The 57,671-nt window shown below is 53.9% G+C and carries 57 protein-coding genes (2 of these 57 cut by a window edge); 22 read left to right on the top strand and 35 right to left on the bottom strand.

What is annotated here, in order from left to right; all coding sequences use genetic code 11:
* The 10 genes from KQX66_RS19085 to KQX66_RS19040 form a co-directional block, all read right to left on the bottom strand.
* Positions 1–442: the start of an AI-2E family transporter gene (locus tag KQX66_RS19085; RefSeq protein ID WP_216794397.1), read on the bottom strand. The gene continues 578 nt to the left of window position 1, outside the view; 442 of the gene's 1,020 nt are visible here — the first part of the coding sequence; the start codon lies at positions 440–442; its stop codon lies off the left edge, out of view.
* Between the two features lie 278 nt (positions 443–720).
* On the bottom strand, positions 721–1,755 hold the full coding sequence (locus KQX66_RS19080) for a hypothetical protein (protein WP_216794396.1): 1,035 nt from the start codon (positions 1,753–1,755) through the stop codon (positions 721–723).
* 119 nt (positions 1,756–1,874) lie between these two features.
* The gene (locus KQX66_RS19075; RefSeq protein ID WP_438804199.1) at positions 1,875–2,054 is read right to left on the bottom strand and encodes a response regulator; all 180 of its coding nucleotides are present in this window, start codon (positions 2,052–2,054) and stop codon (positions 1,875–1,877) included.
* A gap of 147 nt (positions 2,055–2,201) precedes the next feature.
* The gene (locus KQX66_RS19070; protein WP_216794395.1) at positions 2,202–3,629 is read right to left on the bottom strand and encodes an ATP-binding protein; all 1,428 of its coding nucleotides are present in this window, start codon (positions 3,627–3,629) and stop codon (positions 2,202–2,204) included.
* Between the two features lie 3 nt (positions 3,630–3,632).
* Positions 3,633–4,508 (bottom strand): tetratricopeptide repeat protein, encoded by an 876-nt coding sequence (locus KQX66_RS19065; protein WP_216794394.1) that lies wholly within the window; start codon positions 4,506–4,508, stop codon positions 3,633–3,635.
* A 19-nt stretch (positions 4,509–4,527) separates the two neighbouring features.
* A complete protein-coding gene (locus tag KQX66_RS19060; protein WP_010493105.1) occupies positions 4,528–4,974 on the bottom strand; it encodes a hypothetical protein in 447 nt (148 codons plus the stop codon).
* 108 nt (positions 4,975–5,082) lie between these two features.
* Positions 5,083–6,255: an acyl-CoA dehydrogenase family protein gene (locus KQX66_RS19055; RefSeq protein ID WP_308647250.1), complete on the bottom strand. Its 1,173-nt coding sequence runs from the start codon at positions 6,253–6,255 to the stop codon at positions 5,083–5,085.
* A 98-nt stretch (positions 6,256–6,353) separates the two neighbouring features.
* Entirely contained in the window at positions 6,354–7,346 is a 993-nt protein-coding gene (locus KQX66_RS19050; protein WP_216794392.1) for a DMT family transporter, read from the bottom strand.
* Between the two features lie 176 nt (positions 7,347–7,522).
* Positions 7,523–7,990, bottom strand: coding sequence for a DinB family protein (locus KQX66_RS19045; protein ID WP_216794391.1), 468 nt, complete (start codon positions 7,988–7,990; stop codon positions 7,523–7,525).
* Between the two features lie 46 nt (positions 7,991–8,036).
* Positions 8,037–9,506: a glycosyl hydrolase gene (locus tag KQX66_RS19040; RefSeq protein WP_216794390.1), complete on the bottom strand. Its 1,470-nt coding sequence runs from the start codon at positions 9,504–9,506 to the stop codon at positions 8,037–8,039.
* Positions 9,507–9,733: 227 nt separating this feature from the next.
* On the opposite strand from KQX66_RS19040, the gene KQX66_RS19035 reads away from it, so the two are divergent.
* Positions 9,734–11,725, top strand: coding sequence for a methyl-accepting chemotaxis protein (locus KQX66_RS19035; RefSeq protein WP_216794389.1), 1,992 nt, complete (start codon positions 9,734–9,736; stop codon positions 11,723–11,725).
* 56 nt (positions 11,726–11,781) lie between these two features.
* Here the strand turns inward: KQX66_RS19035 and KQX66_RS19030 are convergent, their stop codons facing one another.
* Complete coding sequence (locus KQX66_RS19030; RefSeq protein ID WP_216794388.1) at positions 11,782–12,402, bottom strand: PH domain-containing protein; 621 nt, start codon at positions 12,400–12,402, stop codon at positions 11,782–11,784.
* Between the two features lie 180 nt (positions 12,403–12,582).
* Between KQX66_RS19030 and KQX66_RS19025 the strand changes: the two genes are divergently transcribed.
* Together KQX66_RS19025 and KQX66_RS19020 are read left to right on the top strand one after the other, a co-directional pair.
* Entirely contained in the window at positions 12,583–13,167 is a 585-nt protein-coding gene (locus KQX66_RS19025) for a TetR/AcrR family transcriptional regulator (protein WP_216794387.1), read from the top strand.
* A gap of 37 nt (positions 13,168–13,204) precedes the next feature.
* The gene (locus KQX66_RS19020; RefSeq protein ID WP_216794386.1) at positions 13,205–13,606 is read left to right on the top strand and encodes a DUF5367 family protein; all 402 of its coding nucleotides are present in this window, start codon (positions 13,205–13,207) and stop codon (positions 13,604–13,606) included.
* 72 nt (positions 13,607–13,678) lie between these two features.
* Here KQX66_RS19020 and KQX66_RS19015 read toward each other — a convergent pair whose 3' ends face one another.
* On the bottom strand, positions 13,679–14,659 hold the full coding sequence (locus KQX66_RS19015) for an ABC transporter substrate-binding protein (RefSeq protein WP_216794385.1): 981 nt from the start codon (positions 14,657–14,659) through the stop codon (positions 13,679–13,681).
* Positions 14,660–14,902: 243 nt separating this feature from the next.
* On the opposite strand from KQX66_RS19015, the gene KQX66_RS19010 reads away from it, so the two are divergent.
* Both KQX66_RS19010 and KQX66_RS19005 read left to right on the top strand, forming a co-directional pair.
* Positions 14,903–15,703, top strand: a complete 801-nt coding sequence (locus tag KQX66_RS19010; RefSeq protein WP_253957270.1) for a M48 family metallopeptidase — start codon at positions 14,903–14,905, stop codon at positions 15,701–15,703.
* A gap of 252 nt (positions 15,704–15,955) precedes the next feature.
* Complete coding sequence (locus tag KQX66_RS19005; RefSeq protein WP_216794384.1) at positions 15,956–17,455, top strand: stalk domain-containing protein; 1,500 nt, start codon at positions 15,956–15,958, stop codon at positions 17,453–17,455.
* Between the two features lie 77 nt (positions 17,456–17,532).
* Here the strand turns inward: KQX66_RS19005 and KQX66_RS19000 are convergent, their stop codons facing one another.
* Positions 17,533–18,330, bottom strand: a complete 798-nt coding sequence (locus KQX66_RS19000; RefSeq protein ID WP_216794383.1) for a helix-turn-helix domain-containing protein — start codon at positions 18,328–18,330, stop codon at positions 17,533–17,535.
* Positions 18,331–18,602: 272 nt separating this feature from the next.
* Here KQX66_RS19000 and KQX66_RS18995 point away from each other — a divergent pair, with 272 nt between their 5' ends.
* The 6 genes from KQX66_RS18995 (at position 18,603) to opp4C (ending at position 25,134) form a co-directional block, all read left to right on the top strand.
* On the top strand, positions 18,603–19,013 hold the full coding sequence (locus KQX66_RS18995) for a VOC family protein (protein WP_216794382.1): 411 nt from the start codon (positions 18,603–18,605) through the stop codon (positions 19,011–19,013).
* 454 nt (positions 19,014–19,467) lie between these two features.
* Positions 19,468–20,484, top strand: coding sequence for an ABC transporter ATP-binding protein (locus tag KQX66_RS18990; protein ID WP_216794381.1), 1,017 nt, complete (start codon positions 19,468–19,470; stop codon positions 20,482–20,484).
* Entirely contained in the window at positions 20,481–21,467 is a 987-nt protein-coding gene (locus KQX66_RS18985; protein WP_216794380.1) for an ABC transporter ATP-binding protein, read from the top strand. Before KQX66_RS18990 ends, KQX66_RS18985 begins: the two co-directional genes overlap by 4 nt.
* Positions 21,468–21,491: 24 nt before the next feature.
* Complete coding sequence (gene opp4A, locus KQX66_RS18980; protein WP_216794379.1) at positions 21,492–23,228, top strand: oligopeptide ABC transporter substrate-binding protein; 1,737 nt, start codon at positions 21,492–21,494, stop codon at positions 23,226–23,228.
* A gap of 22 nt (positions 23,229–23,250) precedes the next feature.
* Positions 23,251–24,216, top strand: coding sequence for an oligopeptide ABC transporter permease (gene opp4B, locus KQX66_RS18975; RefSeq protein WP_216794378.1), 966 nt, complete (start codon positions 23,251–23,253; stop codon positions 24,214–24,216).
* Between the two features lie 18 nt (positions 24,217–24,234).
* Positions 24,235–25,134 carry an oligopeptide ABC transporter permease gene (gene opp4C / locus KQX66_RS18970; RefSeq protein ID WP_054972665.1) on the top strand — a complete coding sequence of 300 codons (900 nt, stop codon included), beginning with the start codon at positions 24,235–24,237 and terminating at the stop codon, positions 25,132–25,134.
* 105 nt (positions 25,135–25,239) lie between these two features.
* On the opposite strand, the gene KQX66_RS18965 is transcribed toward opp4C, so the two are convergent.
* The 11 genes from KQX66_RS18965 to KQX66_RS18915 form a co-directional block, all read right to left on the bottom strand.
* A complete protein-coding gene (locus KQX66_RS18965; protein WP_253957269.1) occupies positions 25,240–28,614 on the bottom strand; it encodes a GH36-type glycosyl hydrolase domain-containing protein in 3,375 nt (1,124 codons plus the stop codon).
* Positions 28,615–28,716: 102 nt separating this feature from the next.
* Positions 28,717–29,670, bottom strand: coding sequence for an acetylxylan esterase (locus tag KQX66_RS18960; protein WP_216794377.1), 954 nt, complete (start codon positions 29,668–29,670; stop codon positions 28,717–28,719).
* Between the two features lie 29 nt (positions 29,671–29,699).
* Positions 29,700–31,220 carry an extracellular solute-binding protein gene (locus KQX66_RS18955; RefSeq protein ID WP_216794376.1) on the bottom strand — a complete coding sequence of 507 codons (1,521 nt, stop codon included), beginning with the start codon at positions 31,218–31,220 and terminating at the stop codon, positions 29,700–29,702.
* A 94-nt stretch (positions 31,221–31,314) separates the two neighbouring features.
* Positions 31,315–32,196, bottom strand: a complete 882-nt coding sequence (locus KQX66_RS18950; RefSeq protein ID WP_216794375.1) for a carbohydrate ABC transporter permease — start codon at positions 32,194–32,196, stop codon at positions 31,315–31,317.
* Between the two features lie 17 nt (positions 32,197–32,213).
* Positions 32,214–33,152 (bottom strand): ABC transporter permease, encoded by a 939-nt coding sequence (locus KQX66_RS18945; protein ID WP_216794374.1) that lies wholly within the window; start codon positions 33,150–33,152, stop codon positions 32,214–32,216.
* A complete protein-coding gene (locus KQX66_RS18940; RefSeq protein WP_216794373.1) occupies positions 33,149–34,171 on the bottom strand; it encodes a LacI family DNA-binding transcriptional regulator in 1,023 nt (340 codons plus the stop codon). The genes KQX66_RS18945 and KQX66_RS18940 overlap by 4 nt, the downstream gene beginning before the upstream one ends.
* Positions 34,172–34,397: 226 nt before the next feature.
* Positions 34,398–35,102, bottom strand: coding sequence for a hypothetical protein (locus KQX66_RS18935; RefSeq protein WP_216794372.1), 705 nt, complete (start codon positions 35,100–35,102; stop codon positions 34,398–34,400).
* Positions 35,103–35,142: 40 nt separating this feature from the next.
* Complete coding sequence (locus tag KQX66_RS18930) at positions 35,143–35,799, bottom strand: 7TM-DISM domain-containing protein (RefSeq protein WP_216794371.1); 657 nt, start codon at positions 35,797–35,799, stop codon at positions 35,143–35,145.
* A 41-nt stretch (positions 35,800–35,840) separates the two neighbouring features.
* Positions 35,841–36,611 carry a hypothetical protein gene (locus KQX66_RS18925; protein WP_216794370.1) on the bottom strand — a complete coding sequence of 257 codons (771 nt, stop codon included), beginning with the start codon at positions 36,609–36,611 and terminating at the stop codon, positions 35,841–35,843.
* 51 nt (positions 36,612–36,662) lie between these two features.
* The gene (locus tag KQX66_RS18920) at positions 36,663–37,406 is read right to left on the bottom strand and encodes a hypothetical protein (protein ID WP_216794369.1); all 744 of its coding nucleotides are present in this window, start codon (positions 37,404–37,406) and stop codon (positions 36,663–36,665) included.
* 13 nt (positions 37,407–37,419) lie between these two features.
* Positions 37,420–38,706 (bottom strand): SPFH domain-containing protein, encoded by a 1,287-nt coding sequence (locus tag KQX66_RS18915; protein WP_216794368.1) that lies wholly within the window; start codon positions 38,704–38,706, stop codon positions 37,420–37,422.
* Between the two features lie 264 nt (positions 38,707–38,970).
* Between KQX66_RS18915 and KQX66_RS18910 the strand changes: the two genes are divergently transcribed.
* The gene (locus KQX66_RS18910; RefSeq protein WP_216794367.1) at positions 38,971–39,162 is read left to right on the top strand and encodes an AbrB family transcriptional regulator; all 192 of its coding nucleotides are present in this window, start codon (positions 38,971–38,973) and stop codon (positions 39,160–39,162) included.
* A 99-nt stretch (positions 39,163–39,261) separates the two neighbouring features.
* Here the strand turns inward: KQX66_RS18910 and KQX66_RS18905 are convergent, their stop codons facing one another.
* Positions 39,262–40,125, bottom strand: a complete 864-nt coding sequence (locus KQX66_RS18905; RefSeq protein ID WP_438804202.1) for a copper amine oxidase N-terminal domain-containing protein — start codon at positions 40,123–40,125, stop codon at positions 39,262–39,264.
* Positions 40,126–40,251: 126 nt separating this feature from the next.
* Positions 40,252–40,506 (bottom strand): hypothetical protein, encoded by a 255-nt coding sequence (locus KQX66_RS18900; RefSeq protein ID WP_216794366.1) that lies wholly within the window; start codon positions 40,504–40,506, stop codon positions 40,252–40,254.
* 160 nt (positions 40,507–40,666) lie between these two features.
* On the opposite strand from KQX66_RS18900, the gene KQX66_RS18895 reads away from it, so the two are divergent.
* From KQX66_RS18895 to KQX66_RS18885, 3 genes are read left to right on the top strand one after another with little or no spacing between them, the layout of a single operon-like run.
* Positions 40,667–41,191: a hypothetical protein gene (locus tag KQX66_RS18895; protein WP_216794365.1), complete on the top strand. Its 525-nt coding sequence runs from the start codon at positions 40,667–40,669 to the stop codon at positions 41,189–41,191.
* Between the two features lie 20 nt (positions 41,192–41,211).
* Positions 41,212–43,374 (top strand): ABC transporter transmembrane domain-containing protein, encoded by a 2,163-nt coding sequence (locus tag KQX66_RS18890; protein WP_216794364.1) that lies wholly within the window; start codon positions 41,212–41,214, stop codon positions 43,372–43,374.
* Between the two features lie 15 nt (positions 43,375–43,389).
* The gene (locus tag KQX66_RS18885) at positions 43,390–43,914 is read left to right on the top strand and encodes a GNAT family N-acetyltransferase (protein ID WP_216794363.1); all 525 of its coding nucleotides are present in this window, start codon (positions 43,390–43,392) and stop codon (positions 43,912–43,914) included.
* Between the two features lie 332 nt (positions 43,915–44,246).
* Here KQX66_RS18885 and KQX66_RS18880 read toward each other — a convergent pair whose 3' ends face one another.
* The 3 genes from KQX66_RS18880 to KQX66_RS18870 form a co-directional block, all read right to left on the bottom strand.
* Positions 44,247–44,987, bottom strand: coding sequence for a suppressor of fused domain protein (locus KQX66_RS18880; RefSeq protein ID WP_216794362.1), 741 nt, complete (start codon positions 44,985–44,987; stop codon positions 44,247–44,249).
* A gap of 180 nt (positions 44,988–45,167) precedes the next feature.
* Entirely contained in the window at positions 45,168–45,389 is a 222-nt protein-coding gene (locus KQX66_RS18875; protein ID WP_216794361.1) for a type II toxin-antitoxin system HicA family toxin, read from the bottom strand.
* On the bottom strand, positions 45,382–45,798 hold the full coding sequence (locus KQX66_RS18870) for a RelB antitoxin-like protein (RefSeq protein WP_036683800.1): 417 nt from the start codon (positions 45,796–45,798) through the stop codon (positions 45,382–45,384). The genes KQX66_RS18875 and KQX66_RS18870 overlap by 8 nt, the downstream gene beginning before the upstream one ends.
* A 388-nt stretch (positions 45,799–46,186) precedes the next feature.
* Between KQX66_RS18870 and KQX66_RS18865 the strand changes: the two genes are divergently transcribed.
* The 4 genes from KQX66_RS18865 (at position 46,187) to KQX66_RS18850 (ending at position 48,446) form a co-directional block, all read left to right on the top strand.
* On the top strand, positions 46,187–46,861 hold the full coding sequence (locus tag KQX66_RS18865) for a Crp/Fnr family transcriptional regulator (protein ID WP_216794360.1): 675 nt from the start codon (positions 46,187–46,189) through the stop codon (positions 46,859–46,861).
* Positions 46,862–46,930: 69 nt separating this feature from the next.
* Positions 46,931–47,119, top strand: a complete 189-nt coding sequence (locus KQX66_RS18860) for a YgaP family membrane protein (protein WP_216794359.1) — start codon at positions 46,931–46,933, stop codon at positions 47,117–47,119.
* Between the two features lie 178 nt (positions 47,120–47,297).
* On the top strand, positions 47,298–47,861 hold the full coding sequence (locus tag KQX66_RS18855) for a bifunctional transcriptional activator/DNA repair enzyme AdaA (RefSeq protein WP_216794358.1): 564 nt from the start codon (positions 47,298–47,300) through the stop codon (positions 47,859–47,861).
* Between the two features lie 24 nt (positions 47,862–47,885).
* Positions 47,886–48,446, top strand: coding sequence for a methylated-DNA--[protein]-cysteine S-methyltransferase (locus KQX66_RS18850; protein ID WP_253957268.1), 561 nt, complete (start codon positions 47,886–47,888; stop codon positions 48,444–48,446).
* Positions 48,447–48,521: 75 nt separating this feature from the next.
* On the opposite strand, the gene KQX66_RS18845 is transcribed toward KQX66_RS18850, so the two are convergent.
* Positions 48,522–49,028: a ferritin gene (locus KQX66_RS18845; RefSeq protein WP_216794357.1), complete on the bottom strand. Its 507-nt coding sequence runs from the start codon at positions 49,026–49,028 to the stop codon at positions 48,522–48,524.
* A 253-nt stretch (positions 49,029–49,281) separates the two neighbouring features.
* On the opposite strand from KQX66_RS18845, the gene KQX66_RS18840 reads away from it, so the two are divergent.
* Complete coding sequence (locus KQX66_RS18840; RefSeq protein WP_216794463.1) at positions 49,282–50,331, top strand: chymotrypsin family serine protease; 1,050 nt, start codon at positions 49,282–49,284, stop codon at positions 50,329–50,331.
* A 56-nt stretch (positions 50,332–50,387) separates the two neighbouring features.
* On the opposite strand, the gene KQX66_RS18835 is transcribed toward KQX66_RS18840, so the two are convergent.
* Positions 50,388–51,464 (bottom strand): ankyrin repeat domain-containing protein, encoded by a 1,077-nt coding sequence (locus tag KQX66_RS18835; protein ID WP_216794356.1) that lies wholly within the window; start codon positions 51,462–51,464, stop codon positions 50,388–50,390.
* Between the two features lie 6 nt (positions 51,465–51,470).
* On the bottom strand, positions 51,471–52,001 hold the full coding sequence (locus KQX66_RS18830) for a GNAT family N-acetyltransferase (protein ID WP_216794355.1): 531 nt from the start codon (positions 51,999–52,001) through the stop codon (positions 51,471–51,473).
* Positions 52,002–52,438: 437 nt separating this feature from the next.
* Between KQX66_RS18830 and KQX66_RS18825 the strand changes: the two genes are divergently transcribed.
* Positions 52,439–53,053 (top strand): DJ-1/PfpI family protein, encoded by a 615-nt coding sequence (locus KQX66_RS18825; RefSeq protein WP_216794354.1) that lies wholly within the window; start codon positions 52,439–52,441, stop codon positions 53,051–53,053.
* A 144-nt stretch (positions 53,054–53,197) separates the two neighbouring features.
* Positions 53,198–53,845, top strand: coding sequence for an SGNH/GDSL hydrolase family protein (locus KQX66_RS18820; protein ID WP_253957267.1), 648 nt, complete (start codon positions 53,198–53,200; stop codon positions 53,843–53,845).
* Positions 53,846–53,857: 12 nt separating this feature from the next.
* On the opposite strand, the gene KQX66_RS18815 is transcribed toward KQX66_RS18820, so the two are convergent.
* The 3 genes from KQX66_RS18815 to KQX66_RS18805 all read right to left on the bottom strand — a co-directional run.
* Entirely contained in the window at positions 53,858–56,242 is a 2,385-nt protein-coding gene (locus KQX66_RS18815; protein ID WP_216794353.1) for a polyprenyl synthetase family protein, read from the bottom strand.
* Positions 56,243–56,539: 297 nt separating this feature from the next.
* Positions 56,540–57,127, bottom strand: coding sequence for a TetR/AcrR family transcriptional regulator (locus KQX66_RS18810; protein ID WP_216794352.1), 588 nt, complete (start codon positions 57,125–57,127; stop codon positions 56,540–56,542).
* Positions 57,128–57,178: 51 nt separating this feature from the next.
* Positions 57,179–57,671, bottom strand: partial view of an NAD(P)H-dependent oxidoreductase gene (locus tag KQX66_RS18805; protein ID WP_216794351.1) — the 3' portion only. The gene runs 77 nt beyond the window's last position; only the last 493 of its 570 coding nucleotides appear in the window; its start codon lies beyond the right edge, outside the window; its stop codon occupies positions 57,179–57,181.

The raw sequence follows: 57,671 nt of genomic DNA, 5'->3' as shown, positions 1-57,671 counted from the left end.
TCGTTCCCCAGTTGCTGATCTTGAGCACATACTCGAAGCCCTGCTTCACATACGATTGCAGGTTCAATTCCTTCAAGATGCCGGCGATCCATCTGGACAGCTCGTCATCCGGCTGAGGCGAGTTCATCAACGTAAACACGACATCATACAGCTGTTTGATTTGGACGATAACCTTGGGCAGATTGTAAGCAATCGCCCAGCCCAACAGGCCGCAAATGATCAAATACAGCAAGATCACGACGGTCTTGCTGTTGATCCGGATGAAACGGTTCAACTGTGCCGTGACATACCCTTGCAGACGGTACATGATGAAGGTGAACAGGAAAGTCAGCAGCACCAAATTCAGCATATCCCGAATTTGGAACAATAGAAAGCAAACTATGAGCAATATGGCGAATCGTCTTACCGTCAGGTTGGAAAACATCGTTTTGAGCCATTCCATACATCTAATCTCCTGTCGCCGCCGGAATAAGGAATAAAACTTCCCATGCAGTATACGAAGCAAAGGGAACGAAAGTTTCAGGGAAACTCACCCGATTGACATAAATAGTTCAAAAGGCAAAAAGAGACAGCATGGGAACGTGTCCCGCTATTGGGTTTACGTGCCGGACGAAAAAGGACACCATAAGTTCCCGCTGCCTGCCAATGTAAGGATCGCCTTTTTTAAAGGTTTCATTAGCTTTTATCGTCCTTTTTTCGTTTTTTATTCAGTTTTGTTGTTTATCCCGGCCCCGGCTGCTGCTTCGTTGCCTGGAATGCGGCATCGATCCGGCTCCGGAGCCCGCTCCAGAACTCGCCGATATTTCGCTTTGGATCGCCGATGATACTCTCGCCTTTTTTGCCGGGATGGTAGATGACGTCCTTGTTCCGGTTGATCTCCTCCAGGTAATCCTGCACAATCTGCGCCGTCTTCGTATCCGGGTGCTGCTTCACCAGCTGCTCGTAGCTGCGCTTGACCGCCGGAAGCAGCTTCAATGTGCTTTCATCGATGGCATCGTACCGGTACCCGTGAATGTACTGCTCCATATAATCGACATACAGCGCTTTGACTTCGGTCCTTCGGTGGCCGGAGGGATAGCTCGTCAAGTAGTTCTCCGCCCGCAGGATGCGATCCGCAAGCTCGCTCCGTCCGATCAGCAACCGGCCGTCGTCGAAGAACGTCTTGTTCGATTCCGCCGCCCGGATGGCGAGGTAAGCCTTCACATCGTCGGACGCGTGAGAAGCGTACGCTTTCTTCAAAGCCTCATAGTCGATTTTCCAATAAAAATCGCCTTCCCCGCTCATATCCAGCGCGAGCTTCCCTTCGGTTTGCCGCAGGAGCCACTGTTTCAGCGTATCGTCGTTTTCGATTTTATTGAAATCGAGAGGAAACCCGAGCTCGCGCAGCTTCTCGGCCGTTCCCGGCTGCTCCAGCATCCGCTTGAAATTGGCGTTCACGCCTGGCAGCAGTTGATCGTAATACTGCTCAAGCCGCAGCAGCATCCTGTCCGCCGTCTTCACGTCGGCCTTCTGCAAGTTGGCGTCCAGAAACGCCGTGATCTCCCGGGCTTCCTTCGCTCCCGAAGCGGTCATGTCCAGCTGCTTCAGCAAGTCCTTGCCGCGAACCGGTTCCGAACCGGGCGTCCCCGGCTGCGGGGAAGTTGTCTGCCCTTGCGGCTCCCTCACGGTCAACGAGTTGTCGCCGCTTCCGCACCCTGTCATGCCCGCCACGACAAGCAGCGCCAGAACAGCCATCCTTCCAGCACGTTTTATCATCTGCACTCCACCTCATGTTGTTTTCTCTACGATTTCAAATCATACACCGTGGTAAAGGCGTCTTCGCCGGACTTTCCGGCGACCCGCCCGACGACCTGCAGCAGGCGGCCGGACGGTCCCTAGACGATCGGGCAGCCCGGGCAACCTGCCGCAGCATGCGGGAGGAACGTCTCCGTCTTGCGGAGCGCCTCCTCGCCGTCATAGGCCGTCTCCACCTTGAAGCCTTCCCGCTTCAAAGCGCGCGCAATTGCGCTGACAATCGCTTGTTCGTCATCCGCCACAAGCACTCCGAAGTCCATGCGCCGCCTCATCCCCGGCCCGTTTTACAAAAAAGAGAAGCCCGAACGACGCACAATCGGGCTCCTCTTCCATACATGATGATAGTACTTAAATGATAGCATTCCGGACTTCCACTTTCAACTGTTTCGGGGCTCGTACCAAGCCGGTCAAATATGCTTCCCGTGCTTGCGCAAGTACCGCTCGATATCGTTGTACATCCCGCCCTGATTGGCGTATTTGACGTAGTTTTTGGCCGTCCGCAGCCAGTCCAGCGTCGAGGGCTGCACCTCCGCCAGCGCTTCCTCCATATCCCGCATCCGGACCGGACGCTCGACGCCGGTTTCGAGAATCTCCATCAGCACCCGCTCCACCGCACGCTCGCATACGTTCGCGATGTCCGCGCCGGAGAAAAATTCCGTCGCTTTCGCCAGCTTGGCCGTGTCCAGCTTCTCGGCGTACCGCTCATGCATCTGCAGCGCGAAAATGTGCTCCCGCGCCTCCACATCGGGAGGCTCGACGAAGACCAGACGGTCGAACCGGCCGGGCCGCTTCAGCGCATTGTCCACGTCCCACGGCATATTGGTTGCGCCGATGATCAGCAGGTGGTGCGTATCGCTGTCGATACCGTCCATCTCGTGCAGAAACGTATCGACCAGGCCTCTCGTGAGCGAGGACGACTTGGAACGGTTGAAGCCGATGGCGTCGACTTCGTCGAAAAACATGACGCTGGGCCGCTGCGCCCGCGCTTTATCGAACATTTCCTTCAGATTGCGTTCGCTTATCCCGATATACGGGTCCAAAATATCCGTAATGTGCACCGTAATAAACTTCGCCCGGCATTCTCCCGCGGTCGCCCGGGCCATATAGGTCTTCCCGCAGCCGGGCGGTCCGTACAGCAGCACGCCGCCCCCCGTCTTCTTCCGAAACTTGGCGAACAAGCCCTGATTGAAAAACGGGCTGATGATCTTCATCTGGATCGTTTTCTTCAAGTCCTTGAGGCCCGCCACGTGCTCGAACGTAATGACCGGAACGTCGGCTTTCCGCTCGGGAGCCGGTTCCTTGCCGCCGGCCACCACCTGCAGGCCCGGGTGGACCTTCGGACGGAACGCCGTCGACTGCCTGCCCGGAACGCTGGGGAAATTCGCCTCGTCCGCCTCGTCTTCATCCGGCCCGTCTTCCTCCGGCTTCGACTCCCCGAATAGCTCGTCCTGCCAGTCCGCACGCTCCTCGGGCAGGTCCCCGCACTCCGCGGCTTCCAGCCCCCGGTCGGGAAAGAGCTCCGTCACGTTGCCGCCGCCGGAAGTGTCCGGCCGGCTTTCGGTCCGGGACTCCGCCGGTGACGGGACGCTTGCCGCAGCATCCGCCGGAGCGCTTGCCGCCGCGCTCTGCTGCAGCCGCGCCGTCACCTGGGACAACGCGGCGACGATTTCGCCGCGCAGGGCATCGTCCTGGGCATACGTCAAGCCCTTGGAGAACGCCTGAATCGCATCGAGCCAGCGTTCCGCGGCCTCGTACTCCTTGCCGAGCCAGAACCAGGTCTGCGCATCCTCCGGCTGCTTCTGTGTCATTTGCTCCAGCCAATTGATCTTGTCCATACGCTACCCTCGGATTCTCGTTAATAGTTTCGCCAGCGGCTTGGCCGTCCACGAATAGATCAAGTAAGTAAAATACAGAATGAGCAGCACGATCGTCGCCTGCTCCCATCCGAGCGCCCGGGTCCCCAGCATCGCGCCGAGGCCGACCACGTAGACGACCATGGGACCGCCGATTTTTTCGACCAGCCGCAGCGGGACAAGCACCGGATGCCGCCCCCAATCCAGCTCCTCCAGCAGCTCCGCAAGCTCCTTATTCGTCGGGTCGAGCAGGAACGCTTGCCGGAAATGGTCGCGGGCGTCCGTCAGGCGGTCGCGGTACAGGGCATCCAGCCCGAGATGCACCTCGATGGCGATCTGATCGCCCGACACCTGCATCAACCGCTCGAGCGATTGGATTTGCTGCAAACGGCTGTCTTTCGTCAGCGCGAACATGTAGTGGGAACGCACTACGTAATCGTCCTCCGGGTCCAGCTCAAGCGCCTTCCGCATCAATTGGTTCGCCTTGTCGTGATGCCCCGTCTCCCTCAAGAGCATCGCATAAGACGCATGAACCCGTGCGCTCTCGGGGTTATCGCTCAGCGCATCCAAATACGCCCGCTCCGCCTCCACCCAGCGCTTCGTCTTGGTGTAGACGTCTCCGAGCCATTCGAATACCGCTTCTTTATCGTAGCCGAGCACCAGCGCTTCCTGCAGATTCTCCTCCGCTTCGCGATAGCGCTCCAGAGAATAAAAGCAGACGCCGAGATAAAAATAATACCGCGCCTGGCCGGGATGATCAGCCAGTCCTTCCTTCACCAGCTCGATCACTTTGGCGTAGCGCCGCATGCCCAAATAATGGTCGATTTTCGAATCCAACGCCCTGCTTGCTCTTTCGTCCACGAACCGCAGCCCCCCAGCCTTAAAGTGCGATCAACAGTACGATCGAAACGATTTCGATCCCGGCGGAAATCAGGCACCAGACGATGCCGCTTTTCTTGAGCGGCTCGCTCTCTCCGACGGTTAGCATATGCTGCCGGTACGGCTGGCGAAGCGCAAGATAGTACCCGCCGAACAGCAGCAGCTCCGCGGCCCGGGCGATATATTTTACATAAACGCGCTCCAGCTCGATCATGTGGTGAAAATAAGCGTAGTAAAACCCCATTTTCCCAAGATACAGCAGGGCTGCCACCAGGATGAAGCCCCGTAAGACGTTCGGATTCACATGCAGCCAGCGGCCGGTCCGGTTCGCCAGCACGGTAAGCGCAATGACGCCTCCGAAAAACGCGACATAGAACAAATTACCGATATCGTAGGACTTGGTACGGCGTATCGTTTCCTGCGACAAACTGGCTTCGTACAAACTCACTTCTTATGCCCCCATTATTCGTTCTTGGTTACGTGTGTTTCTCTTACCAATATCGGCTGGTGGCTTACAAAAATTTACCCGAATTTCGCAGGAACCCGCCGCCTGCGCTTACTCCGCTAACGCACGTGCCGCCAGCCGCTGCAGCGCGACATCGTCCATCGGCGGATTATGCAGCCCGGCGCGGACGTCGCGGTACATCCGCTCCAGCGGCAGCTTGCGGGACAAGCTCGCGCCGCCAACGATGCGCATCGCGGTGTCGACGATCCGGATCGCATGGTTCGTCGCGACGTACTTGACCAGCCCGAGCTCCGGCTTCAGCGCAGGCCGTCCGGCCTCATCGCGGTCCCACCGGTCCGCCATCGCATACAGCAGCGTGCGGGCCGTGATCAGGTCCGCTTCCATCTGGCCGATCTGCTGGCGAATGTGGGGGAGCTCCGCGATCGGTCCGGGCAAGCTGTTCGGCCGGTAATCCCGGGCGAAGCCGATGGCAAAATCCCTTGCCGCATGAGCGATGCCGATATAGCAGGCGGGAATGTGCAGCAGCCAGCCGTCGCCGTCGTCGACGCGCGGCCTGCCCGAGTCCGATCGGCCGAGCATCTCGTCCTCCGGCACGAAAGCATGCTCCAGCACGAGGTCGTGACTGCCCGTCGCCCGCATGCCGATCGTATCCCACGTCTCTTCCACCCGGATGCCAGAACCCCGCCGGACGAAAAAGAAGCCGGTCGCGTCTTCCCCTTCGATTCCGGCCGATACCGTAAAATGATGCAGCGCCGGGCTCAAGGTGCTGTAGGTTTTGCGTCCGCTCAGCAGCCAGCCGCCCTCGGTCCGGATCGCCGTCGTCTGCGGCTTGCCGCCCCGGCTCGGACTGCCGGTCGCCGGCTCCGTCCCGAAGTGGTTGATCATCGCTCCCTCGCGCACCACCTCGCCGCAAAACCGGGCGAACAACGCTTCAGGCCAATACCGGGTGCAGCGGAAATGAAGCATCTGCCCGACATGCCAGCCGACCGCCAGCGCCGTCGAGCCGTCTCCGCGTGCCAAATGTTCTTGGGCCAGCACGAGCTCGTAGAGCGAAATTCCGTCGCCCCCGTACTCCTGCGGCACGGTTAGCCGGAGATAACCGCTTTGCCGAAGATCGGCAAAGTTGTCAAACGGGAAGCTCCCTTCCCGGTCATGCTGCGGCGCCCGCTGCGCGAAGCGTGCCGCCAATCGGTCCGCCAGCGCGGCAAGCTCAGCCTCACGCTCGCTGCGGATGAACATATCCGACGGTTGATTTGGGCTCACCTGATGCACACTCCTTTTACCATTATTCATATGAGAATAATATGCTTTTAAGCCGGATCGGTCTACGACGAATTTTCTGCGGACGCATACCCCGGCTTCTATTCTCCATTATAATTGGATTGATTTGGACGGCATAGCCGCGCGTTAAACTTTCTCTTGCCCGCATACGAGGAACGGGACGATTGCCATCCTTTGCGGGTACCGGGCGCAAGAAGCGCATAGCCGAAGATGCCCGCGACGACGAGCAGCACGCCGATGCCATGACGCCAAGTCACCTGCTCTTGCAGAATGAAGAACGAGAGTACGATCGAAGTGACGGGAATGACCGCCGTGAACAGCCCGGAGACCGACCCTGGTACCTTCTTCACTCCGGCATACCACAAGATGTACCCCAGCACGGTCACGACGACCGCATAATACCCAATGTACGACCACTCGCCGGCGGTCAGATGCAGCCCTTCCATCCGTACGACATCGTAAACCGCAAGCGGCAGAAACCACAGAAACCCGAGCGTGCACGAGATCGCCGACAGAAGCACCGGACTGTATTTGCCGGTGAGCCCCTTGCCGATGACCGCAAATAACGCCTCGCTCGCCACGGCGAGGAGGATCAGCAGATTGCCGGTCCAGGCAATCCCCGTCCCCGTCTGGGCAGGTTCTCCGATGTGCAGAAACGCCACCCCGAGGACAGCGGCGGCAACGCCAAGCATGACCGGCGGCGTCAATCGTTCCTTAAGCAGGAGCGCGGAGAGCAAGGCGACGAATACCGGAGTCGTGCTGGTAATGACGCCGCTTTCCGCAGCGCCGGTATATTGCAGGCCGTACAGCAGGCAGACCGAGAACAGAAACGATCCGCAGAACGACATAAGCAGCATCCGGTATACTTCGCTTTTGACCCATACGGGTTTCTTTCCGTCCAAAATAAACCATAAAGCGATCAACAGAGCGGCGGCGATCCCGAAACGAAGAGCGGAAGCGACGAATACGGGGACGGATTGAACGAGCAGCTTCCCGGCGACGACCGAGCTTCCCACGGTCATCATCGATAAGGTCATGGCGGCATAAGCCGCCCAAGGCTTGGGCATGGACATGGACGAGTTCCTCCTTCTGGGTCACGTGCGGATACTATACCATGCCCTGCCCGCTGCGGTTAGAGCCACTGAGCGCCGAGTCGGAGGGTACCACTGCGGACCGCCCGGTTTTTCGTCCGGGAACGGACGAAAGGCCGCCCCGTGGCAAGATCCGCTTGCCGGGACGGCCTCTTCGCTTATATGCCATTTCTTTCTCTAACAAAAGTGATGAAGTCCACATTCACAGGCTCCGCGCCGTCCGCTCTGAGCAAGGCGTTGATTTGGCCGCGGTGGTACTGTCCGTGCAGAGCCACGTGAGTCAAAATATCCCCGACCGAACTTTCGAACACTTTGCCGGACTGATTGGTGTAACGAAAAGCGCGGTCCCACTCGGCAGCGGTCACACCCGCCAAATAAGCGGTGTAATCTTCATGATTCCGCTCGGCCGTCCGGCCGCAGAAGTCCAGGTCGGCTTCGGGCCAGACCGTCAGCGCCGAGCTGTCCTTGCCCTGCAGCCGGGTCAACCAAATCCGCTCCGCCTGCAAAATGTGGGCAAAAAGCCCAACCGCCTTCGGATGGCTGCCGGCCTCCCCGCTTCTCAATCGTTCCAAGATCCGAAGATTGGCCCAATTCAAATGCTCGAACAGCTTTGGAATGCTTTGCATGAGTCCCACCCCTTATTCGAAATTAGATTTCCTGCCCGGCGCCCGCTCAATGCGCGGTATCCGGCTGCGGCGCTTCCTTGCGCGCCGGGTACGGATAAGGCTGCGGCGGCTTGCCGTATATCGTTTGCGAAGGGAATTTGTCCAGCGTGATCACATACGGATGATTGTAGACGGTCCGCAGATGCTGCTCCGCATTGACCTTCCCGTCCATAAGAAATTTGCCGTTCCAGGTGTTGAAATACATCCAGCCGACCTTATTTTTTTTGAGCTGGCGGGGGTCCGGGATCGGGCCGTTCTCCAGGTAGGCGACCAGCTTTTTGCCGCCAGTCATATTCACGAGCGTATCGTACACGCTCAGCAGCGGGCTGTAATCGCCGTCCTTGATATACCGGTCCACCCCGATAATATCGACCATGTCGTCGCCGGGGTACCAATCCATCGAATGGATCGTATCGGACGTCGTCCATACCCAAATCAGGTTATCCAGCCCATGGTAGCCGGTAAACCGGTCAAACATCAGATTGTACAGCCGCTTCGCGGTTTCCGGCCCCTTGGCTCCCCACCAGAACCAGCCTCCCTCCGCCTCGTGCAGCGGACGCCAGACGACCGGGATACCCTCCTGCTTGAAGCGGAGAAGCTTCTCCGCCATCTCGTCGAGGTCCCGGAGCAGCAAGCGGTTCTCTTCCATACCGGGCGTCACGGCTCTTGCCGCATCGAAGGTCGTCTTGGAAGCGAAAAACTCATGTCCCCCCATCGGCGCCGGCCAATGCCATTCCACGGAAACGATCCCGCCGTACTTCGCCCACTCCAGCGCATTGTCGCCGAAATCCGTCGCGGTGAACCCGGCCATAACCGGCAGCTTCCCCGTGACGCGGTAAATATAGTCCATCTCCTCGGAGGAGGTGCGCTGCTGGCCGGACAATATGTTTTTCCCGTAGCGGGATGTCATGTAGTCCATCAAAGCCTGCGCCTCGCGCGAGGGGTTCGGCGTGGCAAGCTTTGGCGTTACCTTGGGGATCGCGGGCCGCGGCTGCATGGCCCCGAGCCGGATGTAATCGACGTCGAAGTAGCCCCAGTAGGTGGAAATGCGAATCTCATTCTCGCCTTCCTCCAGCTGCACCTGACCGAAGTCGATTTCCGTAAACGCTTCCGTCTGCGGAAACAGCTTCTCCCCCGCCGTGCTGCCGTTCACTTCCACATAGTTCGTCTTATCGCCGAAAAGCGACGCGTATCCGATCTTGAGCGGGTAAAACCCGTCCGCCCTCACGTTCACCGTGAACCGCACGGCTTCCCCGGCGCGCTCGAAGCCCGTAACATAGCCCGTCCCCGAAAATCCGCGTCGTACGGCCGCTATAGCCGTCCCCTCCGTCCGGGCGTCCTCCGCCTCGTACAGCATGTCGGAGGGAGCGGCGGCCGCTGCCCCGCTTTCTTTGCCGGCTGCGCCATGCCACAAGCTCAGCGCCAGCACGGCGGCGATACTGATTTTGCCCGCACACGGAATTGCCGTCCATCGCATCTGGGACCCCTCCTGAACTTTCCATACTATGAGCTTAGCTTGGAAACAGTCGGGGCGCAACGAAAAAAATAATCGTTCCAATTCTAAAATTTGATTAATTTTTTATTTATTGCACGCATGGCTATCATTTTGTTTCCTGGCAGCACCGATATAATAACCAGATGCTTTCGGCCACTGCCGCAAGACGACATAAATTGGGCTCGAACTTACAACCGGGAGGAACTTGCATGCTAAAAAAGTGGGTCAATGCTTCAATCCGTATCAAACTAACCGTATTATTACTGGTGCTTTCTTTATTTCCCTTGCTGTGCAGCACTATCTTTCTGTCCAATTATTTGACAGCGGAAATTAAAGAAGAGACCCGCGACAAAGAAAGAAGCCTGGCCTCATCCAATGTAGGATATATGGATTATTGGGTACGCAAGCGAACGGAACTCGTACAAGAGATGATCACAAAAAATCCGGTCCTCAAATCGGGCAATGTCGAAGCGATCAAACCGGTGTTAAAGGCGTTCGGGGAAATCGACAGCGAGGTCGAATACTATTCCTACGTGGACGTCAACGGAGGCAGCTACAGCCCGGACGGCGGCGTCAGTCAAATCACCGACCGCGATTACTTCAAGCAGGCTCGTGAAACCAAGAAGCCTGCGATCAGCGACATGATCGTGAGCCGCAAATCCGGGAAGAACGTTATCATTTTGAACGTGCCCATATTGAACGATAAGGGCGAATTTACCGGGGCGATTTCCGCCGTGCTCAACTCCGAGATTTTGTCCGGACTGACGTCGAACATCAAATTCGGGGATACCGGCTTCGGCTTCCTGGTGACCTCCTACGGCACGGTCGTTACATTCCCCGATAAGGCGGCCGTCGGCAAAAAAGTCGAAGAGGCGTTCACCGCAGAGCAAGCGGCGATGTTCCGGTCGGACATCTTGGCCAACGGGAGCGGTATGGTGACCTTCGTATCCTCGAACGGCGAAAATATCGCCGCATACGATACCGTGCCTTCTACGGGATGGAAAATCGTCACGGTCGCTCCGACCGCGGAAGTGTACGAAGGAATTAACAAGTCGAGGGTGCTCTCCTGGATTTTAATCGCCGTATTCGTAGTCATCAACACGCTCTTGGCGCTGCTCATCTCCAGAGCCAATACGAAGCCGATCGTGCTTCTGTCCAAGCTCCTTGAGCGGATTGGAACAGGCGATTTCACAACGAGACTCCCGGTCAAGTCGAAGGACGAAATCGGGCAGCTGTCTCAGAACATGAATACGATGCTGACTTCGATCGGAGGCATGGTCCAGCAAGCCCATGCGACCGCCGAGCATGTCGCGGCTTCCTCCGAGGAGCTGAACGCGATTGCGGATCAATCGGTCGAAACCTCGAATCACGTCGCCGGGGCGATACAGCAAGTCGTCAACGGCTCGGAGGCGCAGGCCACCGCTGCGGAACAGACATCGAAGGCGATGGAAGAAATGGCCGTCGGCGTGCAAAGAATCGCCGAATCGTCTTCCAACGTCTCGGAGCTGTCGTTCGCCTCGGCGCAGGAAGCGCGGGGAGGTAACCAGCTCGTCACTTCGGCGATTCGCCAAATGAAGTCGATTCAGGATTCGGTCGGGCAGACGGCATCCGATTTGGCGGCGCTCAACGAGCTGTCGCAAAAAATCGGCAACATCGTCGAAGTCATCGCGGATATTTCGAATCAAACGCAGCTCTTGTCGCTTAATGCCTCGATTGAGGCGGCGCGCGCCGGGGAACATGGCCGGGGCTTCGCCGTCGTCGCCAATGAAGTCAAGAAGCTGGCGGAGCAGGCGAAGCAATCCGCCGACGATATTGCCAGCCTCGTGAAAGAGGTGCAGGGCTCGACCCGTGCGGCCGTGACCTCGATGAATCAAGGGGTTGCCGACGTGGGGCAAGGGTCCAAGCTGATCACCGAAGCCGGAGAGCTGTTCCAAAACATTTATGCGTCCGTACAAAGCATTTCGGAGCAAATTCAGGAAATTTCCGCCGCTTCCGAGCAGATGTCGGCCGGAACGGAGGAAGTCAGCGCTTCGATGACCGAGCTGGTCACCATCTCGCAAGCTTCTCTCCAAAACGCGCAGGAAATTTTGGCTGCTTCCCAGCAGCAGCTCGCTTCGATGGAGGAAATCTCGTCTTCCTCCAAATCGCTGAGCTCGATGTCGCAGGAGCTCAACGAAGAGCTGCTGAAGTTTAAGGTATAACTTCCGTCATAACGAGAAAGAGCACCGCCTCCCCATTCCGGACGCGGTGCTCTCTTTTATTGATTAATATACTTCTCGAACACGAAGCCGAAGTCTTTGATTTTATACTGCTTGCGGGCACCGGTCAGCCAATCGAATGCCGCTTGGTTGATTTCCTTGAACTGCCCGGCGGTATCGATGTCGTGCTTGACCACGCGGTTCAAGGTAGAGGACGCCAGTTCGAGACTTTCCTTCGCGTACGCCATCGCCACTTCGTTCTCATGCGTGAGCTCGGAAATTTTGATGAGCGCTTTGTACAGGTCTTTGACCTCGGCAATATGCTTCTTATGCACATCGATGGAGAACGCTGCCGAACCGGAGCCCATCGTAAATTTAATTTCGACGTCCAGATCCACCGTTCCCGCCGTTTCCAGCAGAACGTCCGAGATGCTGTAGGTGCTGTAGCTGTAGCGGTGGAGCGTGCGCTTCTTGCTGATGGCGCTCGTGCCGTCCAGATGGATCAGTGCAAGATTAGTGAAGCAGTATTCGTCCGTCTTGGACTTGATAAGGAAGTAAATTTTCTCGTTGTCTTCGTGCATCACGTAATCGTCGGAGTCAACCTTGTCGTAATCCTGCTGTTTAATGACCGATCCGATGTCACTGATTCCCAAGATGTCGGCGGCTACTTTCCCAAACATGTCATCATCCCTCTCCCTGGTCTGCTGGATCTGTTCAATCCAACACGATTATATCATTCCGCGCGCTTGAACGGTATTCTCCGGCACCCGCCTCGCGATCCTTCATTTACAATTTTCCATCTTTTGGGTAAATGAGTCTACAAGTTAGTCATTCAACTAACTAAGACAGGAGGGATTCACTTGGCCAAGCCCAACGGCATCAGCAAGCAGGAGCTGATCGAGTCTGCGAAACGGTGCATCCGGGACAAGGGCATCGACAAATTGACGCTCAAGGCGGTGGCCGAAGGAGCCGGGGTCACGCAGGGAACCGTCTACTATCATTTCAAGACGAAGGAGCTGCTGCTGTTCGAAATCGTTCAATCGCTCTGCGACGCCTCGTGGAAGGTTGTGCAGCCCGCTCAAACGGCTGGCGAAGACCGGCTGGCCTCTATTCTTCAAGCGCTGGCCGGGGCCCGCGAGCGCGCCGCTTATCGATCATTCTACCACACGCTGTTTTTCTCGCTCGTCGTCCACAGCCTTCAAAACGAAGAGATGCTGAAGCAGCTCGGCCGATTGCTGGAGAAGGAAAATGCGCAGGCCGCCGAATTGCTGGACGGGTGGCTGCCCGCTTCCACCCGCTCCATCGTATCCTTGGAAAGCTGGGGGATTCTTGCCAACGCGCTGATCGACGGTCTTGCCCTGCAGGCCTTAATCAATCCGGACTTCGAGTCGGAGAAGATTTATGCGGAGCTGTCGGCGCTCCTTGCCCGAATCGCAGCCGAATGAACACATTAACATTCATTCCAGAAAGGAGGAGGCTTTCGTGCCTTTGTTTGCCGTTATCGGTTTTGTCGTGTGGCTGGCGGCGACCGCTGTCTTTCGCTTATGGGGAGCGGAGCTGCTTGCCCCCCATACCCCTCTGCTGTGGGTCACGTTTATCGGGGTCGTCCCTGTCGTTGCGCTTTTGCTGAAGCTGTCTTTCGCGTGGGGCAAAGCCGCTCCGGCGGAGCGGCCCTTGGCTGCGCTGCTTCTGGCTCTTCCGGGGATGCTGCTGGATATCGTCAGCACAAGCTTCCACACGCTGGTATTTCCCGCCATCCCCGTATCCGGGCTCTATTTATTTTCCGCCTGGCTGCTGTGGGCCTATTCCCTGATTCTGCTTGGGGGCATGCTTCCGGCGCTCCGGGCGAAATTTCGATTATCGTTTAAACACAACGCGCGGTAATGCCGACAGATGAAACGGGAGGCTGCTTTAATCGAGGCCTAAAAGCTTATTCCCCACGGTGCGGTACGCCTGCTATTTCATCATGAGCTTCGGCATCTCGTCGAGCAACCAATCTAAGGTAACCGGATCGTAAAACGACCATTTGTTGCCGACCACATAGGCTTTCCCATTTTTCACCGCGGGGAGGTTGCGCCATACGGGGCTATTCATGAGCTCCTCCGCCCCTTTTTTGGCGTTCTCGTTATGGTCCAGCGTGACTAGGAAAATCCGGTCTCCGGCATAGTCGGGCAGCGCTTCATTCGAGATCGACTGCCACAGAAGGGTCGGCTTATCTTTAAAAAGAGCCGCCACTTTCTCCGGACGCGAAAATCCGAGCGCATCGTAGAGCGTGGAGCTAAGCCGCTGATTCCCGTACACATAGAGCAGCTTATCCTGGAAAAAGACGAAGGCCGAAGCCGTTTCGCCCTCCTTGATGTAAGGCTTGAGCTGCTCCCGCTTCTGCTGGGCTTTTGCTTTGTACCGGGCCGTCCAGGCTTCCGCTTCCTTGCTTTTTCCCAGCACGTCGCCCATCGTCTTCATTCGCGTAAAAACATCGTCCGTATAGCTCACCGCTACGGTAGGAGCTACCTTGGATAAGGCATCCAAGCTGGTCTGCTCCAGAAAATCGGGGACAATAATAAGATCCGGGCTGAGCGAAAGGACTTTCTCCACATTGGGGTTCACTCCCTCCCCTCCGATATCTTCGATCCCCTGCAGCTGATCCTTGGTCAGAATCAGATTGGCATTGATCCAATTCGTAGCGACCGGCTTTACGCCCAAAGAGATCGCCTCGGCGGCATAATAATGGACGACGGCCCTTTGAGGGGCGGCCGGAATGGGTACCTCGCGGCCCTTGGCATCTTTAAACAATCGGGTCGCCGCTTCCTTATTGGCAGATTCTTGGCCTTGCCCGGCAGCGTCCGGAGTGCCCGTAGTACTGGCGCAAGCCAGCAGCAGAGAGGCCATCAGAATCAAGGCGCCGATTAGGGAAATCACTTTTTTGACAGACAGCATAATTTCCTCCACTATGAGATTGATAATCATTATCATATCCAACATCTTACATGACTCGCACCGGTCCGGCAACGAATATTTTCAACGATCGGACTAGCTTCCACAGGCTGGTATTCCCCGCATCCCCGCATCCGGGCGAGATTTCCAATAATGTCTAAACAAAACGCGGAGCAATGCCGACAATTACAAATGAGCCTTGAATACACGGCACATTATTCATCTTAGAAAAGGAACGAACACTGCATGAACCCCATGAATCCGCGGTTAATTCACAGCAAAGAAACGTCGTACTTCATTATCAGCCTGCTCTTTAGCATCATGGTCTATTTCGGGCTGATCGTTTCGCTCATCGGCATCTTTTATCTATTGATCGGTCTTGGCGTCACGTTTTTCCTCCACGGCCTTATGATCGGCCACATCCGAAGCAACGGGGTCAAGCTGACGGAGCATCAGTTCCCTGCCGTGCATCGGAAGGTGCGCGAGCTGTGCGAGCGAATGGATATCCGGCAGGTTCCCGACGTGTTTGTTCTTCAATCGGACGGGATGCTGAACGCTTTCGCCTCGCGTTTTTTCGGCCGCAATTTCATTGTGCTGTACTCCGAATTGTTCGAAATGGCCGACAACGAAGAAGACGAGCTGGCTTACGTCATCGCGCACGAATTGGCGCATATCAAGCGGAATCATATGGCCAAAAGCCTGCTGCTGCTGCCCGCCCAATGGATGCCTTTCCTGGGCAAAGCTTATTCGAGAGCCTGCGAATATACCTGCGACCGGATGGCGGCGGCGTATACGGGGAACGCCCCGGCGGCCATCTCCGCCCTGACCATTCTGGCCATCGGCCGAACGATGTACGCCAAGGTGAACGTCGCCGAATACGTCGCCGAGAGCCGCAAGGAAACGGGCTTCTTCGTCTGGTTCAGCTACGCCCTGTCGACCCATCCGCCGCTGCCCAAGCGCATCGAGCAAATGGAGCTGATGCAGGCGCAGCCGCAGCTGTTCGGCTATGCCTCGCCCGCCTTCGAGCGGGAGTCCTTCGCCTCCTGAAGGAACCGACGGGCAGCGAATCCAAGCCCGAAAAGTCTGCCATTCTATGATGGCGGGCTTTTTTTGCAACATTTTCCATGTTGTGCCGTATTAACCGATAAGATACGACAAATTTCCTAAAAATCTCTTTATTTTCCCGGTAGGTTAAGTCGAATTTCCTAGAAAATTGTCGACAATGCAGGAAATAACTCTTATACTATTTGTAATATTTTGTTATTCCCACCGAAAACTCACCCAAAGGAGCAACCCGCTATGAAAATCAAATTTCGGCTGTCCCAAACCGTTTCCGCTACGCTCGCTTCCGCCATGCTCGTTACGGCTGTCCCCGCTTTTGCCGCGAACAGCACCAAACCTGGCGTCAATATGGATATCGGCATTCAAGTAGACGGAAGAGTGCTTGTCCCGCTGCGCGATATCTCCGACGAATTCGGAGCCAAGCTGAGCTGGGAGGAAAGCACGAAATCGATCACCCTGACGAAAGGCAGTACGAACATCCAATTAAAAATCGGCGACCCGACCGTTCAGGTGAACGGCAAGTCCCAGACGCTTGATGTCCCGCCGCAGATTAAGGACGGACAAACGTTCGTTCCCATCCGTTTCGTGGCAGAAGCCTTCGGCGCCAAGGTGGAATGGAACACCGAGGCCCAATCGACGCATATCGACACCAAGGAGAAAGATATGTATATTATCTCCCGGCCGTATTTCGAGCTGGACGGCGTGCCGCTTGTGTACGATGGCGAGATGAAGAACGGTCTGCCCGACGGGAAAGGCTTTGCCGCTAAAGGAACCTCCATCTATGGCGAAAAATGGTTTGAGGGCCAATGGAAGGACGGAAAACCGGTCCGGGAAGAAGCGCCCCCGGGAACCGAAGGCTATAAAATCTACATTAACGGAAGCTACTTGAAGTCGGATTATGCTCCGATCGTTCGCAATAACGCCGTCTATGTGCCTCTGTGGGCCGTACTTGGCAAGGTGAACGCATCGGCCCAAGCCGTAGACGGGGTCATCCGGATCAATCATCCGAGCCGCATTTTGCTGCTGCGTGCCAATAGCAACCTGCTGACGTATTACGGAGGCAAGATGGACTCGCACACGGTACGTCTGGACTTTCCTCCGATCTCGGAGAACGATGTCATTTATGTGCCGCTTGTCTTTTTGACGGATTATATGGACATGAAAATTGTTTGGGGAGAGCAGCAGCGGGTAGATCTCACCGTCGGGAACTTGTCGAAAAACAATACTTGGGGCAACCAAAATATTATTTCCGATGGAATCAAAAAGCTGAGACTCGATTCGGACGCCGAAGCGATATGGAAGAAATATCCGAACCTCTGGGTAGATTCCCTGCCCCGCAGCAGCGATGGCGCCAAGAACGGCGGATTCGAAAGATTCGAGCAGTTGGCCGTCATCAGCTACAGCGGTCCGACCGTCGTCTTAAGCAACGGGAGCAAGAACGTCCAGTTTAATTTCGATTCGGTCGAAGCCATTGGCAGATCGTTCTTCGTCTCCGATCCGCTGGCCCAATTCGATTGGCCGGAAAGCGTGAAGTCGGTCATTCGCCAACAAAAAGTCAGGATCGGTATGACCCAGGAACAAGTCCTGATGTCTTGGGGTAAGCCGGACGATATCAATAAAACGACCGGCAGCTTCGGTACGTTCGAGCAATGGGTATACCGCGGTTCGAGCATCGGCAGCGGCAATTATTTGTACTTCACCGACGGCGTGCTCAGCTCGAGTCAAACTATAAAATAAGGCAGACCTAAGAGGCCGTCTGTCAGGGGCCGATCTAGGCTCTATCAGGTTCTAACAACGGATAGAGCCTTTTCCGCTTAGCGGTAGGTCGCTTGCAGCCGCTCGCTTAAGAATCTGTTCATCAACAAGGGTAAAGAAATGAGGATAGGCGGATCGTCCAGCCGGGGGACGTGAAGCATCACTTGCTGATAAGGAACGGAGGAGTACGGCTGAACGATAATCGGCTCCCTTGAACGGGTGCGCAAGGTGTTATGCGGGAGCAAAAAGTCTACCGCCTGCATCCCCCAGGAGACCGATGTGGCCATAAGATAATAGGTGCCCGGCTTCACGCCGGTAAAGCAAAATTCCCCTAGCGAGGAAAGCAGCGTGCCGTGCAGCGGAATTCCTTCGGGAATCGGCTTCGGAAACAAGCCGATCAAAATCACGCCTTCAAAAGGGACCTCCGCCTGCACAGTCCCTTCGATTCGGGCATAGTGATCGATAACGGGATGCCCCGATGTCCAATCGCTGAGCCCCTGTAACGTTCGGAAATGGCTGTCCGCTTGAGGTGTCGAGTTGCGGAAGTCGGACGGCGTCACGCCGACCCGTTCGGTAAACCTCGTTGTAAAGGTTCCCAGACTCTGCTGTCCGATCTCCAGTCCGATATCGCGAACGCTCAGATTCGTGCGCAGCAGCAAGTCTTTTGCCTTTTGCAGACGAAGGGAAGAAACATAATACAACGGCGGGAGGCCGATTCTTTCCTTAAAAATGCGTGTGAAATGAAACGGACTGTAGCCTGCATAAGCGGCCAAGCGGGCAAGCGGCAGCGGGTCATAAATATTCCGATGAATATAGTCGATTACCGCGTCGATCTCCGGATACTTGTCGGTCGCCATTCCTTCACTTCCTCCCAATCACGTTCCTCTAGTCAAACACTTCCACATTAAGGAACAAACGTTCGCTTCCATATTATCATAATTTTTATAGGCATGGAACAGTAAATTTTAACTTGTTTCCTCTTTTTCGTCTTGAAATGTCACATAATATGTCAGGATTAAAAGAACGGACTTCTCGCCAAAACCGCAATCCGTAAGAAACCTGAAATCCGGGGGAATGCTATACTTAGGATGAAATCGATCAAAACCAGCGGATGAAAGGATGTTGTATTATGGCGAAGCTTATACCTTTTTTGGTCTCAGAGGATGCAAGAGCTCAAGCGGAGTTCTATATCAACGCGCTTGGCGGAGAGATTCAGTCCGTGATGACGCATGGACAGCTTCCGGATGCAAGCGAAGCGCTGAAAGACAAAGTGCTGCATATGTGTGTGATGGCCGGCGGAATTAACTTCTTTATGAGCGATTCCGTCTTCGAGCCGCTTAACCATGGGAACGGCATTCAACTGAATCTGGAATTCCCGACGGAAGCCGAAGCCCGCGAGGCATTTGCCAAGCTTGGGGAAGGCGGCACCATAAAGCACCCGCTGGAACCGGCATTCTGGGGCAGCCTGTTCGGCCAGGTCGAAGATAAGTACGGCGTGATCTGGATGATCACCAACCAAACTCAAGCGAGCCAAGCTTAATCCCATACAAAGATGATACAGACCGCGGGCACAGCCTTGCGGTTTTTTTACGTATTAATAGCTAACAAGCGATGTTATATTAATCTCTCCTAAACAAAACATGCCGTCGATAAAATTCAACAATTCATGCGAACAAAAAAAGGGGGTGACAAAAAAAGGTAGTGTATGTAAAATGTGTAGTAATGTCATTGCTTTTAATTGTCGCAATTTTTTGCCAACGGTTTAATACATCATCTACGACGTTTTCCACGGCACACACCATCTCACGAATCTCATACCTGTAACGATCGTCCATACGACGTCATGATCCAGGGACGATCCCCTTTCCATCGTTCAAAGCACCTAAGTCCAATACATAAGCAATTTATCGGTCTTCAAAAATGCAATCTGGCAGGCATAGTATTGGAAGCGTTTTCCAAACATTGCAAATCGGCAAACTTCTCGAGGTGATCCTATGAACAATCCGTCGAGCGCCTTGCTTGACATCCGCCATTTGAGTGCAGGATTTTCCATTGAAGGGAACTATTATCGCGCGGTCGACGATGTGTCCCTACGCTTGCTACCCGGGCAGGTACTAGGCATCGTCGGGGAATCCGGCTGCGGCAAATCCGTCATGTCCTTGTCCATCATGAAATTACTGCCCAAGAAAATAAGCCGGATGGATAGCGGGGAAATCTGGTTTGACGGGAAGAACCTGATGAATTTATCCGAGAACGAACTGCTCAAGCTGCGGGGCAGCGATATCGGAATGGTTTTTCAAGAGCCGATGACCGCGCTTAATCCGGTATTTACCGTCGGCTATCAAATCGAGGAAGTACTGGGGAATCATCTTGTGATGAGCAAGAAAGAAAAACGCAGACGCAGCATCGAATTGCTTAAGTCTGTCGGTATCCCTCATGCCGAGCGAATTGTCGGCGAATACCCGCATCAGCTCTCGGGCGGCATGCGTCAGCGCGTCATGATTGCGATGGCGATCGCCTGCAACCCGAAGCTGCTGATCGCCGACGAGCCGACGACCGCACTGGACGTCACGATTCAAGCGCAAATTATTGAGCTGCTTAAAGATATTCAGCAGCAGCGAGGCATGTCCATGATTTTGATCACGCATGACCTCGGCGTTGTCGCCGAGATGGCCGATACGGTCGCTGTCATGTACGCCGGTCAAATCGTGGAACAAGGGCATGTCACGCAAATTTTCTACGAGCCCAAGCATCCGTATTTGCAGCTGCTTCTGCAATCGCTCCCCCGTCTTGACGAGGAGCAGGAACGATTGAAATCGATTAGCGGCATCGTCCCGTCGCTTGTCCATATGCCCCGTACCGGCTGCCGGTTTGCCGGACGCTGTCCGAGCGCCAGCGACGATTGCCGGAGGCTGACGCCGCAGCTCGCCAATGTAGGCGGCGGCCATTACGTTCGCTGTCTGAACTTTTCAGCGTGTGTGCCTACAGCCAGAGAGGAGGAAACCGTATGATTGACGTGACCGCTCATGACCGCCCACTGCTGCAAGTTCTCAATTTGAAAAAGCATTATCCGATTCACGGCGGACTCTTTCGGAGGCAGGTCGGCTCGATTCAGGCGGTGAACGACTTCTCACTCACGATGCGGCGGGGCGAAACCGTCGGACTTGTGGGAGAATCCGGCTGCGGTAAATCGACGACCGGCCGCGCGATCATGCGTCTCATCGAGCCGACGGCGGGCACAATCCTTTTTGAAGGCGAGGATATTACCCGGCTCAAGGGCGAAAGGCTGCGGCAAATCCGCAAGGATATGCAGATGGTGTTCCAAGACCCGTTCAGCTCGCTGAATCCGAAAATGATGGTCGGCCATCTCGTCTCCGAGCCGATTCGCAATTATGAATCGCGTTCCGGGAAAGAGCTGGAGGAGCGCGTCGCCGAGCTGCTCGTGAAGGTCGGACTGGCCGAGGACTCTTATTACAAGTATCCTCATGAGTTTTCCGGGGGGCAGCGGCAGCGGATCAGCATCGCAAGAACGCTAGCGCTAAAGCCTAAGCTCGTGTTCGCCGACGAACCCGTGTCCGCGCTCGATGTATCGATTCAATCGCAAGTGCTGAACCTGCTGCAGGACATTCAAGCCGATTTCGGGCTGTCCTATCTGTTCATCGCTCACGATCTGAGCGTCGTGAAGCATATCAGCGACCGGATCGGCGTCATGTACTTGGGGCGGCTCGTCGAGATTACGGATAAGAAAAGCTTGTATAAACAGCCGCTCCATCCTTACACCCAAGCTTTATTGTCTGCCGTGCCGATCCCCGACCCGAACGCCAAGCGGGAGCGAATCGTGCTGCAAGGCGATGTGCCGAGTCCGGCCAATCCGCCCGCCGGCTGCGCCTTTCATCCGCGCTGCCGCCATGCCGTTGCCGCCTGCCGGGAGCAGCAGCCCACGCTTAAACAGGTGGCGCCTCAACACGAGGTCGCCTGTCATTTATACGAATGATCTCATAAAAGGAGGATGCGTTCCATGGAAAAAAAAGCTTCAATGATTTTATCCGCCCTGCTGCTTCTTGCCGTGTCCCTTACCGGCTGCACGGATAAAGCGCCGGAGGGAACGGATACGCCGAAAAAGGTCGAAGAGAACAAAGCCGCGACAAGCGAGCCGAAACCGGGGGGCATTGTAAAGTACGGCTATACGCAGCCGTTCAAAGGCGTGCTTGACCGTGCATTTTACGGCGGTCAGGATGACGATTTGATTTTGCGGTTCATGATGGACGACCTGCTCAAAACCGGCGATGATCTCAAGACGTATCCCAATATTGCCGAATGGACGGAGTCGGACGATCATAAGACGTTTACGTTCAAGATCAAGCCCGGCGTCAAATGGCACAATGGCGATGAGTTGACGATGGAGGACTGGAAGTTCGCGCTGGAGACCATTGCCCATAAAGACTATACGGCGGCCGGGGGCAGCCGGTACAGCAACGTGGAGATGGTTGTCGGCGTCGAGGATTACCGCGAGGGCAAAGCCAAAGATATTGCCGGCATCAAGCTGATCGACAACTACACGATGTCGGTTACCGTCAAAAGCGCTGCGCCGAATACGATCTCGAACCTGTGGTCGTATCCGATGCCGAAAAAGTATTTTGCCGGTGTTGCCGTCAAAGATATGCTGAATTCCGATCAAGTCCGCAAAAAGCCGATCGGCATCGGGCCGTTCAAAGTAAAAAAGATTCAGCCGGGCGAGTATGTCGAGATGGAGCGGTTCGACGACTATTGGGGAGGCAAGCCGCTGCTCGACGGCGTGATCTACAAGGTAGTTGCCGGCAATATGGCGACCAGTCTGCTGGAAAACGGCGAAATCGACATCATGGAAGTGCCGAACAGTCAATTTAAAGACGTTGAAAAGCTGAAAAACGTCAATATCGATAAACAAGATGCGCTTTCCTATGCCTATATCGGCTTCAAGCTGGGGACGTGGGACAAGAAATCCGAGAAAATTGTTGCGAACCCGAAATCCAAGTTCGCCGACAAGCGCCTGCGGCAGGCGATGTACTACGCGCTGGACCGGCAAGCGCTGATCGATGCGTTCGCCAACGGTCTGTCCAAGACGATCTCCGCCCCCATGCCGGGAGTAAGCTGGGCGAAGATTCCGGACGATCAATTGAATCCGTACGAATACAATCCCGATAAAGCGAAGAAATTGCTCGACGAAGCGGGTTATAAAGATACGAACGGCGACGGATTGCGCGAAGATCCGCAAGGGAACAAGCTCACGTTTAACTTCGACGCCATGTCCGGCACGGAGGTTGCCGCGCCGCGCGCCCAAACGATGATGCAGATGTGGAAGGATGTGGGACTTGACGTAAAGCTAAACGGAGGCGCATTGAAAGAGTTCAACGCTTTCTACGATGTGGTCGAGAATGACGATCCGTCTGTCGAGCTGTTCGCCGGCGCCTGGTCGCTTGCCAGCGATCCCGACCCGAAGGCATTATGGAAGAGCAACGTGCTCTGGAATTTCCCGCGCTGGAACTCGGCCGAATCCGACCGCCTGATTGACGAAGGGATCAGCGAGAAGGCTTTTGATCAGAACTACCGCAAGGAAGTGTATCACAAGTGGCAGAAGCTCGTGAATGAAGAAGTGCCGATGATGTTCTTGTATTCTCCGATCGATGTGACGGTGAGCAACAAACGACTGCAGAACGTCAAGGCGAACTCGTTCACGAATCAAATCGACGTTCATAAGTGGTGGGTCACGCAATGACCGTATCCGGGAGGCTGGGCTTATGCTGACTTATACGTTGCGCAGACTACTGGGCATGATTCCGCTGCTCCTGCTCATCTCCGTTGTGGTGTTCACCCTGGCAAAATTAATGCCGGGGGACGCCCTGACGGGGATGATCGATCCGGCCAACGTGAAGCCGGAATATATCGCCGAAATGCGCCAGCAGTTGGGGTATAACGACCCGATTCCGCAGCAGTTCATCCGTTGGTTCGGCAACATGCTGCGGGGCGATTTCGGCCAATCGTTCATTCACAAGATGCCCGTGAGCGACCTGTTTTTCCAGCGGCTTCAAAATACGGCCATCCTGGCCACGATGGCCATATGCATTACCTACGCGATCGCTTTCCTGACCGGGATGATCGCGGGCAGACGTCCGAATACGCCGATCGATTATTCGATCCAGACGGTCAGCTACATCGTCTATGCCCTTCCGAGCTTTATTATCGGAATCGTCTGCATCTACATCTTCGCGATCAAGCTCGGCTGGGTGCCCGCCAGCGGATCGCGCAGCGTCGGGGTGGCCGACGGTACGCTTGCGTATTACTTGAACGTATTGAAAAATTCGCTGCTGCCCGCGTTCGTACTCGGCTCTTTGGGCACGGCCGCTTATACGCAATTTCTGCGCAATGACATTATCGAGAGCAGCCGCAAGGATTACGTCAGGACGGCACGGGCGAAAGGGACAAGCGAGCGGCATATTTACAACCGGCACATCCTGCGCAATTCGCTGATCCCCATGGTTACGTTTCTCGGTATCGATATCGGGGGATTGTTCGGCGGGGCGGTCATTACCGAGACGCTGTTCGTTTATCCGGGAATGGGCGAGTTATTCGTCTCCTCGATCAGCAGCCGCGATTATTCCGTTGTGATGACGATAACGATGTTTGCGTCCGTCATGACGCTGATCGGCAACTTGATTTCCGATTTGCTGTACGGTTACGTCGATCCGCGTATCCGGCTTCGCTAGCATGAGAGGAGGATGGCTATGAATACCGCGACGAAGCCGTTGAATCAAACGATGCCCATCGGCAAAAAACGAAGCGCCTCTCCATGGGTGACGGGCTGGAGCCGCTTTTTTCACAACAAGCTGGCGATCGCCAGCCTCGCGTTTCTGGTCCTCATTGCGCTCCTGTGCGCTCTGGCGCCGCTGCTGACCTCTTATGACCCTGTTAAAATCAACCTGCGTCTCATCCATAAGCCTCCGTCGGCGGAGCATCTGTTGGGAACGGACAAGGGCGGGCGCGACATTATCGCAAGATTGCTGTACGGCGGGCGCACGACGCTGATGATTGCCGTCAGCATCAGCTTTTTGGTGACGTTTATCGGGGTGACCATCGGTTCGGTCGCCGGCTATTTTGGAGGCAAGATCGATAACATGCTAATGCGCTTCACCGATTTTATTATGATTTTCCCGTTTCTTATTTTTGTCATCGTCCTGAAAACGGTTATTGCGGACTCGGGCATCCTGGTGCTGATTGTCGTCATCAGTGTGCTTGGCTGGGGCGGGATCGCCCGCCTTGTCCGAAGCAAGGTGTTGGCGGAGAAAGAGAACGAGTATATCATGAGCGCCGTCGCGATCGGCTGCAAGCCGTTCCAGGTGATCGTCAAGCATTTGCTGCCCAATGTGGCCTCCACCATTATTGTGCAGGCGATCGTCGTGATGGCGGTAATGATCGGCGTAGAGACGGGCCTTAGCTTCCTCGGGTTTGGCGTGCCAGCCAATGTGCCGAGCTGGGGGAATATGATGTCGGATGCGATATCGCCCCAAGTGATTAAAAACCAATGGTGGGTCTGGCTGCCGTCCGCCGTCGTGATTACCTCTACGATTCTGGCCATCAACTTTATCGGGGAAGGCGCAAAGGAAGCGTTTGATCCGAAAGGGTAATTGGCAAGCAGCACAAAACACGGAGGCCGCCCGAACATGAAGCTCATGTTCCGGACGGCCTCCGCCGTGTTCATGGGCCGGTGCTTGAAAAGCTAGCCCCTCTCCTTATTGCATGAAAATTTCAATGACATTGCCGGCATCCGACCGTTTGTCCGCAAACTCCCGCTTCCCGATGCGTACGCCGCCTTCCCGGTAACGGTTGGCGACGGGCTTCACGGTCAGCTCGCGGCCGTTCATCGTCACTCGGCTCAGCCCCCGACCGGCTAGATGATACACGAATGTGACCGGAGTCCCCATCACCTCGAAATCGAACTCCAGCCCGTCAAGCGACGGCGGCAGCACCGGATCGATAATCAAGTCGCCCTCGATCAGACGAATCCCCAAGGCATTGGCAATCAGCTGGTTCATGTAAATTCCCGGACCGCTGGAATAAATTCTCCAGCCGCCCTTCACCGGCACCGAGCCGTCGCGCAGCTCGTCGAAGCGCTCCTGCGCCTCATAGCGGGTGCTGAACTTTGCATCGGAGCTGCTGAAGTAGGCGTTGCTTTGCCGAAGCTCCGCGTTCGGCACGACGCTCCGAAGGCCGACCGGGTTAATCGTAGCCAGCCCCCTCCACACCTCGTCCGGTTTGCCGAGCTTGGCCATCGCCTCGATAAACCGGATATGGGCGTGAACGTACTGCAGGCCGATTTCCCTGCCTACGTTAGCCGCCTGCTCGGCCCGCTTAAACTGCTTGCTGACGCCCCCGGTATAATTCGCCGGCCGATCCATCAACCGGACGCCGTCCGGATAGAACAGCTTCTCCTTGATGATCCGGTAATGCGTCTCCGCCTGCTCCTTCGTCAGCAGCTCGCCGATCATGCTGCGCGTCATCGGCAGCAGCCGGTAGCGGATGCCGGTTTTCGTATCCGACGGATGCAGCATCAGCTCGGCTTCGCCCGGCTTCTCCATGTACACGAATCCGGGAATAACGTCGGATTGCAGCATATACCGGTTAAAGTCCTCCCGGATGCCTTCGCCAAGCTGTTTCAGCTCAGCCGCCGTCCCCGCGTCCGCTTCCGCCAAAGCCGCGGCGAGCTGACTGAATACCTGATACGTCAAAGCTACCGTCCAACTGCTGATCAAATAGCGTTTCAGCTGGGCGTTCGCCGGCTGGAGTGTATCGTCCCAATCCCCGTCGCCGTACGAAGACAAGTGCGTGCCGTGCACAAAGTGCCGCTTGATATAGTCAAGCTGCTTCTTGGCATGCTCCAGCACCGTCTCGGTCTGTTCCGTGAACGTAAAGCCGCCCCGCTTCGTATAAGGCAACTGCACCTCCAGAATGGAAGTATCCCCGGTCGCCGTCAAATAATCGCTTAGCACCTTGAGCGGCCACACGATAATATCGCCATGGCTTTCTTCCTGCTGGATGAAGGCGTACCGGTCGAACATGAACCATTGCGGCCAGTTCCCGTCGTCCTCGTATTGATGCGAGTACACGGTAGTCAGGATGTCGCGCACCACGTCGTATTTTTGCGTCGCCAAAAAGTATTCCGTCGGCCCCTGGCATACGTCGCGCGTTCCCCATGCCGCCCCGCCGTACTGCTCCAGGCCGTGCGGCACCGAGAAGTGAACCAACATATTGTGCGTATACCACCATGCAAGCGTGTTAAGCTTGTCCAGCTCGTCCGGCCGTTCACCGCGCCGGGTCAAGCGGAAGCCGTTCATGACCGTGCGGTAAAACTCGCGGTAACGCTCGATTTCCGCATCGGCATCCCTTTCGGCAAACGGCAGCTCTTCCCCGTGCAGCAGGCCCTGCACCGTCACGGTCCATTGGCTGCTTGCGCTGAGTTCGAGGACGACCAGCGAAGCCGAGCCCGGCTCCGCATTCGTTGCCAGCAGCCGTTCATCCCCCGCCTGCATGTCCGCGCCTTCGACCCTCATGCGGTAGCACAGGCTCGGGTAAGCGCGGGCACTGAGCGACTGGGCGTCCGCATAGAAAACGAGCGTCCGGCCGTCGTCCTGCTGCTCCATGCGGAACGGCAGCTCGTATTCGGCCGCGTTCATGCACACCTGATTCGAGAGCAGGAAACGGTAAGGCTTGCCGCTGGCCGAACGGACATGCAGCACGACCTCCGGCGTATCCACGGTCGTATAGTTCGTGATCACAAACAGCTCGTCCGCCGTTTTGTAATACCAGCGGGCATAGTTGAAGCCCATCTCGAACATGGACGGCATTGCCAGAAGCCGGTACTGCCCGTCCAGTTCGACGTAAATGCGCTGCCCCGACGTCTTCGGCACGTTCAGCGCATTGCGGGCGTTGGTCATCATTTTGTTGAAGGACGTATTGCCGACAACCAGTTGCGCGTTGAACATCCCGTACATGTACGAGGTCGTCGTGATGGCCCGCTCGTTCATCCGGTCGTTATTCCCGGTCATGAGGATATGTCCGTGCGGACGCTCCATGCGCAGCTCTTTTTCCTTCAGCACGACGTGCTCGTGGGTATCGGTGAAAAAGGACAGCAGCTCCTCTCCGTCCCGCTCCTCTTGTTGACGGCTCGGGAACAGGTCTTCGACTTCCTGCCGTGTCATGGACATGGTGCGCAGCGGCGCTCCGATCCGAGAAGCCGCACTGACCTTCGCCTGCCAAGAGGCGGAGGAGGCCGGTGCCGGGGCCGAAGGTTCCTGCTCCCGGACCTCGCGCCATGCGTCCGATATGTCGGCTTCGTATTCCAGGGCGGCCACCGCCTCCGGGTGGTTGTCCCGGAACAAGCCGTAGAATACGAATCTCGCTTCGCCGGCCAGCTTGACCCGTTGGGATTGCAGCGCGATATACGCAAATTCGTATTGGTATACTTCGTTATCCAGCGAAGCCTTGGTCAAAGCTTCAGGCTCGTCTGTTTCCTTGTAGGACAAGCCGAAAAATTGGAAGCCGTCCGTCGAATAACCGGCCGCGTTCGTCAGACAGCCCTGCTGAAGATAAGGAAATTTCCCCTGCTGCGGCTGATTTTGCCGGGAACAGACGACATACCCCTTCTGCGCATCCTCGAACACCGCATGATCGATATATTGGGACAAGTAAGCTTCGTTGCTGCGGACGGCGCCCGGATGGGCGATCCCCACGTCCTGTCCGTAGACGACGTCGACTTCCGCCTCCTGCCCGTACACGGCAACGTCCCAGAACCATACCCCGCGCGCCGTCAAGCGAAAGGTCACTTCATAGCGAAGCGCGCCGGCTTCGCCTTCCCAGATCACCCGGCCGCCCTCCGCTTGGCGCACACGGCTTGCGGAACGGACGCCAAGCAAAGGCGTCGCTTCGATGCCGGAAGCCCGGTGCTGCCGCAAATACAAATTGTTCAACGATCCCGTCACCGGGTCGGACAGCCATTGATTGATCATCGTATCCTGGCAAGCCGCTTCGTACAGATCGCCACTGTTCAAAAAGGTAAACCGTAAATTCCCCGCTTCGACCCGAAACCGGGACGTATTCAGCATGGTCATCGTCTCCACTCCGTTTTCTTTATATTTATGGGAGAAAAAAACCGCCGGACACCATCGCTCCAGCGGTCCTTTTTCGAAATCAGTTTTAACCCGCAACCCGCGCTAAAAGGAAAGATGCTTTCGGATAAATTCCACCGTGCGGCGGTTCTGGTAGCCGCCCGTCGCATGTCCCGTAAACGGATGCACTCCGATCTCCTTCGTCGATCCGATCCGGTTGTACGCCGCGAACACGGTTTCCGGCAAGCACACGGTGTCCTTCAAGCCGACCGAGACGAGCACCGGAATCCGGATGCGCTCCGCCAAATTCATGATGTCGAAATAGCTTAGCGTCTCCATGACCTTGTCCAGATGCTCCGGGAACCGGCTCACGAATTCCGCCGCTTCGGAGAGCGAGCTGACCGAATTCAGAATGCCGAAGTCCATATGGCACATATTCGGAATATTCGCGATGGACAGCGCCGGCTTATCGCTCAAGGCGGAGACCAGCAGCGACAAGCCGCCTCCCTGGCTGTCGCCGGCGACGACGATGCGGCCCGGGTCGACCTCCGGCTGCGTCGCCGCCCATTCAACGGCTTGCAGCGCATCGACGGCAATGGCCTTGTAGTAGCAGGTCTCCTTATCCAGAATGCCCTGCGTGATCCAGCCTTTCGTCATCCCGTACGTATTGTCCAGCCGGTTGCCCGTCTCGCCGCCTTGTCCCCGGATGTCGACAGCGAACACCGCCATCCCCATCAGCAGCCAGGAGGCGTACTGCTCGGGATACCCCCGGCCTCCCGTATACCCGTGAAACAAGACGACGCACGGCAGCTTCTCCCGCACCGGAAACTTCGGAAGCAGATACCACCCTTTGATCGGCGTATCGGCGAACCCTTGGTACGTGACATCGTAGGTATCCATATACGGGAACGGCGTTTCCTGCCGCGATCGCTGCGCTTGAACCGGCTTGTCGATCACATCGGCCAGCGTCCTGCTCCAGAATGCCTCCAGATCGGCCGGAGCGGTCGGCTCCGGCGCATACCGGTGAAGCTCTTCGATTCGTTTTTGAACTGCGTTCATGCGCTACCGCCCCGCCTTATCGCTAAAAATTATTTTTTCTGCTGCTTATACCATTCGTTGACTTCCTTCGTCCAAGCTTCGCCGCCCCGCTTGTTCCACTCTGCGGCGAACTTGTCGAAATCCTTGTCGGTCGCTTCGCCAATGACCATCTTCACGGAAAGCCCGCGCATCAGTTGATCCAGATCGGCGAAGTTTTTCGAAACGTTGGTCGACGGCATATAAGCGACGGCCGGGCTGACCACGCCAAGCTTGGATACGACGGTCAAGTTGTTCTTCACCGCTTCCTGAATGTCTTTCGGAGCGCTCAGCGGAACGGAGACGAGCGGATCGTTCGGCACGTTCCAGATCAGATAAGCGATGCCGTCCTGGGCATATTTGTCGCCGATCATCTCGATGGTGCCATCGGCATTTTTCTTATGGTGAACGCCTTCGACGCCCACCTTGCGAAGCAAATGGGCTTCTTGCCCCGCCTGCCAATCGAGCAGCTCGATCGCCTTTTTCGCCTTCTCCTTGGAGATGTTGGCCGGCAGCACGAACTGTCCGAACATGCCGACGCCATCCGGGAATCCGGTTTTGCCGTCCTTGCCTACCGGCGGAGCGATCATGATCAGCTCGGCCTTCGGATCGACCTTCTTCAGATTCGTCACAAACCGGCTGTAGTCGCTCGTCTGGGCGCCGAAGAAGATCCCGGCCTTACCGCTTTCCAGCGTCTCCCACATCTGGTTGTCCTTCATGACGGTGAAGTTTTTATCGATACCGCCGTCTTTATACAGCTTCGCCAGCCACATCAGCGCTTCCTTGCGCTGCGGCGTAATGGCGGAGTTCATCAGCGTGCCGTCCTCCATTTTGCGCCAGCCGTTGCCGGTATCGAACGCCATGAAGACCGGGTCCAGGTGATAGCCGAGCGTCTGGTTCAGCACGATGCCGACCGTATCTTCCTTGCCGTTCTTGTCAGGGTCGTTCTTGGCAAACTTAACCGCCGTATCATAAAACTCGTCCAGCGTCTTCGGGATCGGCAGACCGAGGTTATCCAGCCAATCCTTGCGGATCACGACGGCCCTCTCCATCTGCGCCGGACGCGGAATTCCGTACGTTTTGCCGTCGATTTTGATGAAATCCCACATCGACTGCGGCAAGTTTTTCAGATTTTTCGTATCTTTAATATAGTCATCGAGCTGCAGGAAAGCCCCTTGCTTCGCATATTGCGTAAAGTTCGGGTCCGGGAAGGACATGTAATGCGTAATGTCCGGCAGACTGTTGGCGGCAATGGACGCTTTCAGCTTTTCCGGATATTGCGCCGAAGGAATCGCCATGGATTCGTATTCGATCCCGACCGCTTCCTCCATCTTTTTCCATACTTCCGTCTTTTGCGGAGGATTGCCGTATAGCGGGTACATCATGCTGATCTTCTGCTTTTTCCCGGAATCCCCGGATGCTGCGCCCTCTTTCCCTGTACCGCCCGATTTGTCGCCGCAGCCGGTCACCGCAACCAAAGCTGTAACAAGGGCCAAGGACGAGATTTGTTTCCACCGTTTTCCCGATACTTTCATGTGAACCCCTCCGTTTTATGTGTTCGTAACGCCATAACCTATATGCTCAGAACCGCGCCGCAGCGCCGTTCGTGAACCCAATCGCCGATGCTGCTCATCCCTTCACGGAGCCGAGAAGCACGCCTTTGGCAAAATGCTTTTGCAGAAACGGATACACCACCAGAATCGGAAGCGTCGAGACGACAATCGCCGCCATCTGAATCGTGACGGGAAGAATGTCCTGCCCGCCCGAAAAGCCCGATTGCCCCATGACATCCTGCGTCGAGCCCTGGAAAATCATTTGCCGCAAGAACACCTGCACGGTCCACAGCTCCGGCTTCGTGATGTAGAGGACCGCGTTGAAAAACTGGTTCCAGTTGCCGACCGCATAGAAGAGCGTAAACGTCGCCAGCGCCGGCATGGACAGCGGCAGCACGATTCGGAACAGCAGGCCGAAGGTGCGGCATCCGTCGATTTTCCCGGCCTCCTCCAGCTCGGAAGGAATACCCTGAAAGAAGTTTTTCAGAATAATCAGGTTGAATGCGCTGATCGCACCGGGCAAAATGAGCGACCACACGCTGTCCAGCAGGCCGAGCTTGTTGACGACGATATACGTCGGAATCATGCCGCCGCTGAACAGGATCGTAATCGTCACGAGCAGCAGCACCGTTTCTCTGCCGGGCAGCGTCTTCTTGGAAAGCGGATACGCCATGAAGGTCGTCAGAGCCAGATTGACAAACGTACCTCCGATCGTCGTGACCGCCGTGATGTACAGCGACCGGACAAAATTGGTGTTGCCCAGAATCGTGCTGTACGCATCGAACGAGAAGCGCTCCGGCCATAAAATGATCCCGCCCCGCAGCACCTGCTCCATCGGCGATAACGACGTCGCCAAGATGTACACGAATGGAAATAACGAGCTGAGCGCAAGCAAGATGAGCACAAGCGCGATCGCCGCGTCGGCGATCCGGTCCGTCCAGGTTGCTCTACTGTTCATTGTGCAAGTCCCTCCCCTTAGAACACGCCTTCTTCGCCGAATTTTTTGGCTAATTTATTCGCCCCAAGCACCAAAACGAGACCGACGACCGATTTAAACAGACCGACCGCGACACCGAAGCTGAACCGTCCGCCGCCGAGACCTACGCCGCCAATGCCTTCGCGATAAACGAACGTCTCGAACACGTCGCCGACCGGATACACCAGATCGTTGAGCATCAGGAAGATTTGCTCGAAGCCCACATCCAGCACGTTGCCGAGCCGCAAAATGAGCAGAATCAGAATCGTGCTGCGCAGCGCGGGCAGCGTCACATGCCACAGCTTGTGCCAGCGGTTTGCGCCGTCAACAGTCGCCGCTTCGTACAGCTGTGTATCCACGCCAGAAAGCGCTGCCAAAAAGATAATGGTCCCCCATCCGACTTCCTTCCATATGTTCTGGAGCACAATCATCGTCCGGAACGAATGGGGATCAGCCAGAAAGTTATGCGCTTCGCCGCCGAACGAGACGATGAGCTGATTCACCAAGCCCGTTTCGGTATTGAGCAGGATATACGTGATCGAGCCGACCACAACCCAGGATATAAAATGCGGCAGGTAAACGATCGTCTGGATCGTGCGCTTGAACCATTCCCGCACCAGCTCGTTGAGCAGCAGCGCCACGATGATCGGAGCCGGGAAGTAAAACACGATATTATAAAAGCTGATCAGCAGCGTGTTGCGCAGTAGCCGCCAAAACTGATCGTATTGGAACAAATCGACGAAGTGCCGGAAGCCGACCCACTCGCTGCCCGTCACGCCGAGAAACGGACTGTATTCCTGAAAAGCCATGATGATTCCGAACATCGGCACATACTTGAAAATCAGGAAGTACAGCGCGCCCGGGAGCAAGAGCAGGTAAAGCTCCCAGTGCGCAAATATTCTCCTCGTAAGCGAAACGTTTCCGACTGACGTGTTCACGTCTCCATCCCCTTCCCGCGATTCGGAGCAAGCCGAGGAGGCTGGCAGGACAGGCGCTCGATCAGCTCGATTTTTAATTTATACGACTTGTTAACGTATTCGCCGCCCATCGCCTGAAACACGAGATGCGCGGCCATGGTGCCCATTTCGTACTTGGGCTGCCGGACCGTCGTTAAGGGAGGAGACAAGTATTCCGCCACCTGAATATCGTCGAAGCCGACGATCGATACGTCCTCCGGCACGCTTAGGCCGAATTCGCGAAGCGCCTTGTAGCCGCCGATAGCCATTTCGTCATTGCCATAAAAGATGGCGGTAGGACGCTCTTCTTGCATGAGCAGCACCTTGGTCGAATGATAGCCGCCCTCTTCCGTGAAATTGCCAACCAGCATCCATTTCGTATTGGCGATTCCTTCTTCTTGCAGCGCTTTCAAGTAGCCTTCTTTACGGTGCTGGCTGCCCAGCGAATTGCTCGGTCCCCCGATCCAGGCGATATCGCGGTGTCCCTGGTCCATAAGATAACGGGTTGCTTCGTATCCGCCCTGAACGTTATCCGCTGCCACATTCATAATGAAATCGCCTTCGACGTAACGGTCCATCACGACGATCGGGCAGCCTTCCCGGGCCGATTCGCGCAGCAGATGCTCGCTGATGTTCGGGTCGAGCACGATTGCGCCGTCCACTCTTCGTTCCTGCAAAAATTTATACGCCGTCGAATCGGCCCCTCCGACTGAGCTGCACGCAATCAGATCGAAGCCGTTGGACAGCGTGACTTCCTGCGTCCCACGGATCAGCTCGGAGTAATAAGGCCCCGACAGATCGCTTAATATGAGCAGAATCGTCTTCGTCGACTTGCGCTTGAGGTCCATCGCGAAGCCGTTCTTTTGGTAATTCAGCTCCTTGGCTGCCTGCAGCACCAATTCGCGGGTTTTCGGACTTACTTTATCGCTTCCGCTGAGTGCGTAGGATGCGGTCGAAAGCGCCACTCCCGCATGCTTTGCAACGTCTTTAATCGTAACCATAGTTCCCCCCGATAAAGCTATCCGAAATTTATCGAAACGTTTCGATTTGTTTTTATTATAGCTCCGAAGGAAGGTTTGGTCAATGAGGGCTGCGTTTTTTATGCAGCGCTTTCTTTGAATGCTGTCATAAAAGCGTCACAGGATGGACTGGCCGCAGTCACACGAAAAAAAGCACCGGCCTTCAGGCCGATGCTCTAGCGCTCGTTTCGCGTATATAGGCTTGCTCCTATCCGTGCTGCGGGTAGGCCAGAGGGGAATCGCAATAAGGACATGTTTTATTCTCGCCGGGCTGCAGCAGAGCGGACGATCCGCAGCCAGGGCATTCCACGGTCTTGGGCGTTGGGGGCGGCGTCTGCGGCCTGCTCTGCTGCGGCACGAAGCTCTCTCCGTTCACGGACACGTTGACATTCACCATCGAGGCTGCCGGAGCCCATTGGTTAAATACAATGGACATCGAGTACATGTCGATGAACGCATCCTGGAACACGCCGAGATAAATCATGCGCTGCAAGTCGTTAACCACGACGGCCGGCCGCTGGTTCGTCGTCTCCGCCAAGGTTTGGACGGAAGTTACTCCCTGCACCAAGACGAGGTGACGATAATGGTCATATCTGGCGAAAAGCTGCTTGCGCCGCTGCCCGCTCTTCCACAGCATGTATATACCGGGAATCAAATCCAGGAGGACAATCCATACCATCACCCAGTACTGAATATCGCTCCCTGCGGCCAAGTGGAGCAAGAACGAAATCATAAACGGGATGAAAATAATCAGAAACGTCGTGCCGGCGTTTTTCCAGTCAATGACCTTCTGGTAGCTCAAATCGCGGTGCTTCCATAGTCGGACAGCCAGCAAAATGAAGCCGATCGGAAAAAATAAAATAAGTCCCAGCGCTATCGCAACGCCGCTTATGGCTGGACGATCATAATTCAAGAAGGCTCCCTCATTTCTTTTATGCTTCGACATGCCTATTTTACTGCGGGTAACTTAGCAAGGAATCACAATAAGGACATGCTTTACTCTCGCCAGGCCGCACTATTGTAGACGAACCGCAGCCATGGCACTCCACCGACTTGGGCAATCGTTTTTCCGACGGTTTGTATAAAGGCAGTGGCTTGTCCCACTCGTGAATGTGGCCATCGCCAGTACCCTCGCGGGCAACAAAACCTTTCTGATGGAAAACAAGGGTCAACGAATACATATTTATGGAAGCATGCGGAATCATGCCGTGATCGATCATGCGTTTCAAATCGTTGATCACCACGCCCCGGCGCTGGTTGATTAATTTCTCGATGCCGAGAATAGATTTGATCCCTTGCTCCATGATGATATTGCGATAGAGCTTGTACCGGGCATTCAGCCGCTTTCGCTTCCATTGGCTTATCACTAGCAGAAATACACCCGGAAGAAGAAAAAATAGTTGATTGATTTCATTCGTGAAGATTAAGCGCATTAAAGGAAACATAATCAAAAACGCCGTGCCCGCAACTGCCCAATCATATATTTTTTGATAGCTCAAGTCCCGATGCTTCCGTACACGGATAACGAACAGAATGATACCGGCCGGGAAAAAGAGAACCAAAGCCAGTACCACTAGCACGCCGTTTATCGCCGGTTTGTCCGTATTCAATTCGCTTCCGCCCCCCTCTTGGTGTACTGAATACCTGCCTTCTATCCGCTCTTCGGATACGATAGAGGGGAGTCGCAATAAGCGCACGCAGCACTTTGGCCGGGCTGCAGCAGGGTAGACGAACCGCAGCCGGGACATTCCACCTTCTTTGGCAGCGGCTTCTCTGCCGGTTTGGACGAAGAGCTCATTTTCATGTATTCGTTCAAGAGCTCTTTGTAGGCACCTTTGAGCTCTTTGGTCAAACCTTCCAATTCCTCCACTGCGGCAGTACGTCTTGAGGACAAGTCCATTGCCGGCCGATTAATCACGATGGTCATTGAATGCATATCAACAAAAGCATCCTGGAACGCACCAAGATAAATCAGGCGCCGCAAATCGTTGGCAACCACCGCCGGCCTCTGCTTGGTCATGTCCGCGATCGTCTGGATCGAAGTAATTCCTTCCGTTGCGACGATATGACGATAATGATCGTATAGGGCAAAAAGCTGCTTGCGTTTCTGCCCGCTCTTCCACAGCATGAATCCCCCTGGCAGCAGCAAGAACAGGATAGCGGCGAAAAAAGACAGATAAAATACCCAAAACCTCTCCTCCTGGATAGCGAAGGACAAGGTGATAAAAAGGGGAAGCGTAGAAAATCCAAATAAAGTAAAAAGAGTTACCCCGGCATTTTTCCATTCCAATACTTTTTGATAGCTCAGATCGCGATGCTTCCTCAATCGGATAGCTGCCAAAATAAGACCCAACGGAAAAAACAAGAGGAACGCCAGCAATATCCACCCGCCTTTTATGGCAGGTTTATCGTCGAAGTCCAAGCGTGTTCCCTCATCTCTTCTTGTATTCGCTGGTGTACTTTTTCATCAAGATCATTTCAGCGTAATCAGCTGGCTGTTTCTGCGGCCGAGGTCGGCGGAGATATCGCGCAGAAGCTTGCGGGACATTTCCACCTTGCCCGTCTCTCCCGCCTGATCACTGAGCCCTCGGACGCAGCGTTCCAATTCCTTGATCTGCCACAGCAAGTTCTCCTCCATATGAATCATCGAAGGATGGGAAACCGGGTCGCTGTACTTCACTTTTTCGATCAGCTCCCGCACCCCCGCTTTCAACGCTTCGCGCTCCTCGATTTCCTCTTCTTCCAGCGCATAGCTTACCGAGTCGAGTGCCAGCTTCATCTGCTTCATCAGCTGCATCTGTGCTCTTTGATCGTCCTCTTGATTCCGCACAACATTCGTAAAATGATAGGCAAGCCCCATCCCGATCGCCCAAACCGCGGCGGTGATGACTTCAATCACCACGTAAGAGGTCAGGGAAATCCGTAAAGTCAACCAGAAGAAAACCGTATGAAAAATAGCGGCAGCTCCATACAACAGCGATATCGTAACGAAGGTCAAGGAGGCGGGAAGCCCGTCTCCGCGCCGGTTTTGCTTCACTTCACCTACTGCGCAGTAATAACAAGCCGCTTCCGCAAGAACGATGGAGATCAAGGAAGTCCACCAGTGTCCGGTTCCCCAATCCTCCATACGGCATAAGAAAAAGGCAGCTACGGTTACCAAGACAATGAGGCCGAACATCAATTTGGCGGCCACGGCAGGCAAACGATTCATATTCATCTCAAGCTCCTTTTCACCCTAACTTATTCCCGCACTCAAAACAAAACTTTTGCCCCGGCTGCACGACCTGCTGACACTGACTGCAAGTGAGCACCATGCTTTTGCCGCACTCCGGACAAAACTTCGATCCCGCCTCCACCATCGTCGCGCACTGAGGACAAGGAGCGCCCAGCGACTCGCCGCATTTCGCACAATGAAGCGCCTGTTCCGGATTATCCGCTTGACAGCGGGGACAAGGACGGTACTTATCGCCGCAGTTCGGGCAAAACTTCGATCCCGCCGGAAGGGAATGCCCGCACGCTTGGCAGGCCACGGCCGAGGAAGCAGCTCCCTGCTTGAGCGATTGTCCGCACCCTCTGCAGAAGCTGGAATCATGCGCATTGCTCGTGCCGCAATTCGAACAAGTCTGAACGGGAGCAGACACATCCATGTGTCCCGACAACCGCGAAAACGAATCGCCAATCGTCATACCGACGCCTTGACCGAGCCCCAGACCGATGCCCGCTCCCAAGAAGGCCGACGGATTCCCTTCGTTCTTCGCCGCGCTTTCCAACGTATTGAAGGTTCTTTCCTGCTGGTAGGAGAAGCCGAGAATGTCCATTTCCGCTTTTTTCGCCAGCGCTTCCTTTAACCGCTTCGTGGCCGGATCTTCCTCGGGCAGATTAATGGAATCGATCTGGAAGCCGACCAAACGAATCCCGTACTCTTGAAAAATCGAAACGATTCGACTTTCCATATGTTTGGAGATTTCGGAGATATAGGCGTTGATTTCCAGAATGCTAATTTTTTTATGTACCAGATAAGCGGAAATGAGCTCCTTGATGTTCATCATCAAGATGCTGCGAAAATATTTGCCAAGCGCTGCCTGATCGACCGCCGGAAGCGTCCCGACCAGCTTAAGCAGAAACTTGCGTGTGTCTTCGATCTGAATACCTAATTGACCGAACGCGCGGACCGATACCATCATGTGATATTTGGGCTCCTGCAGTTGAATCGGAGTCGGCGTCCCCCATTTCAGATCCAGCTTATGCAGCTTGTTCACGAACCAGATTTCCGCCGTAAACGGCGACTTGCCTCCGAACGGCAAATTGACGACGGACGAAAGGACCGGAATATTTTGTGTCGATAGCGTATGCCGGCCAGGACCGAGCAGGTCAAGCGCCTCCCCGCCTTTGAACAGCAGCGCCTCCTGGGTTTCATTGACGATCAGTTGAGTCCATGTGCCTAGTTCTTGATTCGGATATTTCCATACCAATAAATCGGGCGGCCCGTCGAATTTGACTACTTCTATAATTGCCATCTAGGTACCCCTTTCCATATGCTGGTCTCACGTGTAATCCTTTTACATTAATATACTACGAAATCAACCCTTTTTGGACTCAAAATTTTCCATTTGATGCGTTATAACAGACATTTTTGCTAGATTTCGACAAGATGCGGCAAGAGTTGGAGGGAGCTTTGTCGGGGAGGATGTCCCTTAAGTCTTAGTAATTATTCTCCTAAAATTACATTGAGGTATAATGGTTTCAGTCATTGAGATCTTTAAAAAGGGGATGACAACAATATGGCTAAGAGGGATGGAGTGAACCCTATAGATTGGGCGCGCATCGATGACCGGGAGCAGGACGGGAAAATTGTAATTCGAGAGGCTGATAAAGTTTCCCCGTCGGAAGGAATAAGTGCGGATTTTATAGATACCCTGTCACAAGCCATGAAGGAGTACGGAGAAACTTTGAAAGGGTTAAAGGATAGGTAACGAATCACGAGTAACAAGCAAAAAAAATGGGCCGAGGACCACGGTCCCCAACCCATTTGTCAACAGCCCCTACAAGGCAGGCTTCTTTGCAAACTTGTCTTATTTGTCTTCGTAGATTACAACGGATTTCGATTCTTCTTCCCATTTCACAACGGCTTTCAAAGCCTCGCTAACGAAACGGGCAGGCACGACGGTATTGCCTTCCACAATAGCCGCGGGCACTTCCAGCGTCACTTCTTTGCCGTTTACATAAGCCTTCGTGCTATCAACGAAAAGTTTAACGGTGATGCCGTCGCGAGTAACCGTCACGGAACGTTCTTCCGGGTTCCAGCTCACTTCCGCTTTCAGAGCTTCGGAAATTGCACGGAAAGGTACCAGGGTGCTGCCCTCACGGATGAAGGGACGAACTTCCATCGAAGGCTCTTCGCCATTGACGTACAATTGCACTCCGGATTTTCCAAGCTTCTCGTAAAGCTTACCAAGCTTCTTGTAAGCATTGAGGTTCTTCACATTCGCTTTTACGGCTTCCTTCTGAACATAGACCGCATCAGTTACGTTGCCTTGATTGTCGAGCAGATCGGCTGCCGCGGAAAGTGCAGCGTCTTTTTCGACGATAGCTTCCAATTCAGCCTTCTTCTCAGCCGTAAGCTGTGTTTCGTATTTGGTCAAAAGAAGATCGGCAAGCACGGCACCGGCCGGTTTGTCCTTTACATTTTCAATGGCATTGAGAAGGCCTTTATAGCCGTTTTTGCCGTTGTTTTCATAAGTCGTCCCCGTAACGGAGGCCTTCGGTTCTACCTCTACTTTAACCTTGACGTCTTTTTCTTTGCCGACCGTGATTGCTTGAGCTGCAGCTTCCGCTCTGTCGGAGCGGTTGTCGTTATCGGACTTTGCCAATGCGGAGCCGGCCATCAGGCTGGTTGCGACGACGCAAGATGCGGCGATCATCATAGGTTTCTTCATGTTCATCAATAACTCTCCTTTGTTGGTTAAAAATTCTTGTTTGCATGAGCTCACTAACTTGTTCGTTCCCGTAAATTTTTTTGTGGGGAGTTCGAAAAAAAATTAACACTTTTTTTCCGTCCTTGGTTATCGGACCCCGCTTAATTTGTTGGAAACGATGCTTCGCTCCAGCTTTACATGCAGCAGCTCCGTTCGCAAGTCTTTCCCGATGGCATGCATCGCCGATACGATCTCTTCCGCCGTAAGCACATGGATCGTGTCCGCTTTTTTCGCGATATACTCCAAGATCACTTCAACGCATTCCTCGCAGTCTTCGATTTTATCCACGAGCAGACGTTCATCCTCAAGTAAAATTTCGTATTTGCTTTGTAAGTTGTTCATTTTATCCGGGCTCCTCTCGATTTAGTTGAATTAAATATTGAATGATTAAACTTTACGTTGAGTCACAACCGCTCCCCCTCTCCTAACCAACTCTTTACTTGGGTTCGCAGGAAGATCGTGGTATACTTTGAGCACATTCACCAAGGGAGAAATCGCTTGCATGAGCTACTATTTTTCGATCTGCGCCTCCGAGAAATATCAGGAAAAGTACATCGAATTTATGCTGATGAACTATCAACAATTAAACCTCCCCTATTCGTTCCCGCTAACCCTTAGCTTCCTCGCAAGCCCGATTCTCATGAAGGAAGAAGCCATTCTATGCTTCAATGACGAAGACGAGTTGGTCGGGGCACTCGGTTATATTTACGGAACCGGCGAGAACGACTACCAAGATACGCATATCGTGCAGATTCAGGCCGTATTTTTGCTGGACGAATACCGCAGAACCCGTCTTTTTCTCCGGGGGCTCCAGTACTTGACTCAGTTCGTCGCCCAGTCGAACAGACCGGTGACGGAGCTTCGTTTCTGGACGCCGGCGCAGGACGATCTTCGCAAGCTGTGCGGCAAGCTGGCCGAGAGAACCGACGTCCGGGATACGGCGTTCGGCACGATGGAAGAATATCGCGCTCCGTTCTCCGATTGGCATGCTTACGCCATGCAGTTCCGTCACGAATCGTACTTTTGACCCTGGAAGGGAATCACTCTATGCTCACCGTCATTACGAACCTGCTGCGCTACATGCGTCCGTACAAGCTGCTGGCGTCTTTCTTTTTCCTGACGTTATTTCTGGATCTCGCCTTCGTATCGCTGGCTCCCTTGAGCTTTAAATTCATGATCGACAAAGCGATCACGCCGCAGGACATCGACTACTTCTTCCTCATTCTTGCCGTTCTCGGAATCGGCGGCCTGATCGGATTCAGCGCCGGTGTCATAAGCGATTATGCGCTGGCCCGCTTAATTGCGAAGGTACAGCAGGATCTCAGAATGCGGCTGTTCGACCATATGCAGCATACGAGCATCGGCTTTTTCCAGAAAGCCCGCCCGGGCGAGCTCCTTTCTTATTATTCCGTCGATTTGCCTTCGATCGCGCAAGCAATGCAGGTCATCCTGACCATTGGCATCCAGTCGTTTTCTGTCGTGGCCATCAGTACGGTCGTCTTGTTCTATTTGCAGTGGAGCATGGCCCTGTTGATTCTGCTTGGGGCCGTTGTTATTTTTGCTGGCCCGTATTTGCTGGGCAGGCGTGCCGAGGCCGTCAATTCTGCGTACAAGGACCAGTTCGCCCGCTTAACCGGCGTCGTGCAGGAGAATATTAAAGCCCAGAAAGTAATCAAAGGCTTCAACCTGCAGGAGACGATGGCGAATAAGTTTAGTGCCATGCTGCAAGCTTTGTCCGTTACCCATTACAAGAAAAATGTCGTGAACGCCCAGCTAGAGCGTCTTCCGATAATCAGTCTGCTCCTTGTTAATTTTTCGATTATCGGATTCGGCTCGTACCTGGCGCTTCGCGGCCATCTTAGTGTGGGGGCGCTGGTCGCCTTTTTTACGATGTATACCTCCATGGGCAACTCGGTGTTCAATCTAACCGTTGCGATCCCGGCTTTTACGGATGCTTCGGTGAGCATGAAGCGGATTCAAGAGCTATTAAGCGAGCCTCGGGAAGCCACGGGAGAAACCCGCTTCACTCTCACAGAGGGACGCCCGCCGGAGATTGCGCTTGAGGACGTTTCGTTCCGCTATGCGGAACAGCAGCAGGATGTGCTGAAGCACGTCCGTCTGCGCATCCCTCCGGGCACTACAGCAGCCTTTGTCGGCTCCAGCGGTTCGGGAAAAAGCACGCTGCTGCAGCTGCTGCTCGGCTTCTATACTCCGCAGGAGGGGCAGATCTGCATGAACGGCAGCCCTCTGCGAGAGCTGGATTTGGGGTCGTACCGGGAGCAGGTCGGCGTGGTGTTTCAGGACAATTTCTTATTTCACGGTACGATTCTGGACAATATTCGCCTCAGCAGGCCGGATGCCAGCGAGGAAGACGTCATAGAGGCGGCGAAAAAAGCGGAAATCCACGACTTTATCATGAGCCTTCCGGAGGGCTACCATACCCAAGTGCTGGATGAAGGGAGCAATTTCTCAGGCGGTCAAAGGCAGCGGATCGCCATTGCCCGCGCCATCGTGAGGACCCCCTCAATCCTGCTGCTGGACGAAGCCACGTCGGCGCTGGACCCGATCTCGGAGGCTTCGATCAACCGGACGTTCGCTGAGCTGTCGCATAACCGGACGATAATTACGGTGACCCATCGGCTCTCCGCCATTACCGAAGCGGATCAAATTTTCGTCTTCGATCAGGGGCGTCTGGTCGATAGCGGAACCCACCCGCAGATGCTGCTGACAGGCGGCTTTTACAAAGAGCTGTGGGACAAACAGAGCGGCTTGTCCATATCGCCGAGCGGGCAGGAATCGGACATTGACGAGGAGCGGCTATCCCGGCTTCCTTTCTTCCATGGGATGCACGCAGAGGTACTGAAGGAAATCAAGGGCCTGTTCCATACGGAGACCTTCGCCGCCGGACAGCCTGTCATTTACCAAGGGGACCAGGGGGAGAAATTTTATCTCATCGCCCGCGGGCGGGTGGAGGTCTCCAAGCGCTCAGCCGCTGTACCCGAGAGCCGGATACGGCTGGCCGTTCTGGAGGATGGGGATCATTTCGGAGAGATGGCGCTGCTGGATAACGCCCCGCGAAATGCCGATGTAACGGCGATGACCTCTTGCGTCTTTTTGACTTTGCAAAGGAAGGCGTTCGCTTATGTGTTGTCTCAATATCCCGAGATCGATGCGCGTATACGGCAGACGCTGCTGGAACGCAGGAAGTAGGAGGAGCGAATCTCAATGTTAGCGGAATACCGCGTTTGTCGCAGCGATGAAGATTATGCGCAGTATGCTTTATTTTTTATCTGCCACCGCCAAGATTTCAGCCGTCATTTTTCCTTGGCCGATGCCCTTATGCATACGCTAGAAACGATCCAGACGTCGACTATTGTTCTAGTAATCGATAAGAAAGGACAAACGATCGGCTGGGCACATTACCGATATATGACACCTGACGGCGAAGCGCATCCGGAAGGCGAGATTGCCTTTGTGGATTCCGCTATCACGACGCAGGCCCATCGCAGCAGCCGTCTGTTCGCCGAGGGCTTCCGCCATCTGGTGCATCATATGGCAGCCGAGAACCGCCGCATCCGCTTTTTTCAGTTCCACGCCTTGGCCGACAACGCGTATTTAACCCGGCTTTACTCCAAGTTCGCCCGGATCGTAGGCCAGCGAAACGGATACCACGGAACGGAAAACCTGTTTTCCGCCGACTTCGCCGCCCTGCTTCATTATGTTACAAAGTACACAAAATCACAGGATTGACCTTCCATTGTTGGGCGTGCTATCCTACGAATACAGGACTATTTTCATGCAAAGGAGGGCTTTATATGTTTCCCCCAAGAACCGGTTTGAACGGTAAAGGCGATCGAAAGCCGCTTAGCTTCGCGGATCTGCTTAAGCTGAATGAGCAAGTGAGAGTATCCGAAGCGAAATAATGAGTGTAGATCGAAAGACCTGCCAGGGCGATGGTTGAGGCAGGTTTTTTGCTTGATAAAATAAGAAGAGCATCGTCCACCAGGGGCGATGCTCTTTCAGGTTCCAAAGCAATCTATTGCAATGAACCGTGGGCCTAGCCCGTCTCGTCGCTTCCGAACCTATCTTCTCCGAAATGGAATAACCGACGACCGGCACACATTTTTCCGGTTCAACCGGACGATTTCGTTGATGCCGTATTTGTCAAATTTATCGGTCAAGTCATTGCAGCCGTACTTCAATTTGAACTCCATCTCTTCCTGATACAAGGGGACAATAGAGTAGAACCGGATCGTTCTCTCCGAGCCCATCTCCAGCGTCAAAAAATCGCGATGCACCATAATGGGCGGCAGCAAAATGACTCCGTTCAATTTCGTCTGGTCCGACAAAGGACGCGCGGGATCGCCGTTAGGCACCGTATGTCCGTGACCTAGCCACGTCTCGTACTCATGAGGAAGCCTGGCTAGCATCTTGAGCCAACGGACCGGCCAATAATGGTCCTCGTCGGCGAAGGCTTCCTGCGTGATCGGCCACTCGGGCGGCAAACAAATCATCAGTTCCGCATAATTGTAGCCCTCGATCCCTTCGGGAACGTTCATCGGTAAATAGCTCATTCCCGTCGTAAACAACGTGTGGTAGTTCCGTTCCTGCGTCGGCTTAATGTGATAAACGTCGATATGGATGATATCGGAAATAATTTCATGAAATACGTTGTCGATCTCGCCGATGTATGTCTCGAAATGCCGTTCGATCTTCTCGGTCCAGCCTTCCTCGCCATAGTTGGGTGGCATCCAGCTGCGTTCCTTGTCCTCATACTTATAAATCGGGTTGCCCGATTCCGAATAATCCGAAGGTTTGACCAAAGAAATGCACCTCTGCTCTCGATTCGTTCCCTTTTTTCCAACCTGCGCCACTTCTCATATTATCGACAGAACGATGGGGAGATTGAATAGGGGCACACCCGATAAAATAGATGCTGTAAACGAAAAAGGAGTCCTTCCTCTTTCTCAGAGGCGAGAACTCCTTATCCCAACCCGGATTCCCTATTTTTTCGAATTAAAGTACGCTTTATCTACCTTAAGCTGTTGTTTCAAAATCCGGTTAAACAAACCTTTGCTGATTTCGCCTGTTCCTTTGGACACAGCGGTCCTCAGTACTTCCCCGCCAGGCAAAGTCTTTTCGTAAATTTTATCCCTGCCATTTTGTCGAATCAATAACCAACCGTCCCGCTTTAGAAAACTCTCCAAATCGCTCCAGCTAGGCATGGAACATTCTTGCTACAGATTCAATATCGTCTTCTAATATTACACGTAAAACATATGGTGCATGTTTATGGCGGTTTGGACTGTTGTAATAACGGGAATAGTTAGCTTCATAATCAATCGCATACTCGACTAATTGTCTCGCTAGCTCGAATCGGAGTCCTTCAAGTGTTTCAGCATCGGCAACGATATCCTCAATTTGTTCTATAGAACCGGCATATACACCATCTTCATCTTGCTCGTATTCAAAAGTCAATTCATAAGCGGATAACAGTTCCTTCATCTGTTGCTTAGAGAAAGCCAAGATTACATCTCGATTGCGCTTTACGGCTTGGGGTTTTTCTCGCACAACGGAATCAATGAAACCGCCAAAATTTGCTCGTACCTCCGTAGCATTAAGTAACGTTTGCATGAGCATCCCTCCTCACCTCCATTATAACAATCACCTTTTAAAATGTACATAATGTACTCTATGTACATTCGTATCCAGTAAACTTGCCATTTATTCATACATTTTAGGAAAAAAGAGTATTAAAAAAAACTCGACTTATAACAACAGCGACCCTCAGAAATGGAAAATTGACAAAGTTGTCTATTCAGCCCTACCTGGCGAACAGCTGAAAAAGTCAAAAAGCCTTCATTTGCAGCGTTACAGCGCTGGCGGGTGAAGGCTTTTTTATAGGCTTCAGGAGCCTCAAGAAACAGCCCCGCAAACACATGCCTCGGATTCGTTTCCTTTTATCCGATCTATCCGCTATGCTAAAAGTAACCGCAATGCCCCAGAGAGGAGAGACATCGTCGTGTTACCCGAGCATATTCGCCGGATTATTGAGCGATTCCGCTGTTTTGAATCCGTCGAGCCGGAAGATTGGCAGCATCCGGACATCGCCGTTATTCGTGTTCCCATGAGTCTGGCCATTCGACAAGGGGGGCTGCTGGAGCACGCAATATTTACGCTGGACGGCAGTATTCGCGTCTACAAAGTTAGCGAGACGGGGAGAGAAATTACGCTATACCGTGTTCGGGGAGGCGAGTGCTGCGTCTTGATGATGGCCAGCATTATGGGCGAAATGGAATATGAAGCATCCGCATCGGTCGAGACTCCCTCGGAGCTGTTCATCCTCCCGATTGACGTGTACAAGCAGTGGGTCGAGAAATATAAGCCGCTCCGCCAATACATTTACCGAATGTTCACGCAGCGAATGTCCATCGTCACCACCCTGATCGACGACGTCGCCTTCAAGCCGATGGAATACCGCATCGCCGATTTTCTCCTGCAAAAGACGCCCGAAGCCTCAACTACGCTGCGTATCACGCATGATGAAATCGCCGTCGAGCTAGGCACCGCAAGAGAAGTGATCAGTCGGAAGCTGAAGGAGTTCGAAAAGGAAGGGTGGCTTGTCTTAGGCCGCGGACGAATTCAAAATATTCAGCGAGCCGCGCTCGAACAAGTAAAAAGCCGTTATGTGACTTAGTCACATAACGACTGGGAACCGACCGCTACAATAAGGGATGTAAACCATTCTTTTAGCGGAGGGATCACGATGAAAAATGTAGGCGGCTTTGACTTGGTATTTCGGATTGTCGCAGGACTGGCGCTGCTCTCGCTTTTATTTTTGCTGGAAGGGGGAATCAAGTATATCGGCTTGATCGGGATCCCCCTGCTCTACACGGCGCTTACGCAAAAATGTCTCATGAACCGTTTGCTCGGCATCAATTCATGCAAGCTTTGACGCTTGTTCCAGCTTCAGCCGCCGGCCGCCCGGAGCGATCTCATCGCTTCCGGACGGCCGTTTTGCGTTCCCGCCGCGCCCCTAGCTTGCACTATCGAATTATTGCTGTCCTATTCTTGCTCTATTATCAGAACGCGCGACTTCGGTTTATAATGAGTGGCAGAGGGGAGGCCCCAATATGGACGACGCATTATTTCAGTCGGTGTACGAGACGATTTTGCGGCGCGACACCCGCTACGACGGGCGGTATTATATCGGAATTACATCGACGGGAATCTTTTGCCGGCCTTCGTGCCGCTCCCGCATTCCGAAGCCGGAAAACGTTAAAGTATACGGCAGTATCGAGGAAGCGCTGCAAGCAGGATTCCGGGCATGCAAAAGGTGCCGTCCGGAACAGCCGGGTGAGCATGGACCGGATGCACAAATCGCTCATGCCGTGAATGAATTGATCAAGCGGCGTTACTCCGAGCCTTTGACGCTTGGCGACATAGGAGCGGAGCTCAAAATGAGCCCCTATCATTTGCAGCGCGTGTTTAAGCGGGTGACCGGAACGACTCCCTCGAAGCAGCTACTCCAGATCCGTATGGACGAGGCAAAGCGGCTGCTAGCCACAAGCGAACAGCCGATAACCGATATCGCGGCAGAAGTCGGCTTCCGCAGCCCATCCCACTTTACAGCCGTATTTCACAAGACGGTCGGCTGTACGCCAATGGAATACCGGGAAACCGCCGGCACCCGTTAAGCCGGTCAAGAAGGAGGTTTACTTATGGGAAAAACAACGACCGAGGTGTATTGGACGGCCATCCGTCATCCCAAGTTCGGGGACCGGCCACTCTATCTGGCCGCTACGAAACAGGGCTTGTGCCGGATTACTTGGCCTAATGAATCATTCGACACCTTAACTACATGGGTGGTTAAACATATCCCGGGCGCCGTGCTGACGAACGATCAAGAGCCGTTATCCGAGTACGTCGGGCAGCTGAAGGAATATTTGGAAGGGACCCGCCGAACGTTCGACCTTCCCCTCGATATGCGCGGTACGAAGTTCCAAACCGCCGTCTGGCAGGCGCTAACCCGCATTCCCTATGGCGAAACCCGCAGCTACTCGGACATTGCCGGGGAGGTGGGCAGTCCTGCGGCCGTCCGGGCCGTAGGCACCGCGAACGGAGCTAACCCGATCCCCATCGTCGTCCCGTGCCATCGCGTGATTGGCAAAAACTCCGCACTCACGGGGTTCCGGGGCGGTCTGCAGGTGAAGCAAGAGCTGCTCCGGCTGGAAGGCTACGAGGATTTTACGCTGAAGGGACATGCCCGATTTCAATTTTGACTTGCTTGCGAATCCGCACAAACAAAAACTGCTCCCCACAGCTTGATAGCTTGGAGGAGCAGTTTCCGGTCTATGCTATTCGGCCGGCGGCGTGAAGGTACGCTGCGCCAATTGGGCATCGAGCATGTAGAACGCATTGCTATCGTTATCGATGCGGCGAAGCTTCTGAATGATGCTGTCGAACGTGGCTTCCTCTTCGACCTGTTCGTCGATGAACCACTTCAAAAAGTTGATTGTCGCGTGCTCGCGCTCGTTCCAAGCGATATCCGACAACTCGTAGATGCGTTTCGTTACGGTTTGTTCGTGAGCAAACGCATGTTCAAAAGCATCCAGCAGCGAGGTATACTGGTTCTGCGGGTCCTCCATTCCACTGACATGGGCGCGCTTGCCCAGCGTGTTAATGAAGTGAAAAATTTTCATGGCATGAAATTTTTCTTCCTCGGCCTGTACGATAAAAAAGTTCGCAAACCCGTCGAAGCTTTCCGACGAGCAGTATCCGGCCATAGCCAGATACACTTGGGAGGAATAAAATTCGTAGTTCATTTGTTCGTTCAGCTTGGCGAGCAGGTTCTCACTTAGCATCAGGTCACGCCCCTTGTTTGCAGTCTATCCGAGGTTCTCCCTCTATGTAGGTGAATAAAAGAAATACTTCCCACACCTGTCCTTAGTATGTTGTAACTCTTTCCAAATGTAAAGCAATTTCTGGCACACTTTATTCCACAAAATAGTGTCCCCAAATTATGCACCACCGATACGGTGATTCTTCTCTTCATGAACGCCCGTAACAATCGGCAGCAAAACCATACAATATCTTATCCTGCAAAAAGGGGAGGATATTGTGGCTACGTTTATGGCTGCACTGCGAATGAAAAGAAAGATGGCCCCCCACATATTAAAAAAATCCGGTGTTCACGGGGTCGGAATAGGGTACAAAGATCCTGCGAATCCGAAAAAGGGCGCAGCTGTCATCATCTATACGGATAAGGTTTCTTCCGCAAGCCTGGGTCTGAGTCCCGCTATGTTTGCCGCCAAAGCGAAAGGCAAAGGAGCCTCGGTTCCGATCCGCGTCGTCAAAACGGGAAAAATGCGAGCTCACGCGAACTACACCCGCCGGATTCGTCCCGTACCTCCCGGCTACAGTGTCGGTACTCCGGCGGAGTCGGGCAGTGCAGGCCTTATCGTGACGAACAATTCCAAGGCCGCAAGCCGTTATTTGTTAAGCAACAACCATGTGCTGAATCCGAACAATACGAACTTCGCCACAGAAACGATCCAGCCCGGCGGTGCCGACGGAGGCCGTTCCGGCACGGACCGCATCGGCCGTTTATACCGCTATGTAAAGCTGCAGAAAAAGAAAAATAATTTTATAGACGCGGCACTTTCCGTCCCTATCAACAAGCGTCTACTTAATCCCAATTATCCGACGGTCGGAGCTATTCCCGGCTATGTGACGTCTTATCGGGTGGGAGAGCGATTAAAGAAAGTGGGACGCACGACAGGTTTGGTGAACGGAAGGGTGGAATCGATCGACACCGATATCCAGATCGACTACGGCGGCAAGCTCGGGGTTCTTAACTTCAAAAATCAAACGGTAATCAGAGGAACTACCCCCATTTCGCTGGCCGGCGATTCCGGATCGGTATGGCTCAAACGCTCGGACAATTACGCGGCGGCCATCAATTTTGCAGGCACGTCGGACGGCCGTCTTTCCATAGCCTTCCCCATCCACTGGGCGATGCAGGCATTCGGTACGAAGGTGGCTCGGGCGAGCGGCGCAGGCAAAGTAAAGCAGATCCAAGCCGTAAAGACCTCCCGCGCCTATGTCCGTAAGCTGCCTGCAAATGTGCTTGCCCGAATCAAGCCCAAAAGAGCCGTAAGACCCTGACCACCGCAGCTTCATAACGTAAAAAGCACTGCGCGCCACGGCCAGTGCTTTTTGTTTTAATCCTCGCAGGGCTCTCCCGACAAGTTTCCATCCAAAATATCGTCAATAATACCGGCTGCCTTGGCCAGAAAAGCTTTCCACTTCAGACCCGGCAGCAAAATCAACTCGTCATGCTCGACATCAAGGCTGCCCAGACATTTTTTATCCTTTACCCACACAACAAAGCCCGTATTGGCGTAATTTTCAATGTCTTTGACCAGATCGATAAATTGCCTGCCTCTCCACTCCAGCACTCTGACGTCGAATATCGTTTCGAATTCAATGTATTCGGTTGTTTTCGAATCCTTAAGATCAATCCTTCGATTCTCGGTCCCAAGCCATTTGATAATTTCAGCCGGCAAGCCCAGACGCTTAAGCTCCTTCACCCGGTTATCCATTTCATGCCAGATTGGAGGTTCGAATTGCTTGATGTACTCCATCAGCTCCGTATGGTTATTCTGCTTGGCATAAGAATACGCTCGGTCGCCGTTCTTATCTTTAATCGTGACGTCGGCGCCATGTTCAATCAAGTACTTTACGATTTCAAAATGGTTGATCGAAGCGGCCATTTGGACCGGGGTCGTACAATACGGAAACACCTGACTGCGACCGTTAAAGTTGACATCGGCCCCATGCTCCACGAATAGCTTGACGAATTCGAATTTTCCGGACCCTGCGGCGTCGCGAAGAGCGTTCCCGCCTGCGTAGGTTCTCATATCGAAGCCCAATTCAAGCAAGGCGCGGACTCCCTTGTGATTGCCGAAGGCAAGGGCCCTTCCCACAGCGGAACTCTTCACATGGGTAAGAGCATTTAGATCGGCGCCCGCTTGCAACAATCTTTCAAATAAATCGCGCGTTCCATACCGGGCAGCGTAAGGCATGACAGGGTTCTTCTCATCGTTCAAATTGTCGAAACCGTACTTGTCCAGCAAAAGCCGGGCCAGAGCCAGCCGCTTGTACTCCAACGCTTGGTTTAAAATATCGACGGGAAGCGTGCTCCCTTCCGGTAACCCGTGTTTTTCCAAAACCGCCATAGCCCCGTCGGTATCATCACTTCGGATGCAGCTTATAACTTCTTTTTCAACTTCGGTCATGATAGCCTAGCCTCCCAATCGAATCCAAAACCTCTTGACGATACTGCCGTCTTTCTCCGTAAATTCCGATTCAAACGTGCCGCCATGCTTCAAAATCGTCTTCTCTGAGCCAAGGTTGTCCTTGTCACAGACCAGCAGCACTTGATCCAATCCCATCGCTTTGGTGATTTGCAGCGTCTGGGCCAGCAATGCGCTCGCATAGCCCTTGCGCCTATAGCCGGGGCGTATGCCATAACCGATATGACCGCCGCTGTTCAGAAGCTTTTCGTTTAAGCGATGACGAATGTTAACCGCTCCTACGACAAGGTTCTCTTCATTAAGCAGCCAATAGGTCGAATGCGGCACCCAATGAGGATTGCTTAATTTCTCCTCGCTGTCTTCGGCATACAGGAACTCCAGCATCGCTTCGAAATCGTCGGGAGCTTGACCGACAACCCAGGGGACTATCGGTTCCCCGCTGCTTATCCAGTCCGCATAGAACGACATATACGGTTCCCGGTATTCCATAGAAGGTCTGACTAACCGGACCTTGTTCATCCGAAGCCCTCCCGCCTTCTGCATCGAATTGTTCTTCGCGGTCTGGTTCGCCTATTTTCCCGCATATTCGATTCACAATTTGGTCTATTATAGCTCCTCTCCCTTCGATTGGCAATGCAATATCAGCGAAGTAGCCGGTGCCGTCATGCAAAAAAGCACCGGCCGTTAGGCTAGTGCTTTTACTTGTTATGGAGACGGGATATCTATTCCTCCAAAGATCATTAGTGTCCGGTTCTTTCCCCCATGATAGCATGGAGCAGGCCAAGCGGTTTCTTATGAATTGCTATGGTAACCATACATCCGATTGTCGCCAAAAAGAGCACCTTGTAGTCATTTCATGTTCCGGATTGTGCTTGTATAATTTACCAGTAAGTGCAGCATGGCGAGGGCAGACTATTGGAGGCGAGACTTGAAAACAAAACCGAGGAGGAGATCGTATGAAAGCTTGGAATGTCGGTATTTTGTTGTTTGATCAGGTGGAAATTCTTGATTTTGCCGGCCCGTACGAAGTGTTCGGCCTTGCTGTGCACGACCGCTATCAACCGACGGAACGCTCACTGTTCAACGTCACCACGATATCGGAATCCGGAAGTCTGATTACAGCAACGAGCAACTTGAAAGTGACTCCTGATTACAGTCTGGCTACCGCCCCTGCCTACGATCTGCTCGTGATCCCCGGGGGACCGGGAGTGAGGAAGGCTCTCTTGAATGAAGCTCTTGTCAACTGGGTTCGCGCCCGCTCGGACGATACGCCATGGATTACTTCCGTATGTACAGGAGCGCTGCTGCTGGCTCAAGCGGGTCTTCTGGACGGAAAAAAGGCGACGACTCACATTGACAGTATCGAACGGATGCGTACACAATATCCGGCGATTGATGTCATCGATGGCGTCAAATACGTAGACGAAGACCGGATCGTCACTTCGGCAGGCGTTGCCAACGGCATGCACATGTCGCTGCATATGGTGGACCGCCTAGCGGGAAGAGAAGTCGCAGAGGAAGCGTCCCACATCATGCAATTCGAGACGGACTTCGACGAATACGCGTGCTGAGAAGAACGCATATAATAGGAGCTTGCCGCCGTGTTTTCAGCGGCAAAGCTCCTTTTTCATTTTGCGCGAAAATCATGCGTCCACGCAACATGTACGCAGCTGCAATATGATATTTTATGATCAAAAGTTGGAGTTGGTGATATCATGATGATCTATACAGCTCTCGGAGATTCCATTACATTTGGCGAAAATGCCTCCTCATTGGCAAAGGCATACCCTCAATTGACCGTGTCCGCTTTAAATTCGGATTCGCGCAAGGTTCGCGGGTTAGTTCTGGCGCGGCCCGGTTGGAGCAGCGATGATCTATTGGATGCCGTGATATGGCGGGGGGCCTCCGCGATCGCCCTTTCCTCGGTCGTTTCGGTCTGGATTGGCGGAGTGGATTTAGCCAACGCGGCACTGGCTTCCTTTACAACCAAGCAGCCGCTTGCCGTAAAACACCTTATAGCCAGGTATCGGCGTAATGTCAGTGCCATTCTGACCCGAATCAAAAAAGGGAGCCGGGCCCGGATCGTTTGCTGCACGCAATACAATCCGTTTCCGAACACCCCTCTTGCGGTTGAGGCGATAGGTCAATTGAATCGGATGATCAGCGAGCTTGCGCATAGCCGCAACGCCACTGTCGCTCCCACTCATACGTGGTTTGAAGGTAAGCAGGCAGAGCTTGTGTATGGTTATCGCAGCGGAAAGATCGAAGACGCGTTAAGCGGATCGTTGCCCATCCATCCGAACGATCGGGGACACAGGGTCATTGCCGCGGGACTGGCCCCGTATCTGATCCCTCACAAGTAATTTTTGCTCATCCTAGCGGTTCCTGCTAACCATATAATCCAACAAATGCTTCAGAAAAACGGGACGGCGCGGCATGTCCTGCAACGCTTCCATGGCCGTACAGTAGTGCTCCCACATCTTTTTACTGGCGCCTTCCGAACCGAGGATGGTGACGAACGTCGAATTGTTGTTTTCCGCATCCTGGCCGATGGGCTTCCCAAGCAACCGCGCATCTCCTTCCAAATCAAGCAAATCGTCCTTGATCTGAAAAGCTATGCCCGCATGATAAGCAAATGTTTTCAACACTTCGGTTTCCTTCTCGTTCACCTGCGCGAGAATAGCGGGCATCACGAGAGCGGCCTCAAACACAATGCCGGTTTTGTAGAAGCAAACCGCCTCCAATTGCTCCAGCGTTAACGCTTTTCCTTTGGAGTCTAAATCCATCGCCTGTCCCACACACACATTTTCCGCCATTTCGGCCGAATACTTCATCAGGGCAAGCACGGTTTTCGCATCAAACCGATCCAGTGAAGCTTGTTCCTGAATGGCCTTCTGAATCAGAAACAGACCGGTTAATTCCGCCGTAGCGCTATTATGCACCCGATGCAGTGTCGGGCGCCCTCTACGGATCGACGCGTTATCCTGGGACGGCAAATCATCGAAAATCAGGGATGCGGTATGCATATATTCCATGGATCTCAGCAAGGGAAGGATGGACTCCGCGCGGAGTCCGTATTCTTGCACGCCCATGACCCAGGTCACGATCGGACGCAGACGTTTCCCATCCCCTTCCAGACTGTAATTTGCCGCATCAATGAGCGACTCTTTCATCGCCGGAATGCCGTCGGGCTTGGCAATCTGCAAAGTGTCGTTAATCTGCTGCCGTACCGTTTTGATGGTTTCGGCGAATTCTTCTTTTTCGTTCCGGTCTCTTTTTAAAATGGCGACCAGTTGGTCCCGAAGCAGCTTATCGAAAAATTCCACATTTTCCGCTTTTTCAACCATATGTTGAACAAGCCGGTTGAATGCCGGGTTTTTCGAAGCAAAGACCTCCATAATGCGGTTATATTTTTCGGTGCCGATGCGCGCTTTGCAGCGTTTCAGACCGTTGATGGCCCTTGCCAGGATTACCTCGCGGGCCTTCGCATCGGAGCGATATACGTCATGAATGAGATGGGCAATGACCGTCCAGTATAATTCAAAGGGATTGATCAGATCGGGCCGTTGATCACGGTACGTCAAATAATAGGTGTAGGGCGTTACCGCGCCGTCTCTCCTATCGTCGAACATATCCGCGAAATCGTCGGCCAGCTGGTTGAATATGCCGTAAAAGAAGGTTCGATCTTCAAAGCCTTCGTCTAAAGGAGCGCGAAGGATCGAGCGGGCAATCAAACGGGAAGAAGCGGACTTTAAGATGATAGGTATATAAAGCTCTTCATTGGAGTACGTGGCGTGGGTCATATCCTTTGCACGGTCCAATTCCTGCGAGTGAAAGAAAACGTAGGCTTGCTCGAAAAACAGGTGTTGGGTTCCCGGCTGCTGGCGGCGCTTCATATATTCAAAGGCTTCCCGCAGCTCCGAGTGAATGTATTGAATCATCGCCTTGCGGGCTCCGGACCATTCGCCCAATTCCGGCACCGATCCCGTAAGAAGCGCAGTCCGTATCATATCGGAATAATGTGCTTTCTCTTGAGCGGTTAAGACCTGTGCGTCCAGAAGATCGTCGATGAACGGATAGGTAAGGCCATAGGAATAACCGAGCCGAATCGCTTCATCCAGTCTCCGGGCACGCTCATCGGGCGATGGCTCATCTCCCATCTCTTCAATCGCATGCATGACGACCCCGACAATGATCTTGATCAGCTTGCGCTGGGCATGCTCGGCATTCATTTCCTCCGGAATATGGGCCGCTACGCTCTTCAGCTTGTCTATTACCCATATTGCAGCCGTTTCAATGCCTTCTTTCTGAGCCCATCGATACAGCCCCGCGAAATTGACAAACGCCGGACGGTCTTCCCGATTGGTTGTGGCAGGGAGAAGCAAACGTTGTTTGACGTCGGCGGCTACACGCCGTATTTTGGCCTGTGCTTCAGGAGAATCGATGGCTTTGCCCAGATCCCGCATGTAAATATAGGAGACGCTGCGATCCAGGTAAGCATCCAATGTGCCTGTATGCTTCAGCCATTGGATATAGCGGTGATAGTCCCTGCCATCGGACCCCCGCTTGCCTCGGGCAAACATGGACATCCATGATTGGCCGCGAACATGATCTCGTTGCCACAGCTCGAAATCCTCCGTAAGGACAGACACATACGTCTTTTCCATGACTTGCTTATAGAGCGACGCAAAGTAGCCGGCGGCTTTCTGCTCGGCCAGCCGATAAGAGGTATCGGCATGAATTATATATTCCTCACTCATAGGTGTATGACCTCAGCTTCTATTGTTGGTATAGGGGTAAATACGGAAGAGTTTTTTTTAGGTTGCGGATCATGTTAAAAGGGGAAGCGCCGACGGCCCTAGGAGGGGAATTTTCAACGTCTTGAACCGCCCGAATAATTCTCGTATTACAATATGCGGAAGCTGCCTGCTAAATTCAGCGATATCATTTCGGTCACGGTATTTTGCTGTGCGCAGTACCCCCATTTTTGGACCAAACAGTCTAATACTGTCAAAAAAGAATGAAGCGTCCGGCCATGCAGCCTAGAACCGCTCCGTTCAGGAATCCAACGCAGAAAGCGTCACTTTTACAATATCGTCCAGAACTTTCGGATCGGAAGTCAATTTAGCGGCTTGGGTCAGCGAATATCTGGAATGGTTCAAATAGCGGGCAAGCGCCCTCAGATCGCTATGACGTTCGCTTAATTCACCTTGCTCGTACGCGCGCACCAATGCCTGATAGAATGCCTCTTCCAATCGGGAAGCATCTTGCTCGAAGAACGCGGCGATTTCGGGAACGTGAGGGACCTGGTCGATGGCACTGTGCATGATGAAGCACTCCTTACGCCGGGCCTCGTCCTTCAACACCGCCGCGATCTCGCGAAAAATATCCGCAACGGCCGCCTTGACCGAACCGGAACGATCAAGTCTCGTGAGCACGGCTGCACTTTTCTCGTTCGTGTAATGCTTGACTGCGGAGATGAAGAGGTCTTTTTTCGTACCGTAGGTGTCATACAAGCTTTGCCGGGCAATCCCTAAGCCATCAAGCAAAATTTGCAGCGAAGTGCCTTCATATCCGTAATGTCCGAACACCTCCATGGCCTTGCGAAGCACGACGGTCGTATCGAATTCCTTATTTCTTCCCATCGGTTGCATTCCTCCTTGCAAAACCATCTTACTCTTTTTCGGACCATTTAATCAAGAATGAAATAGAGTTGTTTCCGAGAGCTGAGCGAGCCATGCCTGCCTATGCTCAACGGTTGAAGAGAGGATCGAATCGAATACGAAATGACGATTTACCTCAAAGCCACAATACGCGAGTATTCCTTCATCTATCGTAAGACGCAGCGCATTCCCCATACCGCTTGCTTCATATTGTTCGCTCGACTTGTTTTGCGTATGGATGAGTGTTGCTTTCTTGCCCGCCAGCAGTCCGACTTGAACCCCATCGTCATACTTATAAGCGAATCCGTACGAAAATACGCGGTCGATATACCCTTTCAGCATAGCAGGCATTCCCGTCCACCATAGTGGATAGATGAATATGACATGTTCCGCCCACGATACGTAGCTTTGCTCCCGGACGACATCCTCTCCCACCCCGCCGAGCAATTCGCTCGGGCCAAGCACGGGCTGGAAACCGATGTCGTATAGATCCCGTACGATCACCTCGTCCCCCTCTTGACGTAAG

Source organism: Paenibacillus oleatilyticus (genome assembly GCF_018998565.1).
Taxonomy (GTDB): domain Bacteria; phylum Bacillota; class Bacilli; order Paenibacillales; family NBRC-103111; genus Paenibacillus_G; species Paenibacillus_G oleatilyticus.
The sequence above is the reverse complement of the archived record's forward strand: the minus strand, read 5'-3'. Positions and strand labels throughout refer to the sequence as shown.

Excerpts from the sequence above, each read along its gene's own strand:
- KQX66_RS18955 (WP_216794376.1), bottom strand. The coding sequence starts at position 31,220 with ATGAAAGTATCGGGAAAACGGTGGAAACAAATCTCGTCCTTGGCCCTT.
- KQX66_RS18900 (WP_216794366.1), bottom strand. The coding sequence starts at position 40,506 with ATGAACAACTTACAAAGCAAATACGAAATTTTACTTGAGGATGAACGT.
- opp4C (WP_054972665.1), top strand. The coding sequence starts at position 24,235 with ATGAATACCGCGACGAAGCCGTTGAATCAAACGATGCCCATCGGCAAA.
- KQX66_RS18960 (WP_216794377.1), bottom strand. The coding sequence starts at position 29,670 with ATGAACGCAGTTCAAAAACGAATCGAAGAGCTTCACCGGTATGCGCCG.
- KQX66_RS19075 (WP_438804199.1), bottom strand. The coding sequence starts at position 2,054 with ATGGACTTCGGAGTGCTTGTGGCGGATGACGAACAAGCGATTGTCAGC.
- KQX66_RS19005 (WP_216794384.1), top strand. The coding sequence starts at position 15,956 with ATGAAAATCAAATTTCGGCTGTCCCAAACCGTTTCCGCTACGCTCGCT.
- KQX66_RS19000 (WP_216794383.1), bottom strand. The coding sequence starts at position 18,330 with ATGGCGACCGACAAGTATCCGGAGATCGACGCGGTAATCGACTATATT.
- KQX66_RS18890 (WP_216794364.1), top strand. The coding sequence starts at position 41,212 with ATGCTCACCGTCATTACGAACCTGCTGCGCTACATGCGTCCGTACAAG.
- KQX66_RS18810 (WP_216794352.1), bottom strand. The coding sequence starts at position 57,127 with ATGGGAAGAAATAAGGAATTCGATACGACCGTCGTGCTTCGCAAGGCC.
- KQX66_RS18990 (WP_216794381.1), top strand. The coding sequence starts at position 19,468 with ATGAACAATCCGTCGAGCGCCTTGCTTGACATCCGCCATTTGAGTGCA.
- KQX66_RS18940 (WP_216794373.1), bottom strand. The coding sequence starts at position 34,171 with ATGGTTACGATTAAAGACGTTGCAAAGCATGCGGGAGTGGCGCTTTCG.
- KQX66_RS19050 (WP_216794392.1), bottom strand. The coding sequence starts at position 7,346 with ATGTCCATGCCCAAGCCTTGGGCGGCTTATGCCGCCATGACCTTATCG.
- KQX66_RS18875 (WP_216794361.1), bottom strand. The coding sequence starts at position 45,389 with ATGCCTAGCTGGAGCGATTTGGAGAGTTTTCTAAAGCGGGACGGTTGG.
- KQX66_RS19070 (WP_216794395.1), bottom strand. The coding sequence starts at position 3,629 with ATGGACAAGATCAATTGGCTGGAGCAAATGACACAGAAGCAGCCGGAG.
- opp4A (WP_216794379.1), top strand. The coding sequence starts at position 21,492 with ATGGAAAAAAAAGCTTCAATGATTTTATCCGCCCTGCTGCTTCTTGCC.
- KQX66_RS19035 (WP_216794389.1), top strand. The coding sequence starts at position 9,734 with ATGCTAAAAAAGTGGGTCAATGCTTCAATCCGTATCAAACTAACCGTA.
- KQX66_RS18855 (WP_216794358.1), top strand. The coding sequence starts at position 47,298 with ATGGACGACGCATTATTTCAGTCGGTGTACGAGACGATTTTGCGGCGC.
- KQX66_RS18910 (WP_216794367.1), top strand. The coding sequence starts at position 38,971 with ATGGCTAAGAGGGATGGAGTGAACCCTATAGATTGGGCGCGCATCGAT.
- KQX66_RS18965 (WP_253957269.1), bottom strand. The coding sequence starts at position 28,614 with ATGACCATGCTGAATACGTCCCGGTTTCGGGTCGAAGCGGGGAATTTA.
- opp4B (WP_216794378.1), top strand. The coding sequence starts at position 23,251 with ATGCTGACTTATACGTTGCGCAGACTACTGGGCATGATTCCGCTGCTC.
- KQX66_RS19030 (WP_216794388.1), bottom strand. The coding sequence starts at position 12,402 with ATGTTTGGGAAAGTAGCCGCCGACATCTTGGGAATCAGTGACATCGGA.
- KQX66_RS18815 (WP_216794353.1), bottom strand. The coding sequence starts at position 56,242 with ATGAGTGAGGAATATATAATTCATGCCGATACCTCTTATCGGCTGGCC.
- KQX66_RS19040 (WP_216794390.1), bottom strand. The coding sequence starts at position 9,506 with ATGCGATGGACGGCAATTCCGTGTGCGGGCAAAATCAGTATCGCCGCC.
- KQX66_RS18895 (WP_216794365.1), top strand. The coding sequence starts at position 40,667 with ATGAGCTACTATTTTTCGATCTGCGCCTCCGAGAAATATCAGGAAAAG.
- KQX66_RS18915 (WP_216794368.1), bottom strand. The coding sequence starts at position 38,706 with ATGGCAATTATAGAAGTAGTCAAATTCGACGGGCCGCCCGATTTATTG.
- KQX66_RS18830 (WP_216794355.1), bottom strand. The coding sequence starts at position 52,001 with ATGAACAAGGTCCGGTTAGTCAGACCTTCTATGGAATACCGGGAACCG.
- KQX66_RS19080 (WP_216794396.1), bottom strand. The coding sequence starts at position 1,755 with ATGATAAAACGTGCTGGAAGGATGGCTGTTCTGGCGCTGCTTGTCGTG.
- KQX66_RS18850 (WP_253957268.1), top strand. The coding sequence starts at position 47,886 with ATGGGAAAAACAACGACCGAGGTGTATTGGACGGCCATCCGTCATCCC.
- KQX66_RS18845 (WP_216794357.1), bottom strand. The coding sequence starts at position 49,028 with ATGCTAAGTGAGAACCTGCTCGCCAAGCTGAACGAACAAATGAACTAC.
- KQX66_RS18885 (WP_216794363.1), top strand. The coding sequence starts at position 43,390 with ATGTTAGCGGAATACCGCGTTTGTCGCAGCGATGAAGATTATGCGCAG.
- KQX66_RS18950 (WP_216794375.1), bottom strand. The coding sequence starts at position 32,196 with ATGAACAGTAGAGCAACCTGGACGGACCGGATCGCCGACGCGGCGATC.
- KQX66_RS18825 (WP_216794354.1), top strand. The coding sequence starts at position 52,439 with ATGAAAGCTTGGAATGTCGGTATTTTGTTGTTTGATCAGGTGGAAATT.
- KQX66_RS18995 (WP_216794382.1), top strand. The coding sequence starts at position 18,603 with ATGGCGAAGCTTATACCTTTTTTGGTCTCAGAGGATGCAAGAGCTCAA.
- KQX66_RS18920 (WP_216794369.1), bottom strand. The coding sequence starts at position 37,406 with ATGAATATGAATCGTTTGCCTGCCGTGGCCGCCAAATTGATGTTCGGC.
- KQX66_RS18870 (WP_036683800.1), bottom strand. The coding sequence starts at position 45,798 with ATGCAAACGTTACTTAATGCTACGGAGGTACGAGCAAATTTTGGCGGT.
- KQX66_RS18820 (WP_253957267.1), top strand. The coding sequence starts at position 53,198 with ATGATGATCTATACAGCTCTCGGAGATTCCATTACATTTGGCGAAAAT.
- KQX66_RS19015 (WP_216794385.1), bottom strand. The coding sequence starts at position 14,659 with ATGCTGTCTGTCAAAAAAGTGATTTCCCTAATCGGCGCCTTGATTCTG.
- KQX66_RS18860 (WP_216794359.1), top strand. The coding sequence starts at position 46,931 with ATGAAAAATGTAGGCGGCTTTGACTTGGTATTTCGGATTGTCGCAGGA.
- KQX66_RS18835 (WP_216794356.1), bottom strand. The coding sequence starts at position 51,464 with ATGACCGAAGTTGAAAAAGAAGTTATAAGCTGCATCCGAAGTGATGAT.
- KQX66_RS18905 (WP_438804202.1), bottom strand. The coding sequence starts at position 40,125 with ATGAAGAAACCTATGATGATCGCCGCATCTTGCGTCGTCGCAACCAGC.
- KQX66_RS18985 (WP_216794380.1), top strand. The coding sequence starts at position 20,481 with ATGATTGACGTGACCGCTCATGACCGCCCACTGCTGCAAGTTCTCAAT.
- KQX66_RS19010 (WP_253957270.1), top strand. The coding sequence starts at position 14,903 with ATGAACCCCATGAATCCGCGGTTAATTCACAGCAAAGAAACGTCGTAC.
- KQX66_RS19045 (WP_216794391.1), bottom strand. The coding sequence starts at position 7,990 with ATGCAAAGCATTCCAAAGCTGTTCGAGCATTTGAATTGGGCCAATCTT.